This is a genomic window from Shewanella sp. BJSY2023SW005 (assembly GCF_047314585.1).
Classification (GTDB): Bacteria; Pseudomonadota; Gammaproteobacteria; order Enterobacterales; family Shewanellaceae; genus Shewanella; species Shewanella algae.
This window is the reverse complement of sequence record NZ_JBKORJ010000059.1, coordinates 1-57,216: the sequence shown is the minus strand read 5'-3', so window position 1 is coordinate 57,216 and position 57,216 is coordinate 1. Positions and strand designations below refer to the sequence as shown.

The 57,216-nt window shown below is 54.0% G+C and carries 51 protein-coding genes (1 of these 51 only partly in view); 20 read left to right on the top strand and 31 right to left on the bottom strand.

All coding sequences use genetic code 11. The annotated features are described in order from the left end of the window. On the bottom strand, positions 1-326 hold the 5' portion of the coding sequence (locus ACMHXI_RS18610) for a thiol:disulfide interchange protein DsbA/DsbL (protein ID WP_044735667.1). Its footprint begins 238 nt before the window's first position; only the first 326 of its 564 coding nucleotides appear in the window; its start codon is at positions 324-326; its stop codon lies off the left edge, out of view. 389 nt (positions 327-715) lie between these two features. Between ACMHXI_RS18610 and ACMHXI_RS18605 the strand changes: the two genes are divergently transcribed. The 4 genes from ACMHXI_RS18605 to ACMHXI_RS18590 all read left to right on the top strand — a co-directional run bounded on the left by ACMHXI_RS18605 (position 716) and on the right by ACMHXI_RS18590 (position 5,448). Further along, positions 716-2,494 carry an aryl-sulfate sulfotransferase gene (locus ACMHXI_RS18605; protein WP_208221319.1) on the top strand — a complete coding sequence of 593 codons (1,779 nt, stop codon included), beginning with the start codon at positions 716-718 and terminating at the stop codon, positions 2,492-2,494. A gap of 43 nt (positions 2,495-2,537) precedes the next feature. Further along, on the top strand, positions 2,538-3,296 hold the full coding sequence (locus ACMHXI_RS18600; protein WP_107353176.1) for an outer membrane protein OmpK: 759 nt from the start codon (positions 2,538-2,540) through the stop codon (positions 3,294-3,296). 154 nt (positions 3,297-3,450) lie between these two features. Beyond that, positions 3,451-4,425, top strand: coding sequence for a LysR family transcriptional regulator (locus ACMHXI_RS18595; RefSeq protein ID WP_413735775.1), 975 nt, complete (start codon positions 3,451-3,453; stop codon positions 4,423-4,425). A gap of 135 nt (positions 4,426-4,560) precedes the next feature. Beyond that, positions 4,561-5,448 carry a universal stress protein gene (locus ACMHXI_RS18590; protein WP_044733793.1) on the top strand — a complete coding sequence of 296 codons (888 nt, stop codon included), beginning with the start codon at positions 4,561-4,563 and terminating at the stop codon, positions 5,446-5,448. 1 nt (position 5,449) lies between these two features. Here the strand turns inward: ACMHXI_RS18590 and folM are convergent, their stop codons facing one another. Continuing rightward, a complete protein-coding gene (gene folM / locus ACMHXI_RS18585; protein WP_208138070.1) occupies positions 5,450-6,157 on the bottom strand; it encodes a dihydromonapterin reductase in 708 nt (235 codons plus the stop codon). Between the two features lie 276 nt (positions 6,158-6,433). On the opposite strand from folM, the gene ACMHXI_RS18580 reads away from it, so the two are divergent. Beyond that, entirely contained in the window at positions 6,434-6,901 is a 468-nt protein-coding gene (locus tag ACMHXI_RS18580) for a DUF4920 domain-containing protein (RefSeq protein WP_413735773.1), read from the top strand. Beyond that, on the top strand, positions 6,888-7,451 hold the full coding sequence (locus ACMHXI_RS18575; protein ID WP_413735771.1) for a PepSY-associated TM helix domain-containing protein: 564 nt from the start codon (positions 6,888-6,890) through the stop codon (positions 7,449-7,451). The genes ACMHXI_RS18580 and ACMHXI_RS18575 overlap by 14 nt, the downstream gene beginning before the upstream one ends. A gap of 82 nt (positions 7,452-7,533) precedes the next feature. Here ACMHXI_RS18575 and ACMHXI_RS18570 read toward each other — a convergent pair whose 3' ends face one another. The 5 genes from ACMHXI_RS18570 to ACMHXI_RS18550 form a co-directional block, all read right to left on the bottom strand. Beyond that, positions 7,534-9,537 (bottom strand): TonB-dependent receptor plug domain-containing protein, encoded by a 2,004-nt coding sequence (locus ACMHXI_RS18570; RefSeq protein ID WP_413735769.1) that lies wholly within the window; start codon positions 9,535-9,537, stop codon positions 7,534-7,536. A 108-nt stretch (positions 9,538-9,645) separates the two neighbouring features. Next, positions 9,646-10,455, bottom strand: coding sequence for a class I SAM-dependent methyltransferase (locus tag ACMHXI_RS18565; RefSeq protein ID WP_144132714.1), 810 nt, complete (start codon positions 10,453-10,455; stop codon positions 9,646-9,648). A 39-nt stretch (positions 10,456-10,494) separates the two neighbouring features. Continuing rightward, complete coding sequence (locus ACMHXI_RS18560) at positions 10,495-11,235, bottom strand: ABC transporter ATP-binding protein (RefSeq protein WP_037436757.1); 741 nt, start codon at positions 11,233-11,235, stop codon at positions 10,495-10,497. Then, positions 11,232-12,239: a FecCD family ABC transporter permease gene (locus ACMHXI_RS18555; protein ID WP_044733791.1), complete on the bottom strand. Its 1,008-nt coding sequence runs from the start codon at positions 12,237-12,239 to the stop codon at positions 11,232-11,234. The genes ACMHXI_RS18560 and ACMHXI_RS18555 overlap by 4 nt, the downstream gene beginning before the upstream one ends. Further along, positions 12,236-13,276 carry an ABC transporter substrate-binding protein gene (locus ACMHXI_RS18550; RefSeq protein WP_141250918.1) on the bottom strand — a complete coding sequence of 347 codons (1,041 nt, stop codon included), beginning with the start codon at positions 13,274-13,276 and terminating at the stop codon, positions 12,236-12,238. Before ACMHXI_RS18550 ends, ACMHXI_RS18555 begins: the two co-directional genes overlap by 4 nt. Before the next feature lie 301 nt (positions 13,277-13,577). On the opposite strand from ACMHXI_RS18550, the gene ACMHXI_RS18545 reads away from it, so the two are divergent. Beyond that, on the top strand, positions 13,578-15,533 hold the full coding sequence (locus tag ACMHXI_RS18545; protein ID WP_062793434.1) for a methyl-accepting chemotaxis protein: 1,956 nt from the start codon (positions 13,578-13,580) through the stop codon (positions 15,531-15,533). 115 nt (positions 15,534-15,648) lie between these two features. On the opposite strand, the gene ung is transcribed toward ACMHXI_RS18545, so the two are convergent. Continuing rightward, on the bottom strand, positions 15,649-16,317 hold the full coding sequence (gene ung / locus ACMHXI_RS18540; RefSeq protein ID WP_413735765.1) for a uracil-DNA glycosylase: 669 nt from the start codon (positions 16,315-16,317) through the stop codon (positions 15,649-15,651). Positions 16,318-16,649: 332 nt separating this feature from the next. Here ung and ACMHXI_RS18535 point away from each other — a divergent pair, with 332 nt between their 5' ends. Together ACMHXI_RS18535 and ACMHXI_RS18530 are read left to right on the top strand one after the other, a co-directional pair. Next, positions 16,650-16,976 carry a DUF3144 domain-containing protein gene (locus ACMHXI_RS18535; protein WP_101055704.1) on the top strand — a complete coding sequence of 109 codons (327 nt, stop codon included), beginning with the start codon at positions 16,650-16,652 and terminating at the stop codon, positions 16,974-16,976. A gap of 191 nt (positions 16,977-17,167) precedes the next feature. Further along, entirely contained in the window at positions 17,168-18,067 is a 900-nt protein-coding gene (locus ACMHXI_RS18530; protein WP_413735763.1) for a LysR substrate-binding domain-containing protein, read from the top strand. Here ACMHXI_RS18530 and ACMHXI_RS18525 read toward each other — a convergent pair. Further along, complete coding sequence (locus tag ACMHXI_RS18525; RefSeq protein WP_413735762.1) at positions 18,056-18,673, bottom strand: LysE family translocator; 618 nt, start codon at positions 18,671-18,673, stop codon at positions 18,056-18,058. The two genes, ACMHXI_RS18530 and ACMHXI_RS18525, sit on opposite strands and share 12 nt — an antisense overlap. Positions 18,674-18,872: 199 nt before the next feature. Here ACMHXI_RS18525 and ACMHXI_RS18520 point away from each other — a divergent pair, with 199 nt between their 5' ends. From ACMHXI_RS18520 to ccoG, 3 genes are all read left to right on the top strand, one after another. Continuing rightward, the gene (locus ACMHXI_RS18520) at positions 18,873-19,415 is read left to right on the top strand and encodes a thioredoxin family protein (protein WP_413735760.1); all 543 of its coding nucleotides are present in this window, start codon (positions 18,873-18,875) and stop codon (positions 19,413-19,415) included. 51 nt (positions 19,416-19,466) lie between these two features. After that, positions 19,467-20,921, top strand: coding sequence for a sigma-54 interaction domain-containing protein (locus ACMHXI_RS18515; protein ID WP_181317261.1), 1,455 nt, complete (start codon positions 19,467-19,469; stop codon positions 20,919-20,921). A gap of 184 nt (positions 20,922-21,105) precedes the next feature. Next, on the top strand, positions 21,106-22,512 hold the full coding sequence (ccoG, locus tag ACMHXI_RS18510) for a cytochrome c oxidase accessory protein CcoG (RefSeq protein WP_413735758.1): 1,407 nt from the start codon (positions 21,106-21,108) through the stop codon (positions 22,510-22,512). Between the two features lie 49 nt (positions 22,513-22,561). Here the strand turns inward: ccoG and ACMHXI_RS18505 are convergent, their stop codons facing one another. Continuing rightward, complete coding sequence (locus ACMHXI_RS18505; protein ID WP_219012984.1) at positions 22,562-23,131, bottom strand: NADPH-dependent FMN reductase; 570 nt, start codon at positions 23,129-23,131, stop codon at positions 22,562-22,564. A gap of 235 nt (positions 23,132-23,366) precedes the next feature. On the opposite strand from ACMHXI_RS18505, the gene ACMHXI_RS18500 reads away from it, so the two are divergent. Next, positions 23,367-24,983, top strand: coding sequence for an AMP-binding protein (locus tag ACMHXI_RS18500; RefSeq protein ID WP_025009984.1), 1,617 nt, complete (start codon positions 23,367-23,369; stop codon positions 24,981-24,983). 63 nt (positions 24,984-25,046) lie between these two features. Here ACMHXI_RS18500 and ACMHXI_RS18495 read toward each other — a convergent pair whose 3' ends face one another. Both ACMHXI_RS18495 and hemG read right to left on the bottom strand, forming a co-directional pair. After that, positions 25,047-25,571 carry a cytochrome b/b6 domain-containing protein gene (locus ACMHXI_RS18495; protein WP_045283083.1) on the bottom strand — a complete coding sequence of 175 codons (525 nt, stop codon included), beginning with the start codon at positions 25,569-25,571 and terminating at the stop codon, positions 25,047-25,049. A gap of 12 nt (positions 25,572-25,583) precedes the next feature. Beyond that, positions 25,584-26,126, bottom strand: coding sequence for a menaquinone-dependent protoporphyrinogen IX dehydrogenase (gene hemG, locus ACMHXI_RS18490; protein WP_144226911.1), 543 nt, complete (start codon positions 26,124-26,126; stop codon positions 25,584-25,586). Positions 26,127-26,435: 309 nt separating this feature from the next. On the opposite strand from hemG, the gene ACMHXI_RS18485 reads away from it, so the two are divergent. Together ACMHXI_RS18485 and ACMHXI_RS18480 are read left to right on the top strand one after the other, a co-directional pair. Next, the gene (locus ACMHXI_RS18485; protein ID WP_071238591.1) at positions 26,436-27,638 is read left to right on the top strand and encodes an MFS transporter; all 1,203 of its coding nucleotides are present in this window, start codon (positions 26,436-26,438) and stop codon (positions 27,636-27,638) included. 65 nt (positions 27,639-27,703) lie between these two features. Then, positions 27,704-28,534 (top strand): TIGR03899 family protein, encoded by an 831-nt coding sequence (locus ACMHXI_RS18480; protein WP_208148921.1) that lies wholly within the window; start codon positions 27,704-27,706, stop codon positions 28,532-28,534. A 14-nt stretch (positions 28,535-28,548) separates the two neighbouring features. Here the strand turns inward: ACMHXI_RS18480 and cysC are convergent, their stop codons facing one another. Genes cysC through cobA form a run of 5 tightly spaced genes read right to left on the bottom strand, consistent with a single transcriptional unit; the run spans position 28,549 to position 34,098 of the window. Then, a complete protein-coding gene (gene cysC / locus ACMHXI_RS18475; protein ID WP_025009979.1) occupies positions 28,549-29,187 on the bottom strand; it encodes an adenylyl-sulfate kinase in 639 nt (212 codons plus the stop codon). 9 nt (positions 29,188-29,196) lie between these two features. Continuing rightward, positions 29,197-30,933 carry an SLC13 family permease gene (locus ACMHXI_RS18470; RefSeq protein ID WP_025009978.1) on the bottom strand — a complete coding sequence of 579 codons (1,737 nt, stop codon included), beginning with the start codon at positions 30,931-30,933 and terminating at the stop codon, positions 29,197-29,199. A 1-nt stretch (position 30,934) separates the two neighbouring features. After that, on the bottom strand, positions 30,935-32,350 hold the full coding sequence (cysN, locus tag ACMHXI_RS18465; RefSeq protein ID WP_413735754.1) for a sulfate adenylyltransferase subunit CysN: 1,416 nt from the start codon (positions 32,348-32,350) through the stop codon (positions 30,935-30,937). After that, positions 32,350-33,258 carry a sulfate adenylyltransferase subunit CysD gene (cysD, locus tag ACMHXI_RS18460; RefSeq protein WP_028780229.1) on the bottom strand — a complete coding sequence of 303 codons (909 nt, stop codon included), beginning with the start codon at positions 33,256-33,258 and terminating at the stop codon, positions 32,350-32,352. Before cysD ends, cysN begins: the two co-directional genes overlap by 1 nt. An 18-nt stretch (positions 33,259-33,276) precedes the next feature. Next, positions 33,277-34,098 carry a uroporphyrinogen-III C-methyltransferase gene (cobA, locus tag ACMHXI_RS18455; RefSeq protein WP_028780230.1) on the bottom strand — a complete coding sequence of 274 codons (822 nt, stop codon included), beginning with the start codon at positions 34,096-34,098 and terminating at the stop codon, positions 33,277-33,279. A gap of 384 nt (positions 34,099-34,482) precedes the next feature. On the opposite strand from cobA, the gene ACMHXI_RS18450 reads away from it, so the two are divergent. Then, a complete protein-coding gene (locus tag ACMHXI_RS18450; RefSeq protein WP_037474669.1) occupies positions 34,483-35,394 on the top strand; it encodes a phospholipase A in 912 nt (303 codons plus the stop codon). 71 nt (positions 35,395-35,465) lie between these two features. Beyond that, a complete protein-coding gene (locus ACMHXI_RS18445; protein WP_208184423.1) occupies positions 35,466-36,971 on the top strand; it encodes a S41 family peptidase in 1,506 nt (501 codons plus the stop codon). A gap of 773 nt (positions 36,972-37,744) precedes the next feature. Here the strand turns inward: ACMHXI_RS18445 and ACMHXI_RS18440 are convergent. The 3 genes from ACMHXI_RS18440 to ACMHXI_RS18430 are packed head-to-tail and all read right to left on the bottom strand — an operon-like array spanning position 37,745 to position 42,052. Further along, positions 37,745-38,506 (bottom strand): phosphoadenylyl-sulfate reductase, encoded by a 762-nt coding sequence (locus tag ACMHXI_RS18440; protein ID WP_208184422.1) that lies wholly within the window; start codon positions 38,504-38,506, stop codon positions 37,745-37,747. Then, on the bottom strand, positions 38,499-40,205 hold the full coding sequence (gene cysI / locus ACMHXI_RS18435) for an assimilatory sulfite reductase (NADPH) hemoprotein subunit (protein WP_144159279.1): 1,707 nt from the start codon (positions 40,203-40,205) through the stop codon (positions 38,499-38,501). Before cysI ends, ACMHXI_RS18440 begins: the two co-directional genes overlap by 8 nt. A gap of 32 nt (positions 40,206-40,237) precedes the next feature. Next, positions 40,238-42,052, bottom strand: a complete 1,815-nt coding sequence (locus ACMHXI_RS18430; RefSeq protein ID WP_208184421.1) for an assimilatory sulfite reductase (NADPH) flavoprotein subunit — start codon at positions 42,050-42,052, stop codon at positions 40,238-40,240. A 433-nt stretch (positions 42,053-42,485) separates the two neighbouring features. Between ACMHXI_RS18430 and pntA the strand changes: the two genes are divergently transcribed. The 3 genes from pntA (at position 42,486) to ACMHXI_RS18415 (ending at position 46,908) form a co-directional block, all read left to right on the top strand. Then, entirely contained in the window at positions 42,486-44,012 is a 1,527-nt protein-coding gene (gene pntA / locus ACMHXI_RS18425; protein WP_028780235.1) for a Re/Si-specific NAD(P)(+) transhydrogenase subunit alpha, read from the top strand. An 11-nt stretch (positions 44,013-44,023) separates the two neighbouring features. Beyond that, positions 44,024-45,508 carry a Re/Si-specific NAD(P)(+) transhydrogenase subunit beta gene (gene pntB, locus ACMHXI_RS18420; protein WP_025009970.1) on the top strand — a complete coding sequence of 495 codons (1,485 nt, stop codon included), beginning with the start codon at positions 44,024-44,026 and terminating at the stop codon, positions 45,506-45,508. A 155-nt stretch (positions 45,509-45,663) separates the two neighbouring features. Beyond that, positions 45,664-46,908, top strand: a complete 1,245-nt coding sequence (locus ACMHXI_RS18415) for an alpha/beta hydrolase (protein ID WP_413735749.1) — start codon at positions 45,664-45,666, stop codon at positions 46,906-46,908. Positions 46,909-46,971: 63 nt separating this feature from the next. Here the strand turns inward: ACMHXI_RS18415 and ACMHXI_RS18410 are convergent, their stop codons facing one another. The 11 genes from ACMHXI_RS18410 to ACMHXI_RS18360 all read right to left on the bottom strand — a co-directional run. Next, positions 46,972-47,562 (bottom strand): CBS domain-containing protein, encoded by a 591-nt coding sequence (locus ACMHXI_RS18410; RefSeq protein WP_025886897.1) that lies wholly within the window; start codon positions 47,560-47,562, stop codon positions 46,972-46,974. A gap of 65 nt (positions 47,563-47,627) precedes the next feature. Further along, the gene (locus ACMHXI_RS18405) at positions 47,628-47,963 is read right to left on the bottom strand and encodes a hypothetical protein (protein ID WP_025009965.1); all 336 of its coding nucleotides are present in this window, start codon (positions 47,961-47,963) and stop codon (positions 47,628-47,630) included. Between the two features lie 254 nt (positions 47,964-48,217). Next, positions 48,218-49,300 (bottom strand): rhomboid family intramembrane serine protease, encoded by a 1,083-nt coding sequence (locus ACMHXI_RS18400; RefSeq protein ID WP_025886895.1) that lies wholly within the window; start codon positions 49,298-49,300, stop codon positions 48,218-48,220. Between the two features lie 3 nt (positions 49,301-49,303). Continuing rightward, a complete protein-coding gene (locus ACMHXI_RS18395) occupies positions 49,304-49,891 on the bottom strand; it encodes a hypothetical protein (protein ID WP_101058210.1) in 588 nt (195 codons plus the stop codon). Between the two features lie 91 nt (positions 49,892-49,982). Next, positions 49,983-50,564 carry a hypothetical protein gene (locus ACMHXI_RS18390; protein ID WP_025009963.1) on the bottom strand — a complete coding sequence of 194 codons (582 nt, stop codon included), beginning with the start codon at positions 50,562-50,564 and terminating at the stop codon, positions 49,983-49,985. A 100-nt stretch (positions 50,565-50,664) separates the two neighbouring features. Next, positions 50,665-50,949 (bottom strand): type VI secretion system PAAR protein, encoded by a 285-nt coding sequence (locus ACMHXI_RS18385; protein ID WP_025886893.1) that lies wholly within the window; start codon positions 50,947-50,949, stop codon positions 50,665-50,667. A gap of 22 nt (positions 50,950-50,971) precedes the next feature. Beyond that, complete coding sequence (locus tag ACMHXI_RS18380) at positions 50,972-52,081, bottom strand: DUF2931 family protein (RefSeq protein ID WP_413735745.1); 1,110 nt, start codon at positions 52,079-52,081, stop codon at positions 50,972-50,974. A gap of 1 nt (position 52,082) precedes the next feature. Then, the gene (locus ACMHXI_RS18375; RefSeq protein ID WP_208184418.1) at positions 52,083-54,164 is read right to left on the bottom strand and encodes a phospholipase effector Tle1 domain-containing protein; all 2,082 of its coding nucleotides are present in this window, start codon (positions 54,162-54,164) and stop codon (positions 52,083-52,085) included. After that, the gene (locus ACMHXI_RS18370; RefSeq protein ID WP_413735743.1) at positions 54,161-55,024 is read right to left on the bottom strand and encodes a DUF4123 domain-containing protein; all 864 of its coding nucleotides are present in this window, start codon (positions 55,022-55,024) and stop codon (positions 54,161-54,163) included. The genes ACMHXI_RS18375 and ACMHXI_RS18370 overlap by 4 nt, the downstream gene beginning before the upstream one ends. Before the next feature lie 45 nt (positions 55,025-55,069). After that, complete coding sequence (locus tag ACMHXI_RS18365) at positions 55,070-55,627, bottom strand: hypothetical protein (protein ID WP_109247524.1); 558 nt, start codon at positions 55,625-55,627, stop codon at positions 55,070-55,072. After that, the coding region (locus ACMHXI_RS18360) for a type VI secretion system Vgr family protein (protein ID WP_413735741.1) at positions 55,627-57,216 on the bottom strand (1,590 nt) is incomplete at its 5' end. The genes ACMHXI_RS18365 and ACMHXI_RS18360, both read right to left, overlap by 1 nt.

Below are 57,216 nucleotides of genomic sequence, written 5' to 3'. Positions count from 1 at the left end.
CCAGTGGCAAACTTGGTCTTTTCATCGTGGATCTTGGCGTATAGAGCCATTTTGGCGGCTTTGTACTTGGCCTCTCCCACAGTCTTGGCTACCGCCAAGACCTCAGAAGCTTCAGCACCAAAAGGAGATTTACTCGATATATGATAAGCATCGTAATTTATCGTGGATGGCAGGTTTTTAACCATTCCGGGAATGACAGACTTTTCATACTTGTAGCAGAATGGGCAGTTGACAGAAAATATCTTGGTTACCTGTTTATCAGCCTGAAACTGAACACTTTCCGGTAGAACTTGGTAATGATTCCCCTCCTCCAAATCCAATGCCATTGCATTACAGCTTCCCAGTAAAAAAGCACCCACTACAATTCTTTTAATAAATTTCATTTTGGACCTCTTATCCATCAATCAGATTCGATTCAATCATGCCAAGATAAAAATCAATAACAATAAGCGAACCCAGATTATTAACGATACTGTGAATAACAACGATATAGAGAACAGAGTTCAAATAAACTGATATTGATTTCAAGAACTTTAGAATACAAACAAGCCAATAAGGCAAATCAAAATTTTTGAAATCCCAAATTAAGCTGCAAACAAGAACACAAACAAAACATTAACTAAAAATTAAAAACATCAAATGTGACTCTGCCCCCAAATTAAATTCCACTATTCAACTTAATTAATAAGCGTCTATTAAAAACAAAGGATATGATATGAAAAAGTCACTCACTTCATTGGCTGTAATATTAGGTATTGGCTTATCAACTTCTGTCTCTGCCGCAGGTTTTTACCCTGCACCTCCGGCCGGGCATTTGGGAGGTATTTTTGTCAACCCATATGGTAATTCGCCACTCACTGCTCTGGTCGATTTGGGTAGCAAGCGAGTGTCCAATGTTACCGTTACCGTGGCAGGGAAAGGCAAGAATGGAGTCAGTATCTCCTATCCGGTCGGCCCCAAAACCATCAACCGACACGACGGTATTCCTATTTTTGGCCTGTATGCCGACTACAAGAATCAGGTCAGTGTCGACTTCACTCTCGATGGCAAAAAATACACAGATAAATATGAAATTCTTACCAGTGCCCTCGAAAACAAGTACATAGATAACCGTAACATCACCTCAATGCAGGAAGTGAAGGTCAAGAAAGTCGATAAGGATTTTAAAGACAGGCTGCTGCTGGTGAACTCCCACACTATGCTGTTCCAGGGTTCTGATCTGCACTGGTCCGGGGTCAAGGGCAAAAACGCCGGGATTTTCGAGTCTACCCCGGCGTTGGGCTCCATGACCTTCGACATGGCACCACTAACTTATATCATTGATACACAAGGTGAAACTCGTTGGTGGTTGGATCAGGATGCCACCTACAATGGTCGGAATATCGACGTCAATAAACGTGGTTACCTGATGGGGTTGCGAAAGGATGGTCGCGGTAATCTGAGTTTTGTCCAAGGCCAGCACTTCGGATATCTGGACTTAATGGGCAAGATTGTCGACTTCAAGATCCCCAGGGGCTATCAAGACTTATCCCATGAGAGCGTGACCATGCCCAATGGCAACCTATTGCTCAGGGGCGCCAAAACCAACTATGTCAACCCGCAAGGGGACAAGGTCCATACTGTCAGGGATCATATCCTCGAGGTAGACCAACAGGGTAACCTGCTCGATGTCTGGGATCTCAATAAAATTCTCGATCCCTACCGCGATGCCCTCCTTAAGGCTTTGGATATGGGGGCCGTTTGCGTCAACGTGGATCTCGACCATGCAGGTCAAGCTGCCGGTGAAATGAAGATAGATGCGCCCTATGGCGATATTCCGGGGGTAGCGGCCGGCCGGAACTGGGCTCACGTCAACTCCATCTCCTATGATCCCAAAGATGACGGCATCATTCTATCGCTGCGCCACCAAGGGGTTGTGAAGATCACCCGCGACAAACAGGTCAAATGGATCCTCACTCCCAGCATAGGTTGGAAGGGAGAGCTGGCCAAAAAGCTCCTTAAACCTGTCGATGCCAAAGGCAAAGCCATCTCCTGCTCTGAACAAGGTGACTGCCAAGGTGACTTTGACTTCACCTATACCCAGCACACAGCTTGGCTGAGCAGCAAAGGCACTTTGACCGTATTTGATAATGGAGATGGTCGCCACTACACCCAACCCGCCCTACCGACTCAAAAATACAGTCGCTTCGTGGAATACAAAATCGACGAAAACAATATGACTGTGCAGCAAATCTGGGAATACGGCAAAGAGCGGGGCTACGAGTGGTATAGCCCTATCACTTCCAACGTGGAATACGTTGCCGACCACAACACCATCTTTGGTTTTGGTGGCTCTATCAATCTATTTGAGCCCGGCAGAGTCACGGGCAAATTCAATGAGATTGATTACCGCACCAAGGAAGTGAAACTGGAAATCGATGTCCTCTCCGATAAGGCTGGTCAGCCCCATTACCGCGGCCTGTTTATCGAGCCGGCAAAGATGTTCGGTCGTTGATTTGACTCTAACGGCCGGGACCATCCCGGCCTAAGGTGACACCATGTTAATAAGGACTTCATTACTCGGGCTATTGCCATTGCTGTTGCTGATCCCCACGGCCCAAGCCGAGGTGTTCCAACAACAAAATGGCATCAAAGTCGGCTATGAGCATCTGTTGGATGCCAAAGACAATAACCCCAATCTCTACAGCCAGAGTTATCTCAGTTTTACCAACACTACCCGCGCCAGTTGGGGCGATTTTGCAGCTTGGCTGACACTGGAAAACCCCTTGGACGACAACGACAATCAGCAAGGCAATAAGGCCGGTGCTACAGTCAAGTCCTGGCTAAAACTGGACTATAACCTGGGCGATATCCCCTTTAATCTTTGGCTACAGTCTTTTACGGCCAACAATAAAAACCGTACCGAAGAAAACTTCTACTATGGCCTGTCTTACGACATCCAATGGCAGAAGCTCAAAGGAACCATGGCGATAGGCGCCCACTACGCCTGGGGTGACATGGACGCCTCCCAGCAAGATTTTAATGGCAGCAGTGGTTATGCCGCCATGGTGCAATTGGCTTATCCTGTGACTCAGGAATTACTGGGTAAATTCTACTTTGAGACCCAATTCGACCGCAGTGATGAACAAGTGGCAACTTTCCTGTACCGGGATTCAGGTTATCAAGCGATTCTGGGATTGGATTATCAATTCCTGCCTCAAGCCTCGGCTTCATTGGCATATAAGTATCGTGATGCCTGGGGCGGCTCAATTCATCATGGAGGCGAACTATTATTCGAACTAGGGTATCAGTTTTAAAAATAATCAGCGAGAAAACACATAACCTATTGTAAAGGTAATAGTGATCACATTATTACCTTTAAATACTTTAACAAAAGCACTGCCGCTGACTGATACTGGTCACAGAAAATTCGCCTTTAATATATTACCTTATAAAAAAGGGGAGCAGGCCATGAACAAAGCCGATATAAACAATCTGTCGCTAATTCATTTGCAGCTGATAAGGCTGATCCTGGAGCATGGAAATGCCAGTGTTACTGCTCAAGAATTGGGATTAACTCAATCCGGCATCAGTTATCACATGAAAAAGATACGACAAATATTCAACGATGAAATGTTTGTCAGAACCAAGTACGGTTTTACCCCAACAGAAAAGTGCAAACGAATTAAAAGTACGATTCAGGATATTATTTTAAGGATTGAAGATGATCTGTTGAACAGCAGTGATTTTTCGCCTATGAATATTGACAAGGAAGTATGGCTTGTGGCCGATAACACTATCTGCAACTGGTTCCCTGAACTAATAGAACAGGCCAGTCAAATAGCCCCCAGAATGGTGCTCTGTACCCGTAATTGGAACCAAAATAGTTTCAATGAAATCCTCACAGGATCAATCGACTACGGCATTCACGTCAACCAAACTTCGCTCAACTCCCTCTATAAGGTAGATCTATTGCCCTGTCGCAGATACTTCTTTATGCGCCATGACCATTACCTGGCCAAGAAGGGCAGTATCTGTCTGAGAGATCTGCAGGACTTCCCTGTGGTATTGCACGACCTGTGCGGCTTCAACTCCTATGGCCAGTCCCTGATAGAAAAAACCATGAAGCTCAAGTTCCCGGACTTCAAGATCAGAGCCAAAATAGACAGCATCAGCGAGATCATCGAAGTACTCAAGAGCAGCAACGCTCTGGTATACACCTCGGCTCTGGCTTTCCCGTTAGAGGAAATAGGTACTGAACTCAGTGTGCTGGAGGCGCCATCCTGCCTTTCCGACGTGGAGTTTACCTACAAGCTTTACATATCTTCCGCCCGCTATGGCTCGCTGGAATCCGACTGGTTAATCAGCTTTATCAGCGAATCGTTCCGCCATTTTGCCTGCCGTAAATACCATATGTTGGAGTCACTGCTACAGGGCAAAGACTGATGTAAAACTCTGCGGCCAAACAGACCAAAAGCCGCTATTGACGGACATTTCAAGAGCAAAAGGATCTGATGGCGTGGCGCGGTATGGCTAGACTTATACGAAGCCAATAATAGTCTTGGCCTCGAGGATAGAGTCATGAGTGTATTTACACGCTTGCTGGCCGTTTCGGACGACAGTAACAGAGGAAAACTGGCCCTGAGAAAAGCGGTGCAACTGGCCAATGCCAGCCATGCCGAGCTCACACTGCTCAGAGTCAAAACCCCTAAATATCAGGGTATTGGTCAGTGGCTACAGCAAAAAGTACATCCACAGCCCTTGGTTTCCCATCTAAGGGAAAAGCGTCCACATTACCCATCGAGGGAACTGAACCTTTGCTTGAAGCAGTGTCAGGCCAAGGATCTGCCGACCGCCATTCTCACCGAGCTAAAACAGGCGCATTACGATCTGCTGTTGGTAGAACATCACAGCTACTCAGCCCTGCAGTGTGAATTGGGTCATACAGATGACTGGCAACTGCTGCAACGGGTGTCCCTGCCGGTGATGTTTGTCAGCGACTCTCCCTGGGAGCAGCAAGGGTCGTTACTGGCGGCTTTGGAGCTGGATGAAGACACGGAAGATCATTCCCATTTCAATCACAGATTGCTGCAACAGGCCTTTGAGTTTGCCGGTTTGCTGCAACAAAGGCTGCATCTGCTCAACTGCTATCAGGAAGCGGACATCAGTATGGCCTTCGATAACCAGCAACCCGGCTGTCGCTCTCAGAAAGACAATCAGTGGCAAAAACTGCGGCAGGTCGCCAGACCTTTGGCCTTGAGTGACGAGCAGTTGCATCTGGCCAGCGGCATGCCGGATCATGTGGTACCGGAGGCCGCCCACAAATGGCACAGCAACATAGTCATCATGGGCGCGGCAGAGCACAGAGGGTTGCTGAGCGAACTCAACGGCCACGCCTCTGAGCAGATGCTCAATCAACTACAGTGCGATGTGCTGGCCTTAAAGCCCAGTTGTCCCTTGCTGCATTGAATCACTTAAGCGGCCGCCCACCATCGAGTGACAGAGTGCGGCCCGTCATGTAGCGGCTGGTCATCAAATACTTCACGGCGGCCAGCATCTCCTGCTCGCCACCCTCTTTGGGCAATAATGCCTTGGCAAGCGCCTTTTGCCGGTAGGCGCTATCATCCTGCTCATTGAACAGCATCAGTGCCGGCGCTATGCCGTTGACCTTGACGCCCGGCGCCAACTTGGCGGCAAATGACAGGGTCAAATTATCCAGCGCCGCCTTACTGGCGGCATAGGCTATGTGCTTCTTACTGCCCTTCTGCGCCACATAGTCGCTGATATGAATGATATCCCGGCTGCCTATCTCATCTGTTTCCAGTAGCGGCGCCAGTGCCAGATTCAACTGATAGGGCACGGAGGCGTGGATCTGCATCATGCTGTCAAAAACCTCTGCGGCATCTGTATCTGGCCGCTCCGGCATCCAATCCGAGGCGTTGTGAATGATTGCCCGCAGAGACTCATGCTTGCTTTTTACATCGGCAATAAAGGCTTTGATCTCGCTATTTTGCAAGAGATCCACTCGATGCAACTCGGCGCCCGCGGCCTTGAGCTCGTCGATGGCAGCGTAATGGCTGCGATAGGTGCCGATGAGTGGATAGCCCTGAGCCATCAAGTCCCTGGCCATTGCCAGTCCCAGACGCTTTCCGACGCCGGTGATCAAAATAGGCTGCATGTGTTTTCCTTCCATTTGTCCGTCACGCTATTGTTTCACGTTCGGCCGCACTCTGGCCAGTCTCGCCATCCGGGGCCCAACAGCTGAGTATCACCTCTTGGAAACCCTATTGAAAATAGACAGATAATCTTGATTAATCGGCAAAATGCCGACCAGCTCGCATATTGGGATTTCAATGCCCTGAATACTTGAATATCGCTTCAGGCTTCAATAATATCGCAACATTAAATAATAACCATTCTCAATAAATCATATTCAACTACAAAGGTTACTCCCATGCGTATCAATCAGTTAATCCTGTTGGCAGCCCTGTTTACCCCTCTGGCCTTTAGTGCCGACAACAAGTTCGGCGAACCGGTCGATCTGAATATCTTCGTGCCCATTTCCACATTGATGGCATCGCCGAATGACTATGTGGGTAAGGAGCTCACGGTAGAAGGCACCATAGTCTCAGTGTGCAGCAAGCGGGGCTGCTGGATGGAACTGGCAACCGACGACAGCTTTGATCGATTGAGAGTCAAGGTTCGCGATGGCGAGATGGTCTTTCCCGTCAGTGCCCGTGGGCAAAAAGCCTATGCTACCGGAGCGTTAGAGGCAATTGAGCTGGATCTCGAACAGACCCGCGCTTATCTCGGGCATCAGGCCCAGCAACACAACAAGCCCTTCGATCCTGAGTCCGTAACTCAAGCAGTGACTTTCTATCAGTTGCATCCATACGGAGTCGAAATCCGTGACGCTGAGTAACAAGCTGCGCAAAAGGATCCGTTTATTGCACAGAGACATAGGGTATCTGTGCATAGGCATGACTCTGGTGTATGCCATTTCGGGGATTGCCGTCAATCACATCAATGACTGGAACCCCAACTACCAGATAACCCAGAGTGAGAGCCGTGTCGAAGGGTTGAATACTTCACTGGGTAACAGTGACATTCAAAGCCTGTTGAGCCGCCACTTTTCGCTGCAGGATAATATCCGCAGCGGTTATCGTGCCAGCGTCAATGAGTACCAAGTCTTTCTCAAAGATGGCAGCCAACTGAGCGCTAACCTGTTATCCGGCACAGTCTCGGCCGAGATGGTAAACAGCAGGCCATTACTGCAGGCACTCAACTATCTGCATCTTAACCATGCCCGTGACGCCTGGACCTGGATTGCCGACATCTATGCCGCCATGCTGTTGTTTTTGGCGCTATCGGCGCTGGTGATGTTGCGTAGCAGCAACCTGCTCAAGAGCCGCAAGACCTGGCTGACACTCACAGGCGTCCTGCTGCCTTTGCTGTTTATTCTGCTGCGTTAACGCACTTTGAGCAAAAACGCTATCAGATAACAAAGAACCCGGTCATGGCCGGGTTCTTCTGTTTTCTGCCTCCTTGAAAGGCTTAGTGACCGAAACGGTATTCCACCCCCAGCCAATAGTTACGTCCCTCCTCGGGAAAGCCCTCACTATAGGCGTAGTTGCGGTCAAACAGATTGTTGACCGAGGCATTAATGCTCAGTCCCTGCCAGATGCGGTGGTCGAAGCGAATGCCGGTCACTCCGAAACCACTGGCGACCTGATTGCCATTTGAATTGCTGAGGCTGTCGCTGCGAGCTTCCTGACTCAGAATGATGTCCAGCTCCTCCAGCGGAGTCAGCTTAACCCAGGCAAAGAGCTGATGATCCGGCAGGCCGGTAACATCAAGCTGTTCATCCTCAACATCGGCGTGAATATAGCTGTAGCTCAGGCCAACACTGGCCCAATCGCTGAGATCACCATAAATCCCCAGATCCAGCCCGCTGTAATCTACCCTGCCGCTGTTGCGGTTTTGGATAAGTGTCGGGGTGATGTTATGGGTCAAAATCGCATCGGACACCCGGTTATAGTAGACACTGCTGTCCAACTGCCAGTTAGTCGCCAATGTCGCTTGATAACTAAGCTCCAGGTTGGTCGCCCGTTCAGGCTCCAAATGCGGGTTGACTATGGCGGTTTGGCCATAGGCGGGCCTGAAAGTGGTGTAGCGTTCTTTCAGCGTCGGAAAGCGGCTGCGCTGGGATAGAGACAGTTGCAGTGTATCCAGGTTTGCCAATTCATAGCGGGCCATCACTTGCCAGTTGAAGGCGTGCTGCGAGTTGTCTTCATAGCGGGTCAGGCTGCCATCCTTTTCATGCTTGTAGCCTTCAAGGCTCTTGCGGGAGTCGTAGCTGATGCCCCCTACCAGATCCAGGTTATCTCTCAGTGCCCATTGATACTCCACTGCCGCCGACAGGGTTCTATCCTTGTACTTGTCAAACTCCCCGTCAGGCTCCCCTTGCTCCTTGTGCAGGTCTTCCTTCCAGTGAGCGGCAAACGACAAGATGTCGTCTTTGCGCATATCGATACTGAGCTGCAGGCCGGCACCATTGCTGGCATCGTCATAATGACTGTAGGGGCCTTTTTGTTGCTGCAGGTTTTCCAGGCTCTTGTATATCCTCAGGGTGTTTTCAAATTCATCGCGATAGAGGCGACTGTGCAGCACAACCCCAGGGCTGAACTCTGTATAGCCGCTGTAGTAAAAGCTCTGTTTGTCGTACTGCGGCCATTGCCAATATGTAGGGCGAATATCGGCTTCAGTGCCGGCATATGGCGGACTGTTCTTTTCCCCTTCCTGGCGGATATAGGTAAAGATGTACTCGTCTGTTTCATTGGGAGTCAGACCAAATTTGGCGGTACCGCGGCTATCGCTGTAAGCCGAGTTGACGCGTTTGCCGTCGCTGCCGGCGATCGGGTTGTCGTTGTCGTGGGACAGGCCGACAAAGTCTTTGTCCAGCTTGTTGCCGCTCAATTGGATAAAGCCCCAATCATTGCCGCCGGCCAGACTGGCATCCAGGCTATAACCGTTGTCCTCTCCGCGGGCCCAGCCTTGGGAGGCGCTCAGTTGTGCTTCAAAGCTCTTCTTGGGTCTGCGGGTCGTCAGGTTGATGGCACCGCCCATCATGTTCGGCCCCTGCAGCAAAGAGGCATACCCCTTGGAGACTTCCACCGAAGCCAGATCCGACGCCAGAAAACGCCCCAAGTCCAGATTGCCGTCATAAGGGATGTAAATCGGGATCCCATCAAAAAACAGCGGCACCTGTTTGCTGTCAAAGCCCCGAACCTTAACCTGAACCTCGTTACGACGACCGGATTTTTGCAGGCTGACCCCGGGAATAATATTCAGCGCCTCGGCCACGTTTTGCTTGTTCAGCATCTTGATGGTGTCTTGATTGACGCTGTCCTGATTGGCGGCAACCGGGCTGCCCCAGACACTGATCCTTTCTATTTTGGTTTCGTTTTTACTCTCAGACTCAGCCACGCTGCCATCGGCAAGCGCCAGCGGAGAAGCCAGCATCAGCGGCAGAATAGAGTAATAGTGCTTTGGTTTCATACTACAGACCTTCAACATTCAATCGATGTATAATTTTTTATATATCGATTATTAAAAAAATACCCGGAGCTCGATGCGAGTCCGGGCAATAACTAATCAGACTCTGACTCAGGCCTGGGGTATCACATCCCAATAAACCATGGCCCAACTGCGATCGCCGGTTCGCAGAGGTTTGCCCTGTTGCTTATGACTCTGGTAATACTCCTGCAACCGCAGTTTTTCGGCGTCATCCAGAGGCCCCAGCGACCAGGCAACGTTGTCTTCAAACTGGGCGTAACTCTCGGCTTGGTTCATACAACCACTGGACTCGATGAAGTCCACCTTGGGCTTAATGCCCATCTGCTGCAAAATATTCACCGCATACAGATAGTTCGGCAGAGTCACTAGCTTACGGCCTATGACCTGAATAATGGCGGGATCGATAAAGGTTGAGCTGACGGTATGAGTGGTATAAACCCGCTTGCGGGCCTGGCGATTGAGCTTTTCCAGGGCACTCTTGAGGCAGCCCACCAGAGTCGAGCGCGACGCCACTGCGATATCACACACGGGGATGTCGCTCCAATCATCTTCCCAGGCTCTTTGGATAAGAGTGACATTACTCAAGCCTTCCGCATCTGCGCGGCGCTTGGCCACTTCCAACATGCCGCTGCTGTAATCCAGGCCATAGACGGCACGCATCTTGTCGGCCAGCCCCAGACACACAGAGCCCGGGCCACAGCCCATATCCAAAAGAGTGTCGCAATCACTCAAATCCATCAGCTTGAAAAAGCCCTCCAAGTAACTGTCCTTGGGTCTGGCGCAGTTTTCGGCCATCTTCTCGGCCCGTTTATCCCAGTGTTCGGCACTCTTGTGGCTACGTTCGGCCCTTTGCAGGTGCTCGCGGTACATGGCGGCAAAGTCCAGCTCTTCTATTATCATGAAATCACCTTGCTTAAAATTTAACCCTCAGCCGGCACCTTAAAGGTGCTCGGCAATCGCAGACTCACTGACGCCATAGAGCTGCGCCAGTCCTGATACCTGTAACTGCCCGGCCACTGCGCCTTGTCTCAGGCCATGACCGGGTTCCACCAAGGCCACGCTATCGGCCAACAGCTCGGCATGGCGTGGATGGTGAGTCGACATCAAGACTGCGATTCCCTGCTGTTTGAGTCGTTTAACCTGAGCCAGCAACTTGATTTGATTGCCGAAATCCAGGCTGGCGGCCGGTTCATCCATCACCAGCAATCTTGGAGATTGCAGCAAGGCCCTGGCAATCAACACCAGCTGGCGCTCGCCGCCGCTTATCTGATCCATGGCGCAATCGGCCAGGTGAGCTATATCCAGTTGTTTCAAGACCGCCAGCGCCCGCTTCTGCTCATTCGCGCCGGGCACGGCAAACAGTCCCAGCCGCGACTGGCAGCCCATGAGCACCATTTCCAACACCCGAAAGGAAAAACGGCTCAACTGTGCCTGTGGCACATAGGCCATCTGTTGTGCCAGCTCGCGCTGCGACCATTGATGAATTTGCCTGCCGGCTATCTTTATCTCACCGGCAAGCGGCACCAGCAAGCCAAGCAATGTTTTCAATAAGCTGGTCTTGCCGCTGCCATTACAGCCGAGCAAACAAACGATTTCAGCTTCCGGTAAGCAAAGCTCTACATTAGCCAGCAAAGGCTTACCGGCATAGCCCACTGTGACGCCTTGCATGCTGGCTATCATTGGCCACGGCCTCCGCCTCTTAACAGTAAAAACATAAAGAAAGGCGCGCCTATGCAGGCGGTCAAAATCCCCAGCGGCAGCTCAATCGGCGCCAGAGTGCGGGCCAGGGTGTCGGTCAGCAGCAACATAAAGGCGCCCAGCAGCATGGACATGGGCAACAGCCTTCTGAAATCGGCGCCCACCAGCATACGAGCGATATGCGGCACCACCAGCCCGAGCCAACCTATAATGCCGGCGATGGATACCGCCGCCGCAGTCAGCAGTGTGGCCGCCAGAATAAATATCAGCCGGGTTTTCGCTATGTTGAGCCCTAGGCTGCTGGCCTCATCGTCGGCCAGGCTTAACAGATTCATACGCCAGCGCAACAGCATTAACGGCACCAATCCCAGTATCATGGGCAGCAGGCTGGACTTGAGATCTTCCAGAGTAATATCCGACAACCCGCCCATCAGCCAGAAAGTAATGGAAGGCAGTTGGCTGTAGGGATCGGCCAACAATTTCATCAATGAAATACCGGCGCCGCACAAGGCGCCAATAGCTATGCCCACCAGAACCAAAGACAACACAGGATCGCCCTGACGACTGAGCCGCGCCAGCAGACAAACCAGAGCCACCACCAGCAAACCACCGAGAAAGGCAAACAGCTGGATGTTGTAAACCGATAAGTCCAGATAAATGCCCAATACGGCGCCCAGACCGGCGCCGGCAGAAACGCCCAGAATATCAGGTGATACCAGAGGGTTACGGAACATTCCCTGATAAGCGGCGCCGCTGGCGGCCAGACCGGCTCCTATCATAAGCGCCGCCAAAATTCTGGGCAGCCGCAAATGCCAAAAGACACTGATGCTCTTGCTGTCCAGAGCGGCCACATCGCCACCGATGGCATGCCAAAGCGCCTGCCCCTGCTGCGCCAGACTGAGAGGATACTGGCCACTGGCTGCGGCAAAACAGAGAATGCTGAGACAAATTCCGGTCGCCAGTGGGTATTTGATTCTGTCGTTCATTCGGGGCGCAGCAGATTGGCCGTCTGCTCCTCGCTAAGCTCACTGTGGTAAAAATCGCGGTAGAAATCCTTCACCAATGCTTGCTTGGCCTGCTCATCAGCGCCGGACAACAGCAACCTAAGGTAACTCATGCCCAGCAGCCGGTTTATTCCCGGCGGCGAGTCAATCCAACCAAAGGGCTTGTTCGGCAACCAATAGACCCGCTTGTTGCGTACAGCCGCCAGCGTGCCCCAGACAGGATCTTGGCGAATATGGCGGATAAAGGCGGGATCCTGGCTGATGATTAGCTCAGGCTCCCAGGCCATCAATTGCTCCAAAGAAACTTTGGCCAAACCGCGATAGTCACCGGCCTTGGCGACATTCTTAAGCCCAAGTTGCTCTATGGCTTCGGTGTGAATGGAACCTGTGACCCCGGTTTCAAGACCCGTCGCACCGCGGCCGAAATAAAAAGAGATGGGCTCTTCCTGGCTAAGGCCAAACTCTCTGGCATCACTGAGTATTTCGGCCGTGCGCTTTGCAAGAAAATCTGCCCGTTCGTTAGCTCCCAGTACCTGCCCCAGTTTTCTCAATTGCGCCGGGGTGCCTGTGAGTGAACCATCGAGCAGCAGAAACGGCACGCCGCTGATGCGTTCCACCTTTTGCGCCATAGATAAGTAGTTTTGGCTGAGGTTGCCATAGTCGACGACAAGATCCGCATCCAGAGTCATCAGCTTTTCCAGCGAAAGGCTGGCATTGCGGCCCACCAAACGGCCCAGTCTCGGCTTTTGCCACAGGCTTAGAGCAAAGCCATGCTGTTGTAACAAGGCCGGCTTGAGGTGGGCATAACCGAGCAGCTTTTCCGGACTCAAGGCCAACAACAGCAGGTCCGCCGGCCCTCCGGCACTGACCACCCGCTTGATATCTGCAGCCGGCGGCAGCGCCAATTGCCCGTTTGAATTCGGCTCAGTCCCATAGGCCGGCACAGGATTGGCCAGCGCGGGGAAACAAACCAACAACCCAAGACTCAAGCCGGCCTTGATAACACTCCTTCTATCCAATCTTGTTTTTCCTCGCCGCCAATCGTTATATACAAAATTATATAACGCTAAAAATTACCTTTCTCCACCCACTTTGGCAATGGATGGAGATCACAATTAAAAGATTTGCAACAGCAATTGCTTAAAGGCGATCAGCGACTGGCAGGATAGCGTTACTCCCAAGGCGAAAATTTACACAATAAATTTTTGGCCGCTTGCTCACTCCTGTTCTAAATTTTAAGCAGCCAAAAACTTTTGTGCTGTGTCACATCGAATGGAATTGGATGCTGTTTCTCTCAGCCGTTTGACAGGGAGTCAACCTATGCGCTTTACCACCAAAATCAAGCTTATCAGTCTGCTTATCGTGCTGGTTCCTTTAGTGCTGGCAACGGCATTGGTCAGTTGGCTCGCCAAAGATGAGCTCTATAATCAGGCCGAAGAAAGGCTGCTGGCCGTCAGAGAGATCAAAGAGCGCCAGCTCGATGCCATGTTTGCCAACTTCGGCAACAATCTGGATGCAATCGCGGCCGTGATCCAAAACAGTGAATCACTCAACAGTCTCAGCCAGTCCCGCCCCATGCTGGAAGCCCTCAACAAAGAGTTGGGCTTCTACGATATTTTCATCATCGAAGACTCAGGCTTGGTGAAAGACACTGTGACCCATGAAGCCGACTGGGGCAGTAACCTGCGAACCGGGCCTTATGCAGATTCAGGTCTTGGCCGTCTGTTCAGAAGCGCTATCAACAGCAACGGCGCAACTGTGATGGCCGATTTCAGCCCTTATGCCCCCTCGGGCAATGAAGCGGCAGCCTTTATCGGCAAGAGCATTCAATATCAGGGCCGCCCCTTGGTGGTTGCCGCCCAGCTCTCCATCGACAGGATCAATGGGGTGATGCAAATTCGCGAGGGTATGGGCCAAAGCGGTGAAACTTATCTGGTGGGTGCCGACAAGCGCATGCGCTCCGACTCTTTTCTCGACCCGGTCAATCGCACAGTCAAAGCCTCTTTTGCCGGTACAGTCAGGCAAAATGGCATAGATACCCAAGCGGTGGAACAGGCGCTCAAGGGTCAAAGCGGTGTCACGCAGCTCAAGGATTACAAAGGCAATCCAGTGGTTTCATCCTATGCTCCCATAGATGCCTTCGGGGTTCGTTGGGCGCTCTTAGCTGAAATCGATCAGGCCGAAGTCGCAGCACCGGCGCTGCATATGGTTTATGTCGGTGCCATGGTGTGCCTCGGCGCCATAGTGCTGGCACTGCTGGCAGCCAAGCTGGTCAGCAACTTTGTACTGCGCCCCTTGGGAGGCGAGCCTGCCGACATGTGTCAACTCACCTCAGTGATAGCATCCGGCGATCTCACCAGCACGCTGCAAGTAGCACAGAGCGACAGCCATCTAATGAGCTGGTTGGCCAGAATGCAGAGCAAGCTCAGGGAGATCATCGCCCAGCTCATAGGTATGGGACAGGAGCTGGAATCAGCAGCAGAGCAAAATTCAGCCGCCATCACCCAGGCCGATTGCAGCATTCAACTTCAGGCCAAGGAAACCGACATGCTGGCAACTGCGGTGGAAGAGATGAGCTATGCCGCCGCCGAAGTGGGCCAGAATACTGCCCACGCGGCCGATGAAGTGAACGCCTGTCAGGTCGCCAGTGAAACCTTGAGGCAAAACCTGGATCATACCCGCGCCAGTTTGGAAGTCACCCTCAACAACTTTGCCGAGATCCACAAAGAGGTTAACTCGTTGGAACAGGACAGCCAGAAAATAGGCACTGTGCTTGAAGTGATAGACAGCATTGCCGAACAGACCAATCTGCTGGCGCTCAATGCTGCCATTGAGGCGGCCCGAGCCGGTGAACACGGTCGCGGTTTTGCCGTGGTTGCCGACGAGGTGCGTCAGTTGGCGGTCAAGGTGCAGGAAGCCACCCAGGATATAGGCAATGTACTGCAAGGGATCCAGCGCCAATCCGGTTCTTTGGTCAGCCACAGTCAAACCTGCAGCGATGAAGCCGCCTCTACCGCCGAGAAAGCCGAAGGCATGCGTGAAGCGGTCGATGATATCAGTAACCGGCTGCAGACACTCAAGTCCTTGATGAGCCAAACGGCTACGGCAGCCGAGGAACAAACGACGGTATCGGCAACCCTGGCCAAAGGGATTTCCGGCCTCAGTGCCGCGGCCGAGGAAAACAGCACCGCCATCAGCCAAGTGGCCATAAGCACCCGCAGCTTGCTGGGACTGGCGAATCAGCTTGGTGTCACCACAGCTCAGTTCAAGGTCTGAGGCAATTCAATCCACAGTATCGAGCAGCAACCCAGGTTTCTGCTTGATACTGTGAAATAGCCGCTATCCCTCTAGCTAAGGAAAGTGCGAAGAAAGTGCGAAATAAGCCCCTTCTCTAAACCTGCCAATCTATTTCGGCTTGCTGCCACTGTTTCAACTGCTGATTGATGGCCGAGAAATGGCCGCAGCCAAAGAAGCCGCGATAGGCTGACAGAGGCGAAGGATGCGGGCCGCTTAAGATTTTGTGCTGCGGCGCCTTGATAAGCTTGCCTTTCTTAATGGCATGACTGCCCCAGAGCACAAAAATAATCGGCTCGTCACGCTGATCTAGCAGCTGCAGAGCCCTGTCGGTGAAGGTTTCCCAGCCCGCTTTGGCATGGGAGTGCGCCTTGCCCTTCTCCACCGTCAGCACAGTATTGAGCATCAAGACCCCTTGCTTGGCCCAGCTCAGCAGATTGCCATGATCCGGGATTGAGAATCCTGGGATGTCGGTCGCCAGTTCCTTATACATATTGACCAGCGAAGGTGGCGTCTTCACCCCGGGTTTAACCGAGAAACACAGGCCATGAGCCTGACCTGGGCCATGGTAAGGGTCCTGACCTATAAGTACCACTCTCACCTTATCCAGCGGTGTCAGCTCAAAGGCGCTGAACACCTCTTCCTCGGATGGAAAGATGGCCTTGCCGGCGGCGCGCTCTGCGGCGACAAACTCACTGAGTTGCTGAAAATAAGGGGCCTGTTGTTCAGCGGCGATAAATGCCTGCCAGTCAGTGGAAAGCGCCATGGTGATAATCCTCTGTGTAAAAGAGGCCATAGCTTAAGAGCGCCGACTGCGGGATACAAGCGCCGAGCATCGGCTTTGAGGCCTGTATTCGAAGGAACCTGAGTTAATTTTGTAAGCCAACCTCTTGAGGAGTAAGCCAAGATAACCCACGAACACAGACTTCAGTGACAACAACTGCAGCCACTATTGAAGCAACTTTTTGCCCAAATGCCAGGATCTTGGCAAGCAGGCGCGGGGATTCAGATCCCAATCGCCAATATTTTTCCTTGGCACAGCGCCTTTTTAGGTTAGAATCGGCCCTCAATCTTTGGCTTAGCAAGAGCGAATATAGTATGTCAGATGCCAGCAACCAAACCACCATATTCCAGTTAGCAGATCAGTTTATCGCCCTCGCCAATGAACTGACCCAGCAAGAAGGCGACGTCGGCAAGGTTGGCACCGCCCTGAGATTTGCCGCCGCCCGCTTCAACGCCTTTGAAGCCTCGATCAAGTCTGCCGATCTGGGCGCCGAAAAAGCCAATGCCCTGGAGTGGTTTACCGCCGAATATCGCGACATGTTGGATGACAACCTGGAAGATCACATTGCCAATCCTCCTGTGGTCAACAGCGAAGAAGCTGCCGAACCGGCCGATAATGCCGTGCAGCAATTCAAAGTCTGAGTTCCGTTTATTGCCGCTGCGGGGCCTGTGTCCCCGCACTATTACACCATTCCGGCTCTGTCCTTCTCGATCCCGTCAGCCGCATCACTGTCTCTGTTTCTTCCGCGACACTTTCAAAATTTATTTGAATATCTGCCAATTACAGGCATAAATACCAGAGTCATCAACAGGACTATTCTCGGTAAGCGCGCATGATACGAGCATTGCAGGACTTGAAAATATTCAGCGAAACCGCCAGACAGGGCAGCCTGTCGCGGGTGGCACAACTGCTTGATCTGACTCCGGCCGCTACCAGCGCCGCCATCAAGCGCCTCGAAGCCCAACTCTACACTGTACTCTTTGTTCGCTCTACCCGCAGCCTGCGTCTGACACAGGAAGGTGAAATCTTTCTGCAGCACTGCAATGAAGCCCTGCATATTCTCGACGACGGCTTTCAAGCGATCCAACGAGGTCAGAGCCTGCTCAAGGGCAAGTTACAGTTGTCATTGCCATCGGATCTCGGTCGCAACCGTTTGTTGCCGATATTGGATGAATTTATGGAACGCCACCCGCAGGTGAGTATCAGGGTGCAGATAAGCGATCGCCTGACGGATATCTACCGCCAACCCGTCGACATAGCGTTCCGCTACGGGCTTCCGGCCGACTCGGCGCTTATCGCCCTGCCGCTTTGCCGCCAAAATGACAGGGTGTTGTGCGCTTCTCCCGACTATATTGCCAGGTTCGGTGCGCCGGACAGCCCGGAGGAACTGGCAAAGCACAACTGCCTGTGCTTTATGCTGGCCGATGCGACTCACAGCAAGTGGCATTTTCAGTCACAGTCGGGCCAAATCACTGTGCAGGTCAAAGGCGATAGAGTCGCCGATGATGGCGAGTTGGTGCGGCGCTGGGCCGTGGCCGGCAAAGGCATAGCCTACAAGTCACGGCTCGATATCAGTGAAGAGCTGAAAAATGGTCAACTGCTGCAACTCTGCCCCGAGTGGCGCGGTGAAGAAGCACCGCTCAATATGCTCTGTGCCGACAGACGTCAGCTCAGTCCTTTGGTTATCGCCCTCAGGGAACATCTCGAGCAGGCATTGCAATCACAGCAGTGAATAAATCACCCGCCCGGCCAACAGGATAAGCACCAGGCCGCTGAGGCGGTCAATCAACTGCGCCTTTTCTCTCAGCTTGGGCAACACCTTGGGCTGAGACAAGAGGAAAGCTATCAGGGTGTACCAGAGGCCATCCACCAGCATAGGGGTCAAGACTATGATGCCTCGCCCCAGCAGGCTGTCTGCGGCGGCGACAAACTGGCTGAACAAGGCCAGGAAAAACAGCAAAATTTTCGGGTTAAACAACGAAATGGCAATGCCGTCACGGGCGGCTGTCATCATGCTCGTCGGCTTGCCAGCACTGAGTTTTTGCTGCATGCCGCCCTTGGATTGCAGTGCCTGAATCCCAAGCCAGGCAAGATAAAGCGCCCCCAATAAGGCGATGCCGTTAAACAGCAAGGGGGTGTGTTTCAGTACCACAGCCAAACCCAGCAGAGTGATAAAGGCGTAAACACCTATCCCCAAAGAATGCGCCCAGGCGCAGGTAATGCCGCGACTGCGACCGCCACCCAAGGTGTGACGCACCACCATGGCCAGACTCGGCCCGGGTGACATGGCCCCCAAACACGAGATAGCCACCAGTCCCAACCAATCACTCCAATTCATTGTTCCCCCTCAATGAAACACACCATTTTGCCCTGTCTTGTGCAAACACCCGCCTCATATAGAACAAGCACCTTTCGCAACAGGTTGGTCAATATACTCTATGAAGCCAACGCTTTCGAGCCGCCAATTTTCAATTAGTTTTAAGGCTTGCTGACTATACTGAGCGCCCATATAGCTCCCTAAACCCATTGAGGCCCGGATGATACTTACTCTCAGCATATTGGCTCTGCTCAGCCTGATAGCGGTGATTGTGCTGCTGCTAATCAAAAAACGCCGCGGCGCCAAGATCCCCATGGCGGTGATCCTGGTATTGGGGGGAATGGCTTTTTGTGTCGCCGCCGTGGTCAGTTTTGTGTATCGCGGCGAAGATTATGAAGCTTACCGGGAGCTGCGCTGGCAAGTCCTAGACAGCCAGGCAATCCCGGCTCTGGTGGCCGAAGGCAAGACAGTCGTCGTCGATGTGAGTGCCGATTGGTGCCTGATTTGCCAGGCCAACAAGGCCAATGTGCTCCATAGGGAGCAGATAGTCAGGGCGCTGGCCGAGCCCAATATAGTGCTGATGCGCGGCGACCTCAGCACGCCCAATCCGGCTGTGGAAAGTTACCTGAGATCCCAAGGCGTTGTGGGAACCCCCTACAACCGCGTCCATGGCCCGGCTGTCCCCGAGGGGATCATGATGCCCAGTGTCCTGACGGTCAACGATCTGCTCAAGGTACTGGCTCATGTTCAAGCCAGCCAGTAAGGCACGATATATCGTGCATCTGTACTGACAAGCCCTGTAAACGGCTCTATACTGGCGCAGTCATCAGTGCCGAAGGAGCCGCCCTTGTCTGACTCAAACAGCTTTTTGCCCGAAAACCGCCTCTTGCTCAATGCCGTCAGTGAAGGCATTTATGGTTTTGATCTTAAAGGTAATGCCGTCTTTATTAACCCGGCGGCCGAGAAGATGACCGGCTGGAGCGCCGCCGAACTCTTGGGGCGCAAGATCCACGACTTTCACCATCACAGCCACGCCGATGGCAGTGTCTATCCCCACGAAGATTGCCCCATCTATCAGACACTCAAAGATGGCAAAGCCAGAGAAATAACCACGGAAGTCTTCTGGCGCAAGGACGGCAGCTGCTTTCCCGTACACTATAGTTCCACCCCAGTTTGGCAGGACGGTAAGCTCAAGGGCGTAGTAGCGATATTTCGCGACATTAGTCTGCAAAAGCAGACTGAGTTGTCGCTGCGTCAGGCGCTGGAACAGGTACAGGCGCTATCGGAACAACTGGCCTCGGAAAACTCCTGGCTGCAGGCCGAGCTGGAAGACAAGACGGGCACCCAGGAGATTGCCGGTAACAGCCCGATGATCCAAACCCTGCTCAAACAGTTGCGCCTGGTGGCTAATACCGACAGTACCGTATTGATCCAAGGGGAAAACGGCACAGGCAAGGAGCTGGTCGCCCGCCAGTTGCACCGGCTCAGCAGCCGCAAAGACAAACCTATGATCTCGGTCAACTGCGCCGCCTTCTCTGCCGGACTCTTGGAGAGTGAGCTGTTCGGCCATGAGAAAGGTGCCTTTACCGGCGCCAGCCAGCGGCGCAAGGGACGCTTCGAACTGGCCCATAGAGGCACCCTGTTCCTCGATGAAGTGGCCGAGCTCAGTCTCGAGGCTCAGTCCAAGCTGCTACGGGTTATTCAGGAGCAGGAGTTTGAGCGCGTCGGCGGCAGTGACAGTATCAAGGTGGACATTCGGCTGATCGCCGCCACTCATCACGATCTGCAGCAGCGGGTGGAGCAAGGCCTGTTCCGGATGGATCTCTTCTACCGGCTCAATGTCTTTCCGCTCAAGGTTCCGGCACTGAGACAGCGGCGGGAAGATATCCCTGAGCTGGTGCAACAGCTGCTCAAGAGCCTATCATTGAAACTGGGTAAACCACTGGCGGGCGTTGATGGCGATAGTCTGCGGCGGATGATGCAGTATCAATGGCCGGGGAATGTGCGTGAATTGCAAAACCTGCTGGAACGGGAAGCCATTCTTGCCCGTGAGCCGATACTGCATCTCGCTCCCTTGCCCAGTGATACGCCGCTGCCAGCCGTGGGTCAGACCCTGGCCGAAGTGGAAGCGGCCCATATCAAGGCGACACTGGACGCCTGCCAATGGCGAATATCCGGTCCAAGGGGCGCGGCCAGCAGTCTTGGGTTGCCCCCCAGCACCTTGAGATCACGGATGCAAAAGCTGGGGATCCGCCGCCAGGGCAGTTGAAGCCGAGGCTGAAAACCAAAAACCACAAAAGTCACGATATATCGCCAACTCACGCTATGTCGTGAGCTTTTATTTATCCCAATGAAATAATATTAGATATAAATCAATAAGTTAAACATGAATTTTAACTGGCACGCCTCTTGCCATTGCCTAGCCGTGTGTCAGTCGTCATTCAGGAAGTAGCATGGTTCAACAGGCAAGACAGTCATCGGAAGCGATTCCGGTCACTTTTATCCCCTCCCCCCAAGACAAGAAAAGCAGCCACAAGGGCGGCAAAATCCACTTTCGTAGCCAACGCGGTTATTTTCAACGTTGGCGCAGCGGCCTCAACGCCCTGTTGATAGCCCTGTTTCTGTTACTGCCCTTTATCGACTGGCAGGGACGACAGGCCATCTGGTTCGATCTGGCCAATCAACAGTTTTACTTTTTTGGCAGCAGCCTCTGGCCCCAGGATTTTACCCTGTTGGCCTGGTTCTTTATCGCCGCCGCCTTTGCACTGTTTTTTGTGACCCTGTTTTGGGGCCGGGTCTGGTGTGGTTATCTCTGCCCGCAAACCGCCTGGACGTTCGGCTTTGCCTGGGTAGAAGAGAAGCTGGAAGGCAGCCGTAACCAGAGGATCAAGCTGGATGCCTCGCCCATGACGGTCAGTAAGGCCGTCAAGCGCGGCGGCAAACATCTGCTGTGGATTTTAATGTCTCTGATCACCGGCTGTGGCTTTATCGCCTACTTTGTACCGGCCAAGCAGCTGTATCCGGAGATTTTTACCTTCTCCGCCGGTTTTTGGGATAGCGCTTGGGTGTACTTTTTCGCCCTGTGTACCTATCTCAATGCCGGTTGGATGCGTGAGCAGATGTGCCTGCACTGCTGCCCCTACGCCAGATTCCAATCAGCCATGTTCGATTCCTTCACCAAGACAGTGACCTATGATGCCCAGCGAGGTGAAAGCCGTGGCCCAAGAAAGCGCAAGCAAGCCACAGAGCTTGGCGACTGTGTCGACTGTAATCTCTGCGTCGAGGTGTGTCCCACCGGGATAGATATTCGTAACGGCCTGCAATATGAGTGCATCAACTGTGGCGCCTGCGTCGATGCCTGCGATCAGACCATGAGCAAGTTTGGTTATCGCCCCGGGCTCATCTCCTATACCAGTGAAGAGTCACTGACCGGGCAAACTCCGCCACTATGGCAGCGCAAACGCTTTATTGGCTATGGCGCCGCCTTGTTGGTCATACTCTGCACCATGGGGCTGGATATCTACTCGCGGGATCCCATCACGCTCAATGTGATCCGCGACCGCCAGAGCCTGTACCGGGAAACCCTGGATGACGGCATAGAAAACAGCTATCTGCTGAAAATACGCAATAAGACCCAGCAGGATAAGCACTACCAGATAGAGATCAGCGGCGCCATGCCCTATAAGTTGTCGACCAATAGCGTTCACATCGCCGCCGGCGAGCAGTATGAATTGCCGCTGACCCTGACTGTGCCTGTGACGCAAATCGACAACAACCGCAGCAATCTGCTGTTTAAAGTGACTGAGGCCGATGCACCAGATAATAGCGTCAGCCAGAAGTCGGTATTTTTTGTCCCTTGAGTTGCCTCAGGGCGGCGAAGTGTTTCACCCTGCTTCGCCGCCCGCTTTTTTATCCTTTACTCTGCTGGGCAATCAGCCCCTGCAGTATGCTTTTCACCTTGCTCTGCTGGTAATCTCCCAGCAGAGAACCATCTTCGGTAAAGGCTTCGTGAGCCTTGGCAAGCGCCAACTGCTCGGGCAATACCAGCGCCCCCAGGTTGAACATCAGCTCGCGGACCGGGGTCAAGCCTCTGAGCCCCCCGAGTGCTCCCGGGCTTGCCGCCATCAGGGCCACCCATTTACCGGCAAATACATTGCCCGCGGGTTGAGTTGCCGGGCGGGACAGCCAATCGATGGCATTTTTCAGGGCCGCAGTTATGGAGCCATTGTATTCGGGGCACACCAGCACCAGACAATCGCTCTGCAACAGCTTGCCCTTGAGTGCCACGGCAGCTTCGGGGGCACCAAATTCGGCCTCGTCATCCTGATTGAGCAGGGGCATGGGAAACGCATTCAGTGCCAGCACCTCAGACTCCAGCCCCAGCTCGGCGGCCACGGCGGCGGCATAATGGGCTAGACGGGTGTTGAACGAGCCCTTTCTCAGGCTACCGGAAATAAACTTTATCCGCAGTTGCTGCATGTTTTTATCCTTAATTACAGTCGATTAACCCATTTATTGAACAGGATTTTTCATTCGCCACCATTGCCTTGGCTGCGCTTTGCCTCTAACCTGAATCCAGATCGTTGCAAAACTTTTTGGCGCAGCATTCAGCACAGCGCAGAAAGTCTCGGGGGAGACAGGGGCCAGAATTAATATCAGGGCTAAATAAGCATTCAAAACCAAATAACAATAACAAATCCCAAAGGAAAAGGTGATGACAAGAGTGATACAGAATCAGGTATACGATAGCCAGACTCAGTTGGATTTTTCCCGCTATGACTCTCTTGCAGATATGATAGTCAGCAGTTGTGAGCGTTACGGCGACAAGAGCGCCTTTGCCTGCCTCGGCAAGGCCATCAGCTTCCGGGAACTGGAGAGGGACTCACGCGCCTTTGCCGCTTTCCTGCAACACAACACCCAGTTGCAAGTCGGCGATCGCATCGCCATCCAGCTACCCAATATCAGCCAGTTCGTCATTGCCGCCTATGGCGCGATTCGCGCAGGCCTGGTGCTGGTGAATACCAACCCCCTGTATACCGAGCGGGAATTGATCCATCAGTTCAAGGACTCCGGCGCCAAGGCGCTGGTAGTACTGTCAGATCTCTTGCCCATTCTGGCCAAGGTCGTTGCCAGCACCCCGATTGAAACCGTGATTTCCACCCACCCGCTGGATCTTATCGAGCCGCAAATTCAGCCCAGAACCGGCCTGAAAAATATCGAATTCACCAAGGTCCTTGAGCTGGGACGTCAGCTGGAATTCAGTGAAGTAAAGCTGACTCTGGACGATTTGGTGGCGCTGCAATACACGGGCGGTACCACAGGCCTTTCCAAGGGGGCCATGCTCAGCCACAGAAACCTGATTGCCAACGCCCTGCAATGTGAATCCCGTATCGGCGCCAACCTGGTACAGGGGGAAGAGATCTTCGTCGCCCCGCTACCCATCTACCATATTTACGCCTTTTTGGTGAATCTGGTGCTTTACTTCGAGCGCGGCGCTCTGACGGTACTGATTCCCAACCCGAGGGACATAGCCTCGTTGATCAAGACCTTGGCCAAATATCCCTTTACCGGATTTGCCGGGCTCAACACCCTTTTTGTCGGTCTGTGCCACCAGCAAGCCTTCCGTGAACTGGACTTCTCCCATCTGAAGATCACTATTTCCGGCGGTACCGCCCTCACCGAAGCGGCGGCCAAACTCTGGCAACAAACCACTGGCTGCACCATATCTGAAGGCTATGGCCTGAGTGAAACCTCGCCGGTTATTTCCCTCAACGCGCCAGGACTGGAACGTCTGGGCAGCATAGGCAAGCCGGTTATCGAGACTCAAGTGCAGATCCTCGATGGCAATGACCAGCCGCTGCCACCGGGTCAAGCCGGTGAACTGGCGGTGCGCGGCCCTCAGGTGATGAGTGGTTACTGGCAAAAGCCCGATGAAACTGCGGCTGTGATGACAGAGGATGGCTTCTTCAAGACAGGAGATATCGCCATTGAGAGTGAAGATGGCTATCACAGCATAGTGGATCGCAAGAAAGATCTGATTATCGTTTCCGGCTTCAATGTTTACCCCAACGAAGTCGAAAACGTGCTGGCCCGCTGTGAGTTGGTACTTGAATGCGCGGTTATCGGTGTTGAAGATGAGCGCAGCGGTGAAGCCGTCAAGGCGGTAATAGTGCTCAAACCTGAGGTCGATGCCGCCAAAGCTCAAGCAGCCATAGAGGCACACTGCCGAGCGGAGCTCGCGGCCTACAAGGTGCCCAAGGTGATAGAGTTTGTAGCCCAACTGCCCAAGAGCACGGTCGGCAAGATACTCAGGCGTGAACTGCGCAAATAAGTCAGATAAAAATGCCGCTGTTAAGCGGCATTTTTATTGTCAAAGCTTTTTACTTTAAGCGCCCTACTGACGAAAGAAGTCAAGCAGGTGACTAAGGGCACAGATGGCGTGCACTATCAAAAAGCCAATAAAACCGTGAGCCAGATGTTTGTGCCAGCCTCGCCAGAACAGCGCATCACTGGAGCCTTGGGTCAAATACCAGAGCAGGCCGGTCAGGGCCACACCCAGCAGCAGCAACATCCCCAGCCCTTCTATCAGGCTGAACAGCCCCTTGCCTCCGGCGACCGGTAACTTGCCTTTAAACAAGCCGCCGATATCGGCGCCTATCTGACGCCAATCACCGATAAACAGGCTGAAATACTGGCGCCAGCGGCCCGAGGTGCAGTTGCTCACAAGAAATGTCAGCGACAAAGGAACGCACAGGAGCCCGAGATAAACATGGCTCAGATCCCAGAAACCGGCGCCGGCCCTGATGCTGCGGATCATCATCAGACTGCCACTGCCCAGCACCAGAAACAGGCACAAGAGGATTAACAACAAGTGTTGATGGGCACTATAGAAGCGCCAAAGACGTTGCAACAGAGCCATTTCAGCCTCGCTTTAACCCGCCCTGGAGATCAGAGTTTGCGCCGCCAATTGCTCGGCAAATTCCTGCACCTTGCCCCAATCTGTGTATTCGATGCAGGTATTGGGATCGGTCGGTCCCTTGGTGATCCACATGATGAAACGTATGATGTTTCTGTCCATGGTCCCATAGCCCTGATAGTCCAGATTACCGCCGAACACAGCCAGTTGCTTGGGCTTCCATTCAGTCTTGGCAAGAAACGCCTGCATGTAAGGGTTGGTTTCAGGGGTATTTTTTTCCGGCTTGCGCGCCACCAGACTCACGGAAAAGAAACCATTGGCCTTGCTTTCCAACTGCTGCTGATGTTGGCGGATATAGTCGAACACCGCGGGATTGTGTTTGCCGTGACGAATACTGGCTCCAATGGCAACCCGATCAAAATCGGCCAGATCCGGCGCATCATCAATCGCCGCCATGGTCACTTGCTGCCCCAGAGCGCCAAGTTGCTTTGCCATAACGTCACAGATCTTGCGGGTCTGACCATGCACGCTGGAATACAGCAGAAGAGTCTTGCTCACCTTAACCCCTAGTAGTTCAATCTCTTAGTACTGGTGTCATCTTAGGTGATCCATTAGCTTATTTACATGAAACAGATCACGGCTAAAGGGCGAAACGCTGTCCAAGCCGCGGAAATACCGGGTAGTTCACAAAAAATAACCGCTTTGGGACCCTTTGAGTAACCGCCCCTCAAGAGGCCGCTATGGCAGTGGAACCCTGGCGCTACAGTGGCTTTACAGGCGGATAATATTTTTCAACAAAGTTTTCTGGTTATCTCCAGGTTCAGGCATTAGCATAAGCTGATACTCTCCAGCCATGTTCGAAACAAGATGCAGCAACCAACCCGCAATCCCCAGGCCTTGCTACTGTGGATGACCTTTGTCATGTCCTTGGTATTTGCCGTCTGGCAGGCCCTGCTGAACAACTTTGTTATTGAAAGAGCACAATTTACCGGCGCCGAAATAGGCATGCTGCAAAGCCTCAGGGAGGTTCCCGGGTTTCTGGCCTTTAGCGCCATTTTTGTGCTGCTATTGATCAAAGAACAGGCCTTCGCCCTGTTGTCGCTGGCGCTGCTGTGTATCGGGGTGGGCATTACCGGTTTCTTTCCCCAGGTATTGGGGCTCTACCTAACGACCATTTTAATGTCGGTCGGTTTTCACTACTTTGAAACCATCAATCAATCCCTGACCCTGCAATGGGTCGACAAGTCCCAGACAGCCGGTTTCATGGGAAAGGCCATGTCATGGCGCGCCGCAGCCGCATTGGGAGGTTACGGCAGCATCTGGTTGGTGATGACAGTATTCAAGCTGGACTATGTCTGGATGTACAGCCTCATAGGCGCCTTGGGGCTTTTGATGGTGATCACTCTCTACTGCTATTTCCCCAGGTTCGATACCGGCGAAGTCCAGCACAAGAAAATCATCCTCAGAAAACGCTACTGGCTCTATTACCTGCTGACCTTTTTCTCGGGAGCCAGAAGGCAAATCTTCATGGTGTTCGCCGGCTTTATGATGGTGGAGAAGTTCGGTTACAGCGTCAGTGAGATCACGGCTCTGTTTCTGATCAACTATGTAGTCAACCTGCTGTTTGCCCCGGCCATAGGCCGCTTTATCGGCCGCATAGGAGAAAGGCACGCCCTGACCCTGGAATATATCGGCCTGGTGCTGCTGTTTATCAGCTATGCCCTGGTGGAGGACGGCCACATGGCAGCGGCGCTCTATGTGATAGACCACCTGCTGTTTGCCATGGCTATTGCCATCAAGACCTATTTCCAAAAAATTGCCGATCCCAAAGACATTGCCGCCACCATGTCGGTCAGCTTTACCATCAATCATATCGCGGCCGTGGTGATCCCGGTATTGCTCGGAGTGCTCTGGCTCAGTTCACCTGCGGCAGTGTTTTATATCGGTGCCGGACTCGCCGCCTGTTCGCTGTTGCTGGCACGCCTGGTGCCCAAGGACCCGGCCCCCGGACGCGAACTCAGTTGGCACAAGGCCCTAGTTGCAGAAACCCAACAGCAGGAAGCAGGCTGAATTACTGGACAACTAACTGAAAATTATGCATAAAGAAGCACAGTTTTCGCGAGAAGATAATCAGAATGGCAGAGGAAAAACTCCCCAGAGAAATAGAAGAGCCCGGTCAGGCATCGGCCCGCAAGAAGGCGCTGCGCCTCGGGCGCCTGCTGGGACTCGCCTCTGAGCAGGACTATAAACCCGCCAATGCCAGCGTCGCCGAACGGGCGGCCTTTCGCATCGACAAACAACAAGCCCAGTACCAACGCAACCTGGAAAACATCTACGCCATGGCACTGAGCTATACCCCGTCCGATGTGACCGGGGTGGAGCTGGATCCCGACTGGGTACATCAATTCTTCCAAATGGCCGAGCAGATCCACAATCGCAAGATGCAGGATCTGTGGGCTCGGATACTCTCAAGTGAAATCATCAATCCAGGCAACTTCAGCCTGCGTACCCTTGCAACCCTGAAACAGCTGACCTTGAGAGAGGCACACATACTGGAAAAAGCGCTGGGGATGGCGGTCAAGGTCAACAATGAGAGCCGATTCAAGCTTATCAGTGGTTACAGAGTCAGCGGCGGCATAGGCCAGTATTTTCGTAAACACAGCGCGGTCAACCTGGGGTTGTCGCAATTCGGCATGCCCTACTCAAGCATACTCACCCTCGTGGATGGCGGCATACTGCACAGGGGCGAGTTCGAGACCGGCATATTGGACAGCAAGAGCCCGCTGCAACTGCAGATCCAACAGCAACACCTGAAGCTGACCCCAAAATCAGGCCACCTGCTGTTCAGCTACTACCGCTTTACCCCAGTGGGCGATGAACTGGCACTCTTGGTGCGTCCAAGGGAAGACGAAGCCTATATCAATGCGCTGAAGGCCTTGTTTACCAAAGACTTCAGCATTAGCTAGGCATCAACTGAGCCTCAGGCGCTGGCCTGTAATCGCGTCGATGGGATCACTTCCAAGGCAGAGAGGTAATCCAGCAATGCCTGCACCTGAGTATTGAGATCGCCCTTGCTGGTATCTATGGTCAACTCGGCAGCCAGCGGCTCTTCGTAGGGCGCCGAAATCCCGGTAAAGTCACGGATCTCCCCCTTACGCGCCTTCTGATACAAGCCCTTGGGATCGCGGGCCTCACACACAGCCAGCGGCGTGGAAACATGCACTTCGATAAAACGCCCCGCGGCAAACCGGCAGCGAATGGCGTCGCGCTCGGCCCGGGTCGGCGAGATAAAGGCCGACAGTACCAGCAAACCGGCATCCACCATCAGGTGCGCCACTTCGCCCACTCTTCGCAGGTTTTCATCCCTATCGGCGGCGCTGAAACCGAGATCTTTGCAAAGACCATGACGTACATTGTCGCCATCGAGCAGATAGGTATGAAACCCCGCCTCGAACAGTGCCCGCTCCAGGGCGCCTGCCAGGGTCGACTTGCCGGCGCCGGACAGCCCGGTGAACCAGAGCAGCACAGGTTGTTGGCCCTTCTGGGCTGCCCTGGCCGCCTGATCGACAGCATGCTGATGCCAAACGATATCGGCATTGGGCTGGGTAGAATTCTTCATCGTCACTCCTTAAAGACCCGCATCAAAGGGGAACAGCATGGGCACCAGAAACAAAACTATCGCCGAGTAAAGCAGCGACAGCGGCAGCCCCAAGCGCACAAAATCAATAAAGCGGTAATTACCGGCATTGAACACCATCAGATTGGTTTGGTAACCATAGGGCGAAATAAAGCTGGCGCTGGCACCAAACACCACTGCCAGAATAAAGGGCCGACTGTCGACCCCGAAGCTGGTCGCAATCGCATAGGCCACGGGAAAAGCCAAGGCCGCCGCCGCGTTATTGGTTATGAGTTCGGTCAACAGCAAGGTCAACAAATAAACCCCGACAAAGGCGCCAAAGACCCCAAAGCCGGAAAAGGCGCCGAGCAGAGTATCGGCCATCCCTTTGGCCAAGCCGGTATCCAACATCAGATTGGCCAGACTCAGGGCGCTGCCGACAATCAACACCAGCTCCAGCGGGAACCGCCGTTTGAGCTCGCCCAGGGTCACCGCACCTATCGCCAGATAACTGAGCAGCAAGAGCACCAGCCCCTTGGCCAGCGGCAGCCAGCCCAGCAGACTGGCAGCTATGGTGAGCACAAAGCCCGCCAGCACCCACTGACTGCGGCGACTGTCCAGCCTGACACTCAAGTCCAGGCCGCTGACGGCGGCAAAGTCGGTACTGAGACGCGGATTACGGCCAAAGCCATCACCCGGGGTCAACAGCAACACATCTCCGGCTTGCAGCACTATGTCGCCCAAGCCGCCCTTGAGTGGATGATGGCCACGGCGAATCGCCATTACGGCGGCATCAAACTGCTCCCGAAATCGCGAGGCCTTGAGCGAAGAGCCCACCAAAGCCGAAGACGGCGCCAGCACGGCTTCCACCAAATTCTGGCCCCTGGCCTGCTGCTTGCCGAACCACTCCAAACCATCGAATTGATGCAGCAACTCCACCGACTCCACCGCGCCGCTGAAGCGCAGCACATCCCCCGCGGCCAACACGAGTTGCGGCGGCACAGGGCAGATGCGAATGCCGCTGCGCTCGAGCTCCGCCAGATAGAGCTTTTTCAGGGCTCTGAGTCTGTTGTCCTGCACGCTGCGGCCCACCAGGGTCGAGCCGGGCAGCACTTTGGCTTCCAACAGATAGGGCAGACTTTCATCGCCGTGTTGCTCATCGCCATCGGGCAACAGGTGTGACAGTAATACCAAAAGCGCAATACCGGCCACCACCACGGCCAGGCCAATCAAGGAAAACTCAAAAAAGCCCAGGGGTTTCAGCCCGGCGTTTTCAACAAAGGAGTTCACTATCAGGTTGGTCGAGGTGCCAATCAGGGTCAGGGTGCCGCCCAAAATCGCCGCGTAGGATAAGGGCAGCAATAACTTGGCCGGTGCGTGCTGCTGATTGCGACGCACCACGCCAATCAGCGAGGCCACAACGGCGGTATTGTTGGTAAAAGACGACAGCAACGCAGTGGAAAACCCCAACTTGGCCATGGTCAGCCCCAAGGAGCCTGAGCCTATGACCTGGCTGAGCCTACCGAGCAAGGGCGTCTTCTCCAGTGCCGTGGTTGCCAGCACCAGGAGCACCAGAGTCACCAGACTGGCGTTGGTAAAACTGCCCAGCAGCGACTCCAGTTCCAGCATACCCAAGAGGTAACTGAGCAGCGCCGCTATGGTAAACAGCATGGCCGGTGATGCCAGACCACTGACGAGTCCGGCCACCAGCGCGAGCAGTATTAACCCCAGGATCCAGGTTTCAGACAATTCAGTCTCCCTGAGCGCGGATATCCAGCGCCTGCCAATGGGGGAAATGCTTGCGGATCAGGGCATTGAGTTCCAATTCAAACTCACTGAAATGGGTCGTTTTTTCAGTTTTCCCAAGCGCCTGCTGCACCATACCGGCACCGACAGTGACATTGCTGATGCGATCGATAAAGATAAAACCGCCGGTGTCGCGATTGTCATTATAGGCATCGAACACCACGGCCTCGCTCAGCTCAAGTTCAACCAGGGCTATGGTGTTGAGGCTCAGCTCGGCAACACTGTCCTGTGCCAGGGTATTCACATCTATGCTGTGCAGTATGCGGCTGACACTGGCGGGCACCTTTTTGGTTCCCAGCTTGATGTTGTATTGCTTGCCGGGTGTCAGCGGCTGCTCGTGCATCCACACCACCTTGGCCTGCAGCCGGTTGGAAACGCCCACAGGGCTCGCCGCCGGCACTATCACATCGCCGCGGCTGATATCAATCTCATCACTCAGGGTCAGGGTCAGTGCCTGGCCGGCATAGCCCTGCTTGAGCTCACCATCGAAGGTGACAATCGAGGCGATAGTCGACTCTTTCCCCGAAGGCAGCACCTTGACCCTCTGACCAACTTGCAGACTGCCGGAAGCCAAAGTACCGGCAAAACCGCGGAAATCCAGGTTGGGACGGCTGACATACTGCACCGGGAAGCGGGCATCGAAGGCGTGGTTAAAGCCGGTCACAGGCGCACTCTCCAGCATGGCAAGCAGGGTTTCGCCCTGATACCAAGGGGTACGCGCCGAGCGGTTCACCAGGTTGTCGCCATCGAGTGCCGACAGCGGTACAAAGCGGAGTTCTTCCAGCTGTAACTGGCCGGCAAACGCCAGATAGTCGGCCTTGATCGCCTCGAAACGCTCCTCACTGAAATCCAGCAGATCCATCTTGTTGACGGCCACGATGAACTGCTTGATCCCCAAGAGTGAGCAGATAAAGCTGTGTCTGCGGGTCTGGGTCTGCACCCCGTAGCGACCGTCGATCAGGATAATCGCCAGATCGCAGTTGGAAGCGCCGGTCGCCATATTGCGGGTGTACTGCTCATGCCCGGGAGTGTCGGCAATGATGAACTTGCGCTTCTCGGTAGAGAAGTAACGATAGGCCACATCTATGGTGATCCCCTGCTCGCGCTCGGCCTGCAGGCCATCCACCAGCAAAGCCAGATCCACGGCTTCGCCCGTGGTGCCATGGCTCTTGGAATCCTTTTGCAGTGCCGCCAGTTGATCTTCATAGATCTGGGCGCTGTCGTGCAGCAAACGACCTATCAGTGTTGACTTGCCGTCATCCACGGAACCACAGGTCAGAAACTTCAAAAGCGATTTATGCTGCTGATTTTCAAGATATTGCTCTATACCCAGCTCATTGACTTGTTGTGCAACCGACATTAGAAATACCCCTCACGCTTTTTCTTTTCCATCGACCCGGACGAATCCCTGTCGATGACCCGTCCCTGACGCTCACTGGAGCGGGACAGCAACATCTCTTCGATAATCTCTGCCAGTGTCGCGGCACTGGACTCTATGGCGCCGGTCAGGGGATAACACCCCAGAGTGCGAAAACGCACCCGGCGATACTCGGGCACTTCGCCTTCATTGAGCGGCATCCGCTCGTCATCGACCATGATCAGGCTGCCATCGCGCTCCACCACCGGGCGCTGCTCGGCAAAATAGAGCGGCACTATGTCGATGTTTTCCTGATAGATGTATTGCCAGATATCCAACTCGGTCCAGTTGGAGAGCGGGAAGACCCTGATGCTCTCCCCCTTGTTGACCTGGCCGTTATAGGTATGCCACAGCTCGGGGCGCTGGTTCTTGGGATCCCAGCGGTGATGGCGATCGCGAAAGGAATAGACACGCTCCTTGGCGCGGGACTTCTCCTCGTCGCGGCGGGCACCGCCAAAGGCGGCATCGAAACCGTATTTATCCAGGGCCTGTTTCAGGCCTTCGGTCTTCATCACGTCTGTGTGCTTGGCCGAGCCGAAGGTAAAGGGATTCATGCCCATCGCCAGGCCTTGCGGATTCTTGTGCACCAGAAGCTCGAAGCCGTACTTCTCGGCCGCCTGATCACGAAAACGTATCATCTCGCGAAACTTCCAGTCGGTATCCACATGCAGCAAGGGGAATGGGATCTTGCCCGGATAAAAGGCCTTGCGTGCCAGATGCAACAGCACGGAAGAATCCTTGCCGATGGAGTACAACATCACCGGGTTGTCGAATTCGGCGGCAACTTCGCGAAAGATCTGGATGCTCTCGGCTTCCAACTGTTCAAGGTGACTCAACACTGGCCCTGACATCTTATTTCTCCAATTGATTCAAAGTGCTGTAGCAGCATCATGTTGTAGTTGCTGGTCATTATTCGCCGCCTCGGGTTCAAACCAGCTGAGGCTGTCTGCCAGAGCGACGACTTCGCCTATGATCATCAGCGCCGGCATCACTACCCGCGAGTCCTGAGCCAGGGTTTGCAACTGCTCCAGAGTGCCGATAACACGCTGCTGCTGTCTGGTCGTGGCCTTGGATACAATGGCCACCGGCGTCTGCGGGCTGCGACCATGGGCAATCAGTTGTTGCTGAATGAGCCCGGCATTGAGGATCCCCATGTACACCACCAGGGTGTTGGCCGGGTTGGCGTAGCCTTGCCAATCCATGGGGCGGTTTTGCAGCTGGCAATGACCGGTAATAAAGCTGACCCCTTGGGCAAAATCCCTGTGGGTCAAGGGAATACCCGCATAGGCGGCAGTACCGCTGGCGGCCGTGATGCCCGGCACCACTTCAAAGGCGACGCCGGCCTGTGCCAGAGTCTGCAACTCCTCGCCGCCGCGACCGAAGATAAAGGGATCGCCCCCTTTGAGCCTGACCACGGTTTGGCGGGTAAAAGCCTTGGTCAGCAACAAACGGTTGATTTCACTCTGAGAAGCACTGTGCTCACCGGCCCGTTTGCCCACGGCGATGCGCTCGGCACCTTCGGGGATCAGCGCCAGGATCTCGGGACTGACCAAGGCATCGAACAGCACCACATCGGCGCGCTGCAGCAGGTGCCAGGCCTTGACGGTCAATAGCTCAGGATCGCCGGGACCGGCTCCAAGCAGATAAACTTTGCCCTTGGCCCGCTTGCCGGGCAGTGTCAGTAATTCCATGCGCTATTCCCCATCTTGCTGATGTAAGCAATATAGCGGCTACTTATATTCCACTATAAATAGAGAATCATTAGTTGTTATTACTTTTAGATATATAGAAAGGAATCGCGGTAACAAGAAAGCGCCCGGAGACTGAGAAATCTGTTAATAAAAAACATTACTTTTTATTTTCAATAGATTACAAAATCAAAGTGGAAGTGGATTGCTGAAATTTCCTATTGTCTACTGCCGCTTTTGGCACTAACTTATGGCAAAAAATTATAGTTTTATCTCGGTGACAACGGCTTGGGATGGGAATGTGCACAGTAAAGCCGGGATGTTACACTCTCAAGCCAAAGCAACTGCCGGGCACTCCATCAAGCCTCAGAGACAACAGGGAAGAATATGTATACCAAAATCCGTTCCAGCCTCAGCGGCCTGACCTTGGCCCTGGCAATACTGCCGACCAGCCAACTCTATGCCGCCGAAGACAGCAAGCCTTCACTGGTCGATCAGAGGGTAAAAGAGGAATTGGAAACCTCAGAGCGGCCCTTTGTGATCACTCCACACAAGGTCAACTATATACTGCCGGTCACCTATAACCCGTCACCCAATATGACCCCCTTTGCGGCGGAAGCGGCTGAAGAGGGTTATACCCTGGACGAATATGAAGCCAAGTTTCAGATAAGCTTTAAATTCCCGCTGATGTACAACGTGTTTGGCGACAATGGTCACCTGTTTTTCGCCTATACCAACCAATCCTGGTGGCAGGTATACAACAAGGATATCTCCTCGCCGTTTCGGGAAACCAACCACGAACCCGAACTCTTTATGCTGTTCAACAACGACTGGAAAATAGCCGGCTTCACCAACTCCTTCTGGGGCTTTGGCGCCGTGCATCAATCCAATGGCAAGTCAGGCGATCTGTCCCGCAGTTGGAACCGCATTTACGGCACCATGGTGTTCGACAAGGGCCCTATAGCGCTGGCGGCCAAGGTGTGGTGGCGGATCCCGGAAAGTGAAAAAGAATATGAGGGCGATCCCCGTGGCGACGACAACCCGGATATCAGTGATTACCTCGGCCACTTCGAGCTGACAGGTGTCTACGGCATAGACGACCACAGATTCAGCCTGATGTTGCGTAACAATCTGCAAAGCCCCAACCGCGGCGCAGTGGAATTTACCTGGAGTTACCCCATCTTGGGTAACCTGCGTCTGTATGCACAATACTTCAATGGCTACGGCGAAAGCCTTATCGACTATAACGCCCATAACCAGCGTATAGGCATAGGTGTCGCCATCAACGATATTCTTTGAGCCGCCAAGAACAAACTCGATGACTGCCTCTGCGCCATCTCTTGGTTCAGAGGCTGATATCAGGGAGTGATATGAAGCCGGGATTCCGTGAAGTGGTTAGCTGTTTTATTCTCCTGCTGCTGATTTCCAGTCTGCAGTTGGGACGATTCCTGCTACCGGAGCCACCGAAAAAAGAGCAGCTTAGCCAAAGGCAGATGAAGGCCGATCTGACTGTGTTGCTCAAACAATTGCAGCAGCACTCAGCCTTTATGGTGCTGGATCCGGACATTGAATCCCGGCTCGAGAAACGGCTGCAACGGCTGAAACAGGAATACCGAGACAGCATTGCCATCAATCGTTTTACCGCCGAAGTCAACAAGCTGCTGGGAGAGTTGAAAGACCCGGGCATTCGACTCAGCCAAGCGGCGTTGCCTTCCGGCGTCTTGCCCCTCAGGCTCAGGCCCATGGAAGACAAGTGGCTGGCCCTCAATGACAGAGACGAGCCCCTTCAAAGTGACACGCCTTTTATCAGCCATATCGACGGCCTACCCATCAGCCATTGGCAGAAGATTGCCAATCGCTTCCTGCCACCGGAGCAGCAAAATAGCGTGCAGATGCAGATGCCCTGGCTGCAACAGCTGGATCTGCTAAGGCGGGAGATGGGACTCAGGGTCAAAGAAGAGGTGCTGCTGACTCTCTATGGCGCCGATCTCCAGCCGCAAAACATAGAGGTGAAAGTACCGCTGCAGTTTCGCAGTGCCCCTTTGTCCATTCTGGCCAGCTGGCAACAATTGGCGCCTGACACAGCCCTGTTTAGCCTGACGGATCTCAACGCAATAGAGACAGATCCTCAGCTGCAACAAGATCTGCTGCGCGCGATGAGCAATCACACCCTGGTACTGGATCTGCGCCACGCCCGAGGCTTCAGCGACAGCCTGCTGCAATTTCTCGGCAACTATCACAATGGGCTCAGCAGCCAACCTCTGGGCTATGGCCGCTACCGCCGCTCACCGCAGCTACGGCGCGACTTTCTGCGGCCACTGCACTTTGAGCCGCTCGCCCAATTCGCGCCGTTTCCGCCGGTGCGGGCCGCGCTGGACAACCAGCCCCTGCCCAGCCTGAGTAACTGGTATGCCCGCCCTATCCCCAAGCTGGCTGCTGCGCCTGTGCCTGACTCGGGACGCCTGGTACTGCTTATTGGCCCGGATTGCCGCCAGGAGTGTGAATGGATTGCCTATGCAGCCAAACGTTGGCGCAGGGCGCTGTTGGTCGGCGAGCCGACCCGTGGCGATCTGGGGCGTTTGCATCATTTCACCCTGCCAGCCAGTGGCCTGCAACTGAGTATCAGCGCCTCGCTTGGCTATGACGGCTATGGCCAGTTGCTTTCCGGCATCGGCACAGAGCCGGATCTGCAACTGCCAACAGATGAACCCTTGCAATGGCAGGGATTGCTGTCTCTCATCTCTCCGGAGCAAAGCCTGCAGCATTCTGCAGAAGGGCAATCCAAGAACACTCAGGCGGAGGACACTCAGACAAAAGACACTCAAGCAGAGAGCACTCAAGTAGAGGACCATCAATCAGAAAAAGATCAGCAGTAACAAGCCCAGCAGGGATAAAAGCCTGCGGGAGATTGAGTCAAAGAGGATTGAAGCAAGGAAGAAACAATTCCCGGATAGCCCCATGAAAGGGTGATCGGGCTATCCGGGACACGGAGAGTGCTTTGAAGCTGCGCCAGCAAGCCAATCAAAGCTCGGGGTCACTCGCGACCGACTGCTGAAAAACCTGGGCAACCGATGCCATAAGGGCGAGCCGTCTTAATGTGTATTGCCGACTTCACTGCCTGCCGCTAAGCCGATGTTTCATAAAAACACCCGATACAGAATGGCATATCACACTTTCCCCAGCGGGAACTTTGGATTATAAACCAGAAAAACATCCTGTGCATAACCCTGTGAACAAATATGTACTAAAGTATGAGTTCCGATTATCCAAAGGCACTAACAATCAGAATTGCCAAGACTAAGGAAGGTGCGAATAAGTCCTCGTGGCACTCTGGCTTGCACAGCAATTGGCGTTCAAGGCATCTGACTGAAGGCATGCTGGGGCCTGTCAAAGTCGGATAACGCAGAAAGCCGGTTGCTGTGAAAGCCCCGAAGGGCGTGGCTTACAGACCTGTCTGCTGTGCTGTGCTTCTTGCAAAGGACTAGGCCATTTGCTGCGAACCACGCCTTGCATCCAGGCCCGTAAGCCGACGCAGAGCACACATGGGACTTGTTTGCACCTTCCCTAACACTCCAAGATGACCACAAGATGACAATCCTTCCAACTTGTCCACAGGCAGAAAAAAGCCGCTGACGACAGCGGCCACAAATCAGATCTCGTAGTGCAATCCACATTCGCGTTTTAGCCCGTTGAAACGTGTCTCTTCCTCTGTCATCCCCAGCTCCAGGGGTTTGCTCGAATGGGTATCACCCACAGAGACATAACCCTGCTCCCAGAGGGGGTGATAGGGCAAGTCATAGCGCTTGAGATAGTCATGCACCTGTTTGTTGTTCCACTCAATAATCGGCAGCATCTTGTAGCGCTTGCCGTGGATGGCCAAAATCGGCAACCCTTCCCGGGTCGATGCCTGGGAACGGCGCAAACCGGCAAACCAGGTGCCAACTTCCAGCTCAGCCAGTGCCCGCTGCATCGGTTCCACCTTGTTGATGCGATTGTATTGCTCCAGCCCCTCAAGCCCCTGCTGCCAAAGCTTACCGAATCTGGCCTCCTGCCAGGCGGCGCTCGTCTCGGCCCGATAGACCTTGAGATTGAGTCCGAGTCGTTCTGTCAGTTGATCGATAAAACGGTAGGTCTCGGGAAACAGGTAGCCGGTGTCGGTCAAGATCACTTGCGTGTCTTGCTGCACCGAGTTCACCAGATGCAACATCACTGCCGCCTGAATGCCAAAGCTGGACGACAAGGCATGGCTCCCAGGCAAATGGGCCAGGGCCCATTGGATCCGCGCCTCGGCACTCAATCCGCCAAGATAGCCATTGATGGCAGCCAGGGCGCTTTGCTGCTCAGCGGCCGGCGCATCCAGCAAGGCCAGCAGCGCCTCGGCGCTGTGCAATAAACTTGTGGTATCAGCCATGAAAGTCCCTCGCTGCGTCCAATACAGGTTTTACTATTCCGGCGCGCACCGTGAAATCACCGAAGCTCTCGCCGGTTTTGCGCTCGGCGGCATAGCGACCAAACAGGTTATCCAGCTCGCTGAGGATTTCGGCTTCCTGAATATTTTCACGGTACATCTTGTTCAATCGGGTGCCTTCGAAGCTGGCGCCCAGATACATGTTGTAGCGCCCAGGGGCCTTGCCCACAAAACCGATTTCGGCGGCAAAGGGGCGGGCACAGCCATTGGGGCAGCCCGTCATGCGCACTACTATCGCCTGTTCGCTTATGGCGTGCTTGGCCTGCAGCGCATCCACATGGTCGATAAACTCGGGGAAATAACGCTCGGCTTCGGCCATGGCCAGGGCGCAAGTCGGCAGCGCCACACAGGCGATAGAATGGCCACGGGTTGCGGTGATCACCTGCCCCATCAGGCCATGCTTACGTGCCAGTGCTTCGATTTCAGCCTTATCCTCATCCGCCACTTTGGCGATGATGATGTTCTGGTTGGAAGTCATCCGAAAATCGCCCTTATGTATCTTGGCGATTTCCCGAAGCCCGGTCTGCAACAACTTACCCTGGGTATCCTTCACCCGGCCACCTTCGATAAACAGGGTCAGATGCCAGTGGTTGTCTATGCCTTTAACCCAACCGTATCTGTCGCCGCGATCCCCTATGACCACCTCACGCTTGGGGGCGAACTTAACCCCGGCGCGCTTCTCAACCTCGGCCTTAAAGGCCTCAAAGCCGTGATCCACTATGGTGTATTTGAGACGGGAGCGTTTACGATTGCTGCGGTTACCCCAATCGCGCTGCACCGTCATCACGGCCTCGGCAAACTTAATGGTGTCCTCGGCCTTGATAAAACCAAAGTCATCGGCCAGCCGCGGGAAGGTTTCCACTTCACCATGGGTCGAGCCCATACCGCCACCGGCCACCAGATTGAAGCCCACCAGCTCGCCCTCTTGCGCCACGGCAATAAAACCCAGGTCATTGGTGTAAACATCCACGTCGTTGTCCGGTGGCACAGCTACCGCCATCTTGAACTTACGCGGCAGGTAGGTCTTGCCGTACACAGGCTCGACCTTGGCTGGCTGCTCGTCCTCTGTGCTGAGCAGCTTCTCCTCATCGAGCCAAATTTCGGCATAGGCACGGGTGTGTGGAAGCAGATGATCCGACAACTTCTTGGCCCAGAAATAAGCCTGCTGATGTAGCTTGGACTCTACCGGGTTGGGGTTACACATGACGTTGCGGTTCACATCACCACAGGCGGCAATCGAGTCCAGCGCTTCCCTGTCCAGCCCCTGAATAATGGTTTTCAGGTTGCGCTTGGGGATACCGTGGTACTGGAATGTCTGCCGGGTCGTCAAACGTATGCTGTTGGAGCTGGTAAGCTCCGAGGCTATCTTGTCCACACCCAGCCACTGCTCTGGAGTACAGACACCACCCGGCACCCGGGCTCGCAGCATAAAGCTGTACAGCGGCTCGAGCTTTTGCTCCTTACGTTCGTTGCGCAGATCCCTGTCGTCCTGCTGATAGAAACCGTGAAACTTGATCAACTGTTGATCGTCGTCGCTGAAGGCGCCTGTCACTTCCGTGCCCAGGCCCTCACGTATGGTGCCGCGCAGATAGTCACTGTCGGTCTTGATATGCTCGTTGGCGGATAATTTCTGCTCACTCATGGCCTTATCTCTTTATTCCTAGGTTCTTCAGCTCAGTAGACATCTTTCTGGTAACGCTTGGCGCTGCGCAATTCATCGAGAAACGCTTCGGCGGCCTCGCTCGTCAAACCGCCTTGCTCCATGGCCACTTCCAGCAGTGCCTGGTGCACATCTTTGGCCATTCGCTCGGCATCGCCGCACAGGTAGATATGAGCCCCGCGCTCAAGCCACTGCCACAGCTCTTTGGCCTGTTGTTTAATCTTGTGCTGAACATAGACTTTCTCCGTTTGATCCCGGGAGAAGGCCAGCGAGATCCGGCTCAGGGCGCCACTCTTGAGATACTGTTGCCACTCGGTCTGATAGAGAAAATCCTGCTCGAAATGGGGATTACCGAAGAACAGCCAGCTGTCGCCGGCCAAGCCCTCGGCCACTCTTTGTTGCATGAAGGCCCGAAATGGCGCGACACCGGTTCCCGGGCCTATCATGATCACAGGCGTCTGTGGGTCTTCGGGCAGGCGGAAGTGCTTGTTGGGTTCCACATACACCCGCACCTGAGCCCCCTCCTCGGCCCGGGCCAGGAAGTGAGACGCGGCGCCGAAACGGCGTTGGCCGTCACGCACCTCTTCCACCAGCGCCACGGTGAGATGCACTTCGGACTCCACTTCGCTCTGACTCGAGGCGATGGAGTAAAGCCTTGGGGTGATGGGGCGCAGCTTGTCCACCAGAGCCTGGGCCGAATCCAGCTTGGCACCATTGAGAGGGTAACGTTTCACCAAGTCCACCAGTTGGTGGCAGAGAATAAACTGCCGGGTCTGCTCCTTGTCTTGACTGATAGTAAGCAGCTCGCCGCTTTCTACGGTTTCGGCCCAAAACTGCACCAGACCGGGATAGAGCTGGGTCAGCTCTTTGTGCTCAATCAGGGCATCACGCAACGCCAAAGACTCGGCGCCAAGCTGGACCCGGGTATCCGGCTCCAGCGCCAGCGCCTCGAGAATTTCAGCCACCAGAGCCTCATCGTTATGGAAATAGACCCCCAGCGCATCACCCGCCTGATAGCTGATGGCCGACTCGCCCAAATCGATTTCCAGATGACGGATATCCTTGAGTGAATCGCGGCCCGTTAGTTTCTGGCTGACTATCACTTCGGCGCTGTAAGGGTTTTGCTTGTCATACTCCTGGCCGGTATTGCTATTGATACCAAGATTGGCGGCATTGATGGACACCACATTGGTCGCTGCGCCATCGGCCGCCTGCAGCAGAGGCTTAACCCGCTCGAGGAGTTCGGTTTGCCAGCTGTCGCTCTGTGACTGATAGTCCACATCACAGTCCACTCTCGGCAGTAAAGGCTTGGCCCCGAGGGCACTCAGGCGAGCATCGAAGTCTTTGCCTGTCTGGCAGAAAAACTCATAGGAGGAATCTCCCAGAGAGAGAACCGCATACTGAAGCTTATCCAGCTTGGGGGCGCGTTTGGAGCCGAGAAACTTGTGCAGCTCAATGGCATCATCGGGGGCTTCACCTTCACCATGGGTACTCACTACGGCCACCAGCAGGGTTTCCTGCTTGAGGTTACGGACATTGTATTCGCCCATAGATGCCAGGTTAACGCCATAGCCCGGACTCTGAGCCTTGGCGGCCAACGCCTTGGCGATACCCCGGCCATTGCCCGTCTGACTGCCATAGAGTATGGTCAGAGTTTGCCCGCTCTGGCTTTGGGTGGGAGCGCCCTCCTGCCCCTGAGCGCTGGCGGCCAGATAACCACTGACCCATGCCAGCTGCAGCGGGCTGAGCTCGGCGGTGAGTTGTTTAAGCTTATCCACTTGTGGCGCTGATAGTGGCGAAGCCAGTGAAGAGAGTTCTTTCAGTAACATTGAGACGGCCCGGTGACAGAGTAATGTCAGCAAGCTTAGCCCCGCCATCGAAAAGCAAAAAAGAATAATATTTAATTTTTTATATCAATAAGGAATATGCATGGTATAAAAATTAAGCTACAAAAGTGTGGCCTGGCGCAAAGAATTTGCTCTGACCAGTGGAGAAACACACCACATGAAGAATATGAGCTTGTTTCCATTGAAAGACTTGCGACAATGCCAAAAGCACGCTAGGTGCCATGAAGGGAATATCTGTACCCCACACCCAGGATTTCATTCATGAGCGGGCTTGGTTCCTGAGAATATTTCAGGAAGTCCCCAATGGAAGGGAAAGACCAGTCCCCGAGTCCAGGTCAACAGACTTGCATTCTTTCACTCTGCCAGCGGAGTTTTGGCGGGGTGAATTTTGTTTATCAACCATCAGGGAATAGTCATGCAGATTGGAATACCGAGAGAGAGTCTCGCCGGTGAAACCCGGGTCGCTGCGACCCCGGCAACGGTAGAGCAACTTAAAAAACTCGGCTTTGAAGTGGCAGTGGAAGCAGACGCGGGTGCGCTGTCCAGCTTCAGTGATGCCGCCTTCGAAGCCGCCGGTGCCAGTGTGGTACCGAATGTATGGCAGGCCGACTTGATCTTTAAGGTCAACGCGCCAACCGAAGATGAAATCAGCCAAATCAAAGATGGTGCCACCCTGGTAAGTTTTATCTGGCCGGCCCAGAATCCTGAATTGGTGGAAAAGCTGTCACAACGCAACATCAACGTGATGGCGATGGACATGGTGCCGCGGATCTCCCGTGCCCAGTCCCTCGACGCCCTCTCCTCCATGGCCAATATCGGCGGTTATCGCGCCGTGGTGGAAGCTGCCCACGAGTTTGGCCGCTTCTTTACCGGCCAAATCACTGCCGCGGGTAAAGTCCCACCGGCCAAGGTGTTGGTGATAGGTGCCGGGGTTGCCGGTCTTGCCGCCATTGGTGCCGCCGGTTCATTGGGCGCCATAGTGCGCGCCTTCGATACCCGTCTGGAAGTGGCCGAGCAGATCGAGTCCATGGGCGGTGAGTTCCTCAAGCTGGACTTCGGCGGGGAAGACGGTTCTTCCAGCGATGGCTATGCCAAAGTGATGTCTGATGAATTCATCAAGGCTGAAATGGCGCTGTTCGCCGAGCAAGCCAAGGAAGTGGATATCATCATCACCACAGCACTTATTCCAGGCAAACCTGCGCCCAAGCTCATCACCAAAGAGATGGTCGACTCCATGAAGCCTGGCTCTGTGATAGTGGATCTGGCGGCCGCTACCGGTGGCAACTGCGAATACACCCAAAGCGGCGAACTCTTTGTGACCGACAATGGCGTTAAAGTCATAGGTTACACAGATCTGCCAGGGCGTTTACCGGCACAGTCATCCCAGCTTTACGGCACCAACTTGGTGAACCTGATGAAGCTGATGTGCAAGGAGAAAGACGGCAACGCCAACATAGACTTTGAAGACGTGGTGATGCGCAACATGACGGTCGTCAAGGCAGGTGAAGTCACCTTCCCGCCACCACAGATCTCTGTGACCGCGGCGCCTAAGAAACCGGCTGCCAAAGTCGAGCCGAAAAAAGCAGAAGAGAAAGCGCCATCCAAGCTCAAGTATATTTTGGGCGCTCTGGGTGTGGCCGCCTTCGGTGCCGTAGCCTCGGTGGCTCCGGCTGAGTTCCTGTCGCACTTTACTGTATTCGTGCTCGCCTGTGTGGTGGGTTACTACGTGGTTTGGAACGTGACTCATGCGCTGCATACGCCATTGATGTCAGTCACCAACGCTATTTCCGGCATTATTGTGGTAGGTGCACTGCTGCAGGTTGGCCAGGGCTCGGCCCTGATGACCGCACTGGCATTTATCGCCGTGCTGATTGCCAGTATCAACATCTTTGGTGGCTTTACCGTCACCCAGCGCATGCTGAAGATGTTCCGTAAGGATTAAGGGGGTATATCGTGTCTCAAGGACTGGTAACAGCAGCCTATATCATAGCGGCCCTGTTCTTCATCTTAAGCCTCGCCGGCTTATCGAAGCAGGAGTCTGCAAAAAATGGAAACCTGTTTGGGATCATAGGGATGTCGATCGCTTTGATCGCTACCATACTGAATCCCGAAACCAATGGTGTTCACTGGATCATTCTCGCCATGGTGATAGGCGGTGCCATAGGTATTCGTCTGGCGCTCAAGGTTGAGATGACAGAAATGCCTGAGCTGGTCGCCATTCTCCACAGCTTTGTGGGTATGGCCGCCGTATTGGTGGGTTTCAACTCTTTCCTCGGCCTGCACCCACAGGCGATGAACGAAGTAATAGTCACTGTCGGTAATGACCTCAATGCCACTCTGGAAGCCGCCAGGGCAGCCATAGAGCAAGCCGCCGCCTCGGCAGCGCATGAACCCATGACGGGTGCCATGCTCAACATCCACCTGGTGGAAGTCTTCTTGGGGATCTTCATCGGTGCCGTGACCTTCACCGGCTCTGTGGTGGCATTCGGCAAGCTCAGAGGCATTATCTCCTCCAAGCCGATGATGTTACCTCATCGCCACAAGCTCAACCTGCTGGCGGTTGTGGTATCCCTGCTGCTGATGATTTACTTCGTCAACGTAGGTGGCAGCATCTGGCCTCTGCTGATCATGACACTGATAGCCTTTGCCTTTGGCTGGCACCTGGTAGCCAGCATAGGCGGCGCCGACATGCCGGTTGTGGTATCCATGCTCAACTCCTACTCTGGCTGGGCGGCCGCAGCGGCGGGCTTTATGTTGTCCAACGACCTGCTGATCGTTACAGGTGCCCTGGTGGGGTCTTCCGGTGCCATCCTGTCTTACATCATGTGTAAGGCGATGAACCGTTCCTTTATCTCTGTAATTGCCGGTGGTTTCGGTACCGATGGCGCCGTTTCCAGCGGTGATGAAGAGATGGGCGAATACCGTGAAACCACAGCCGAGGATGTGGCCGAGCTGCTGAAAAACTCCAGCTCAGTGATCATCACCCCCGGATACGGCATGGCGGTAGCCCAGGCACAATATCCCGTGGCCGAGATCACCCAGAAACTGCGTAATCTGGGGGTTAAGGTGCGCTTCGGTATCCATCCGGTTGCCGGACGCCTGCCGGGCCATATGAACGTGCTGTTGGCCGAGGCCAAAGTGCCTTATGACATAGTGCTGGAGATGGACGAGATCAATGATGATTTCGAAGACACAGATACAGTACTGGTGATAGGTGCCAACGATACGGTTAACCCGGCGGCCACTGAAGATCCTTCCAGCCCAATCGCCGGCATGCCGGTACTGGAAGTGTGGAAGGCCCGCAATGTCATCGGCTTCAAACGCTCGATGAACACAGGTTATGCCGGGGTGCAGAACCCACTGTTCTTCAAAGACAACACCCAGATGTTGTTCGGTGATGCCAAGGCCAGCGTAGAAGCGATTTTGAAATCACTCTAAGCGGCCTATCGCAGCTACAGCATGACTAACAGAGGGAGCCTGATGGCTCCCTCTTCTTTTGCCTTGTGCTTGCCTCTGCCAGTGGTCGTGCCTATAGCCACTTTCCTCCAGGAGTTTATTCAGGTACAAAATTAAAAAACAACCAAGGATGAACCATGAAACTCAGGCTGCCGCTGCTGGCTTTATTGCCGGCACTTCTTTTTAGTTCAGTCGCCCTGGCCAAGCCAGAGCCTTTGCTCTATGGCTACAGTGATACTCTGGCATCCAAGGTCTACCAAAGCGAGCGGCGCTGGATGCTGTCCTTGCCGGAACGCTACCATGCCACCCAAGACACTGGTCGCCGTTATCCCGTGCTCTATATCGTCGATGCCGACTTCCAATTCCGCCATGTCTCTGCTGCAGTCAATAACCTCGCCAGAATGGGCAAGATACCGCCCATGATAGTAGTGGGTATCGCCATGCAGGGGCAAAAAGACTACCTCTACTCCACCACCTGGCCATCGGCTGAGGGCGCAGACTTTGGCGGCAGCGACAAAATGCTCGCCCACCTGCAACAGGAACTCGTGCCCTATATCGACAAACACTACCGCACCTCGGGCCACAATGCCCTTGCCGGTTATTCTCTGGGTGGCTTGCTGAGCCTGCAGATGATGCTGCAATCCAAGAGTCCTTTCAGTGCCTTTCTCGCCATGAGTCCCAGCATCTGGTACGACAACATGGCGCTGCTTGAGCGGGCAGCTCCTTGGCTGAAACAGCCTAGGCAGACATCGGCCTACCCCAGGCTTTTTCTCTCTCTGGCCAACGAGCAAGGCATGGGTGTGGATGAATTCAGAAAACTGCTCGCTGAGCAGGCGCCCGAATGGCACTTCGACTACCGTTTCTTTCACTCAGAGACGCACTACAGCACCGCCATGCCGGCGCTGCTTGCCGGGCTGGAAAGCCTGACGCCAGGTTACTTTACCGATGTTGGCCCCTTGATACAGCTTGGCGATTACGAAGCGGTACTGGCGCACCTTGAGGCCAAGAAAACACTTTGGAGCGGCTTTCATTTCGACTGGCTGCAGGCCTACACCTTGGGAAAGTATCTCTATTACAGTGAGCAGAAATCAAAGATGGCCGAAGTGCTCGCCCTGGCCAAGAAGCAGTTTCCAGAGGATCTTGCAGAGCTGAGTGCCGGCTTTGCCAAAGTGCTCAACAACCGGGGCGAGTTTAAGCTGGCCAAGGAACTCTTGCTGATGACCTCAAAAGCGGGCGCAACCCAGGCTGATTGGCAGCAACAACTGAGCCTGGCACTGGCGGCTGAAGGCGACAGCTTTGGGGCAAAAGCAGCTCATGCCAAGGCGCTGGAACTGGCCGAAGCCTATCAACTGGAAAGTTGGGAGTGGTGGGAACTGCAGTAATAGGCCCGGCGCGCCAAGGCTACCGGGCCTTTATCATTCACATTATTGGAAACAGCGCCGAAATCAGGCTATCTGCTGAACCAAGCCATGACTGGTGTTTATCTGCCGCAGAATATTCAGCAGATTGCCGCCCTTGTCTTCCCTCAACTGGCCGACATTCAAACGATGGCTGATATCGGCCAGGCTCAACAATCCGCGGATCTGATGGGTCTGGGTATCGACCACAGCAAAATAGTTCTCGCGGCTGTGACGCAGGCTCTGCAACACATCGGCGACACTGGCGTTGGCAACCTCATCATAGGCCAGTGCCTGCAGTTGCTCCCTTGGCAGCATCAAATCAAATACCGTCCAGGAGGAAGGTTGATGGGCCTTGTCGACAAGCTTGAGCAGATTGTCCGGCGCCAACAGCTCCTGGGTGATGATGCCCAACATTTCATGACGTGCATTAATGACAAAGTGCAATGCGCTGTGTTCACTCTGCATCAGGGCTGAGGCATCAGGCGCCGGCATATCGGCACTGATGACCATACGCGCACTGTGGCTGAAGTCCATCATGGCCTCTAAGGCATTGTCATAAGGGTTGAGTTGATTGGCTAAAGCAGAGGCTTGCAGCCTGTCGTTGCTGGCAATCGCAAAAGGATGAAGTGTTTTCATATTGTTACCTCACTTGGAAACTGGGTTGCCGGGCTTCGCATTAGTGCGAACCCGAAAGACGGTTTTCAAATGAGGTCTAATGGCGGTGCGCGGGTCTGTGCCTGAGGAAATACATGCAGTGCATGGGATTGCAATGACTCCAGCGACGGCAAGCGCAGTACCAACTCGGCCGAAGGCGCCAGATGAGTAGATTTCTGTTTCGGAAGCGTCGGCTCCTGAGAATCTGTCAGCGTCTTGAGGAACAGGCCTTGGGAATTATCTCCCTGCACCGCCAGAGGTATTGAGGCTGAAACCGGTACCAGAGAAACCTGCTGAGAATGGGCCTTAGGGATAGCAGCAAGAGTGCCCGTCAGCAAAATACTGACCAGCAATAATGCAAACCACCTCTCGATTCGGCTCATCTGTGATCCAGATCTCAAAACACCCATTTGCGGACAATAACACTGCCTTGGAAAAAAGCGCAATATTTTTCAGCGGTAAAAAATAAACCCCGCTCAGAGAACTGACTGGGGTTTATTAGAGAAGGCCGACTTCGACAGGCCCCGGCATGCCTTCAGTCGAATGCCTTGAACGCCAATTGCTGTGCAAGCCACTCTCTGCATCAGAGAGTGGCACGAGGACTTATTCGCACCTTACCTACGAACCTAGCTGAAACTCAGCGACGGATCTTCACCTCTGGCTCATTAAGCATCGCCAGCAAGGGATTTTGCTGCATCACTCTGGATTTGAGGCCAAACCCCAGGATAAGTCCCATGGCAAAGCCACCGATATGAGCCCAGTAAGCCACGCCTTCACCGGCCATCATCAAACCAACCACGTTGAATACCAGCCAGATGGCAAAGAAAGCCATAGGCGACAGCTTCTTCTGGTAGATAACAAACATAAAGGTCAGGCTGGCATGACGGAACCACAATAGATACATGCCGAACAGGCCGGCAATGGCACCACTGGCACCCACCATAGGGATATTGGAACCGGGATCGGCAATAATCTGCACCGCCGCAGCCGCTAGGCCACAAAGCAGATAAAGCCCAAGGAATCTCATGCGTCCCAAGGCGTCTTCCAGATTGTCGCCAACCACATAGAGGAAGTACATATTGCCCGCCAGGTGGATCCAGTCGCCGTGAAGGAACATATGGCTGAACAGGGTCCATACATGGCTGCCGTGCAACACCTCATCGGCCCGCAGGGCAAAGTTGGCAAATACGGTATCGGCTATGTCCAAGTCTGTGCCATAGGCGGCAAAGATCATGATATTGAGTGCCAGCAGCAGGTAGGTGATGGCGGGTTGTGAACGGGTTTTGAGATTAAACTCCACCGGCATTTGCGACAAAAACTGAAACAGCCAGGTCTTCACACTGATCTTGCCATTCAGCTCGGCCAGTAGCCCTTGCAGCCTTGGGGATTGCACCACCTTATCCCTTTCATCCTTGTCGACCCAAACCCCACTGCAACTGTGGCAGACATCCAGCTCTATCTGATAGCCGTCCATCAGATGGTATCTGTGCATCTGTTCTTCACAGTGCATACACTGGCGCTTGGAAAGCCCGAGGTGCGGCCCCAGCGACTCCTCGATGCGCACATGATCGTTGCCGTTGTCGGCTGTTGACAGCGCACCGTTAAGCTCGCCGTTGTCAAACCAGATGCCTTCACATTGATTGCAGCTGTCCACCTGCTCACCGTAAAGCTCAAAGGTGCGCATCGACTCGCTGTGACACCCGGGACATTTTAAACTCATGGATTATTCCTCTGTGATATTCACATCCATGCCACTACGCTGCAACTCAAGCTCCATACGCTGGAAACTCAGTTGCAGCTTAGGCAGAGTATCGGCCGAAATCTTCCCTACCAAGGCTCTTAACCTGGTTGTAGCGACACCGCGGCTCAACTCTTGCTTTTCCATTTTTTCAATCAGCTGGGCAGATTCAATTCTGAACCTGCGGATAGCGGTCAGGATCTCAGCCGGTGTTTCCAGTGCATTGGCCGAGTAATACATGTTTTGCCAGACAAAATCGCTAAGCTGGGGATGCAATGACCGCAAGTCCAGCGGTCTGAGTTTATCTATGTCCGCCATATAGGCTTCCAGCGTCTGCAAGTTATCCCGCACTTCGTCATACAAGGCACGTTGTAGATGATAGTTGTTCTGGGTATTGACCAGAGAATCAAACTTAATCGCCTGTGACAGCCCCTGCTGCGCCGCCAGATAAACGCCCAGCACCGTTGCCAGCACCATCAACAGCTGGCTCACCCAGAAACTGGTTTTCACCAGCTCACTATTGTCAAAATGAATTTTACGGCCGTTTGATACCGGCTCAGATTTCCTTTCCATAGCAACTCCCAATGATGGTATTTAACCTGTCATTGTGAGCCAGGGAAACTCAGTTATCCGTCGGCCGATTCCCAAGCAACAACCGGAGTTGTCAGTTTACATCCATACCGGCACGTTTCAGTTCGTCGGCCATCTTCTTATAGCTCTGCTCCAACTTGGGCAAGGTCTTGGTTTCGACCTCTTCAATCAGCACTCTCAGTTGTTTGGTACCAAAGCTTGGGCCATAGAACTTACGTTCAATCTTGCCGACAATATCTTCAGAGCCCATGTAGAAACGACGGGCACCGGAGAGGATATCGCTGGGGGTTTCCAGGGTGTAGGCAGAATACTTCATGTTTTGCCAGACAAAGTCCGCCATAACTGGATGATATTCTTTGATATTATAAGGTTTTTCTTTCTCTATTCGCTCAGCATACTCTGTCATTACAGTGACATTGTCTTTCAGCTCTTCATAGAGAGAATGTTGCAGATGATAGTTGTTCTGCATATTGGTCAGGCTATCAAACTTAATCGCCTGTGACAGACCTTCCTGCGCCGCCAAATAAACCCCGGCAACAGTGGCGATAATCATAAAAATTTGGCTGACCCAAAAGCTGGTTTTCACCAACTCCTGATTATCAAATCTGATCTTTTTGGCGCCGCGACGCTGGCTCTGCTCTTGATTGACTTCCATTTCGATACCTCTGTGGAACTGACTGAATTTTCAAGGCCGCCATCATACAGAAGGCCACTGCAACGAGCCAGTCCCATGGGCCATTTTTACCCCTCAGATCTCAACCAATATTCACAGTGCCACCGCCCACCAGAGTACCACCGCAGTCAACCGCATCGCCGGTTCTGGCGGCGGGTTTCCCATCGATAAAAACACTGCCCGAACCCGCGGCAATGGTACGAGGGTGCGGCGGATGTTTGGGCTTGTCGTGGGGGGCCAATGAATCGCCCTGACGTGCCAGCGGAATACCATCCACCTTGACCGTGGAAGAGGCCGAAGTCACCGGCGTGGGTGGAAACCCATCATGATCTGTCCCTATATCGCCCAACTTAACGGCATTACCCATAACTGACTCCTTAATACCTTGATTAACGTCCGCAAAATTCATCTGCCCATTGCTGCACCAAGGCAAGCTCTGTATCTGTCAACTGCAGCCTGGCTGCCAAGGGTGCCAACTCGCCGCTCGATGATGCAGCCACTCTGGCCAGCACCCATAATTCAGACTCTCTTGGACTCAGGCCCTTGGCGGCGGCTTCCTCCCAGGCCAGAGTGACCGCCTGCGGCAAGCTGTAATAGAGTTCAATGCTATCCAGCAGCGGCTTGGCATCGAGCCATAAACGGCTGAGCCATCGTTGTTGCTGCCGACTAAGCGGCGTTTGTGGGCTCAAGGGGCGCTCGGGCTTATCGGCCCAGCAGCGGCTATCGCTCACCAACATCGGTTCTTGCTCCATTCCCGGGCCACTTTGGCGCATCGACTCCAGCCTCTCAGGACGGACAGGCAGCAAAGGCTCTGCGGACGCGGCATTTTTGCGCCTCTGCCCCTCAATGGCCAGCATATACTGGCGATAATCCCTGTCGCTTGCATCGAGTGTCATGGGGCCAAACTGAGCCTGGGCCTGACGCAGGTACTGATAACGACCGCAAACCGCAAGCCAAACCTTGGCTTCGCCGCCCGGCAACAAGCCAAATAAAATGCCGGTTTGACAAGTTTTACCACTGTCATTATCGCCGGTTGCCGCGGCCAACATCTGCCGCTGCAACTCATCAGGCAGGCGGAAACTCAGTTCATAGACCCGCTCTTCAGTGAGCGCCAGATAGCGGATAAATATCTCTTCCGGCGGCTGAACATAGGCATCGGCGTTATAAAAACTGCTGATGCAGTTGAAACAAAAATCCAGTGTCCAGGGATCCAGCCCTCCGGGGGCATTGGCCTTATGGGTCTTGAGGTCCGGGATCCGCCGAAAGCCGGTATGCACCGAAGTCCAGTCCTGTTTACTGTTGAGGCCATAGACAGTCGGCACAGGATTGCCCATGGGCATGACTTCATAATAAAAAGGCGCCACTATCTCTATATCCCAGGGAATACCTTCGCTCTGAGATGCGGCTCTGGCGCTCATGCTGCCTCCCGAGCAGGCAAACAGAAAGCCGCTCATCAGCAATAACAACAGGCGAAGTACTGTGGCAAACCCCATAGGCATACTATTTCCCTTTTACGGCCGGGTGCACGGCGCGAGCATTGCCGTCGTTGGGGATATAAGGCACGATAAAACCACCGGCGACCGATACCACATCGGCGCTGTGGTGAATAAAGTGTGGCCTCAGTGCCCGCCTGAAAGATTCATCGCCAAGCAACGGGTGTAGTTGCCCCTGCATCGCCTGCTGCAATACCTCTTCGCAAATAGCGGCGAATGAACGGCCAAGCAGGTTAAAGTGACTGTTGAGATCTTCCACCTTGTAGCTGCTGTCCGAACCCCATTTCTGCTCGAAGGCGCCTTCATCAAAGTTCACGCCGCTGAACTTGGCCAAACCGGCCATCAGCCTTAGATACAGGCGTGACAGATCCCCTTCAACAATCCGCGTCATGGTCAGCTTCACCGTTACCCTCTCTTCCGGCTCCCTGTTCTTGTTGCCCTGCAATACAGGCCTGACCACATAATCGATACTCAAGTCCGAGGTCTGACACCAGTTCATGGTGACCAAACGGTCGATTTCCCGCAGCACCTTTTTACCTGCATTGGAGGCCATCACCTTGGCGGTCAATGCCGGATCGTCCCCTTGACCAAAGGCCACTGGGCTATTGCTGCTGACGGCGTTTTTCGGCAAGCGGCTGTGATAGGCGGCAACCAGCTTGGTCTCGGTAAACAGCGGGTTGTAGGACTGCACCTTGCCATCGAAAAACTGGCGTGAATAGTAGCCACCGCCAAGATCCGAGTGTGCCCCGGGCAATACAGCCTCAAAGAAGGGGGCCGTTGGGTTTCGAGAGGCGTTGTTGAGACTATTGAGCGAGAAGTTATACCTGAACTCATCCCTTGGATTGGCAGTGAGATGCACCACCTTCTTCACCCGCTTGGGATCCAGCCAGAGCTTCACATCACCATTGTGTTCATCATGGGGATCTATGCCGTCCCACAGGGTCGCAATTGCGGCGACGGTATCGTAAATACCGACGAAGTGGATCTGACAATGCTCATTGTTTTGCCAGTCCATATCCGAGCGCTGCGGTACATCGCTGCAATGCTTCGCCAGCGCGGCCTGGAACAGGTTATCTTTTTCCCTGAGCACCATGTTGGCGCAATGACGTGCCGCCGCTGCACCACGACTGAAACCAAAGAGATCAAACTCAAACTTGCCTACGCCATCATACTGGTTGGCAAGGCGGCCCCACTGCGACTTGAGCTTGTTCTGACAGACATCATTCAATGCCTGCTCCACCCGGGACTCAACACCGTTATCCCCGCGTCCGGCTGCCACCCCGGCAAAGGCATCATCATCATCTATACCGTTCGCCGGCTCTTCCAGAGACGTACCTATCCCTTTGACATACAAGCCAAACTGCAAAAGGCCCGCGCCATAGAGTTGATTGGCGTAAAGCCACTCAAGTTTCTGCACATTGGTGTATTCATTGGTGGCACTGAGATTCTCCATCGCCTTGGGCATGGGTGCCTGACACTGAGCCGCCAGCTCCAGGGCCTGCTCCTGTGACTCCACCGAGAAGCGGTTCATACAGTAATGCGCCGCCCGCTCCTGCTGTTGCCGGCCCCAATCAACGTTATAGGTGTTGTTGGCTGTGCCATCGAAAAACAGCCCCATACGCACGGTTAACCATTTGAATGCCTGGATCTCCACCACATAGGCGTTGCGGCTGAGCAGCTCTATCGCACCACTCTTGCCTTTCCCGGCTTGATGGCGCTCGGCCACGGCTGCTGTGGGCGGCTGTTGCCAAAAATCACCAACCGTTGCCTGCAAATGCTGTTTAGCCGTATTGTTGAAGCCCTTGGCCGCCTTAACATATTCAGGCACGGCGGAGGTTTCGGCAGCATTCAGGGGACGCCTGGACATCACAGCCTTGAGCCAGCTGTTGGTATCAAAAGTCAGCGTCACCGCCCCCGGCGCCAAGCAGGTGATCAGTTGCGGCCCCCCCGTCAACTTGAGCTGTCGACTGTTGCCGGCGGCATCGGTAACAGTGGCTGTTAACCCGGATAAGGGCTGATTGCTTTCATCACGAAAGTCGATTTCAATCCAGTCGGTTAAGGTTTCACAGGGGATAGTGTGCTGACTCATGCATGCTCCATCCATTTAGCCAAATTCAAAAAGTCCTGTTGATTCAATCTCATTCCTTGGGCGATCGCCGGCATAGGATAGTTGACACTGCGCCCCAGACGCGCGGCAGCAAACACAGGGATATCCTCTTCATCCACCCCTTGTTCACGACCCCGCAGAATCGCCGCCTTAATGATCTCCCGCCGCTTGGGTTGCTGACTCATCAAGGGATGCAACTCTCGCCATAACTGGCGCTCAACAATATATATATGGCGCTGGATGTCGCTTTGTCCGGCCAGATGCTCGGGTTTCATCTGCCACCAGATATCCGCATGCTCGGTATAACCGGGCTCGCCCGGGTGCTGCACCACAATGCTGCCATGCTGGGCCTTAACGGGGCTGGCGGGGTCAAGATGCTGCGCCTCATCCATAGGGTCGTCGCTGTTGCCGCTTGGCAACGGCTTGCCGACAAAGCTCAAACGGGTTATCGGCCCCAGAAAAGCCCCCAACTCAACTTGACTAAAGCGCGGCAGCATAGGTTGCAGCACTCTGGGGTCATAGAAGCGGAATACCACTCGTTCACCATCACATGCAGCCAGAAGCAGGCTCTTCAAGTGGGCAAGCAGTTGCGGCCTGGGCAAATGACTCTCCAGCGCCAGAATAGGACAATCGGCAAATGGCGCTTGCTGCAACAATTCCGGCCGTGCCGGCACCAACCATGGCCCCTTATCCTTATGGGACTCGAGCAAAGTGCCCTGAAACAAAGGCACGGCATCCACGCCGCCCTGTTGATAATAAGCGGGCAGTAGCTTTTCATTGGCCAGGGGATTAAGCAGCCAATAGCCTAATTCACTCAGGGTGTCATTCCGTTGCACAAACATTTCCACTCCTTGATAACCAAAGCCGCACGGCGACTTCGGCAGCAATCAATCCTTGGCTTCAACCAGCTTGCCATCTTGCAAGCGGTAATCTGTGGTAACCAGCAAAGCCTTATCAGTATTTGTATCTCTGCCGCTGATGACTCTGATTCTTGGCTCTCCGGCGGAGGTGTACTGCAGTTCTATTCCATCTCTATCCGATACCAAATCATCGGAAGGCAGTCGCCGCAGCAGATTGCCCTTGAGCCGATAAACATTCATCAGGGTCTGATGCCCGCCTGCCTTGTATCTAAGCAGAATCTCAACTTGTCCATCTCCGTCGAGATCAACCGCTTGCAATTGGGGGGTATGGCCTGTGAAACCGTCGATGATCCGCGGATAACCCTGGCGATTATATTGCGTCAGATAAAGCTCCGCGGTGGGCATGCGATCGCCTTCGCTATCGGTAAACCAGAGGGCGGAGACATCCACTCTGGCGATAGTCCGCAACTCAAGCGTTAAACTCGCCTCCGCTGACTTCTGGGAAAAACCGTTTTCTGCTGTTGTTGCCCAAGCCGGAATCGCACCGCAACACAGCAACACCCAAGCTAATACCAACTGCCTCATTATTTGTCTGCCTTACCGGTGATACGCCACCAGTCCTGTTCAAATTTCTCCACTGTGCCTTTGCCAAGCACAGTGTTGTAGTATTGCTTCCAATATTTGGCTACCGCCTTGATATCCTGACCATCAGGGAAGGCCTCTCCGGTTCTGAATCTGGCTCTGGCATAGTGCACATAAGCCATGGCGGTGGCGTATTCATCATTGTTGCGCAGCTCGGATAGTCTGTCATCCGAGCCTTGCAGTGCCGAAACCTTCTTCGCCAATTTCGACTTATACTTCAGGAAGTTGTCCCAGATATCATTGTGGGTCGCCGGTTCCATCTGGTACAGCCCCTTGGCGGGTCCGTTACCCATCTGATCTCTCATGGTCAGATGGCTCTCATGAGCTGCCGTCCCCAGCAATAGAATTTCAGCATCTTCATCGACCACATCGAGTTTTGCCAGCGTCGGCCGGATCACTTCACGGCGAAAACGCTCGGCTTCAGTCTCTTCGGTCTGTGGCTGCGTTTCAGCTTGTTGACTATCAGCGGCACCGGGCACCACTGCAGATGCCGCTCCGCCACCGGTCGCAGCGTCTGCTGTTTCTGCCGTATCGACTTCAGCTGAAGTCTCAGCAGAGCTTTGCGCCTGAGCTTGAGCCGCCTCTTCGGTCAGCGGGCACACCTGCACCGCAGGCGCGGCGAACTCCTCGGCAACCAACAGCGCAGATAGGGGAACACTTCCCCCCTGAGGCAATATTGCCTGTTCAACCGCGCCGGGTAACACAGGTGCCAAACCGCTGAAACCACTGGCACTGCCTGGGCTGCCCCCTGAGTTGAGGTTGATCCCTGGGCCGGAAAGATGCACCCCGGCCGGATCGACTTTGACAAAACTGCCACCGGCCTTAAGCGTTACTTCGGCACCGGACTCGATCACTATCTTGGCACCGGCTTTCAGTTGAATTTCCGGCCCGGCCTGCAGCAGGTATTTGTCTGCAACCTTGATCTGTTGGCTGCCATCCACTATCAGGCTCTTGTCACCCGTTACCTGCTGGCGGGACTCGCCCAATACCGTCAGATGGTCGTTACCGCCGATGCGGCTGCGCCTTTCATTGTCCACATCCAGGTGGTTGTCGTGCTTGATATGCTCGTGTCTGTCATTCTCGGTCAGCAGGTTCAGGTCTTTCTGCGCATGCAGGTAAATCTCCTCTTCCCCCGCTTCATCCTCAAACCTCAGCTCGTTGCTGCCCTCGCCCTTGTGGCTCTGGGTCTTCAGCACAGTGCGGGTCTTGTGGGCCGGCAGCGCGTAAGGCACCTGGTTCACTGCATGGAAGGCCCGGCCGGTGATGATGGGTTGGTCCGGGTCGCCGTCCAGAAACGACACTATCACTTCATGCCCTATCCGCGGCAGCGCCATAAAGCCATACTGACCACCGGCCCAGCCCTGGCTGACCCGTATCCAGCAGCTGCCGTGCTCGTCACCCCTGGCGTATCTGTCCCAGGGGAATTGCACCTTCACCCGGCCGTATTCGTCACAAAATATCTCTTCATCCTTCGGCCCCACCACGGTCGCTATCTGCGGCCCTGCCATCTGTGGTTTGGCCTTCGGCTCCGC

Excerpts from the sequence above, each read along its gene's own strand:
- ACMHXI_RS18410 (WP_025886897.1), bottom strand. The coding sequence starts at position 47,562 with ATGAAAACACTTCATCCTTTTGCGATTGCCAGCAACGACAGGCTGCAA.
- ACMHXI_RS18380 (WP_413735745.1), bottom strand. The coding sequence starts at position 52,081 with ATGCCTATGGGGTTTGCCACAGTACTTCGCCTGTTGTTATTGCTGATG.
- ACMHXI_RS18600 (WP_107353176.1), top strand. The coding sequence starts at position 2,538 with ATGTTAATAAGGACTTCATTACTCGGGCTATTGCCATTGCTGTTGCTG.
- ACMHXI_RS18385 (WP_025886893.1), bottom strand. The coding sequence starts at position 50,949 with ATGGGTAATGCCGTTAAGTTGGGCGATATAGGGACAGATCATGATGGG.
- ACMHXI_RS18495 (WP_045283083.1), bottom strand. The coding sequence starts at position 25,571 with ATGGCTCTGTTGCAACGTCTTTGGCGCTTCTATAGTGCCCATCAACAC.
- ACMHXI_RS18595 (WP_413735775.1), top strand. The coding sequence starts at position 3,451 with ATGAACAAAGCCGATATAAACAATCTGTCGCTAATTCATTTGCAGCTG.
- ACMHXI_RS18450 (WP_037474669.1), top strand. The coding sequence starts at position 34,483 with ATGTATACCAAAATCCGTTCCAGCCTCAGCGGCCTGACCTTGGCCCTG.
- ccoG (WP_413735758.1), top strand. The coding sequence starts at position 21,106 with ATGGTTCAACAGGCAAGACAGTCATCGGAAGCGATTCCGGTCACTTTT.
- ACMHXI_RS18570 (WP_413735769.1), bottom strand. The coding sequence starts at position 9,537 with ATGAAACCAAAGCACTATTACTCTATTCTGCCGCTGATGCTGGCTTCT.
- ACMHXI_RS18370 (WP_413735743.1), bottom strand. The coding sequence starts at position 55,024 with ATGTTTGTGCAACGGAATGACACCCTGAGTGAATTAGGCTATTGGCTG.
- cysC (WP_025009979.1), bottom strand. The coding sequence starts at position 29,187 with ATGAAGAATTCTACCCAGCCCAATGCCGATATCGTTTGGCATCAGCAT.
- ung (WP_413735765.1), bottom strand. The coding sequence starts at position 16,317 with ATGGCGCTTTCCACTGACTGGCAGGCATTTATCGCCGCTGAACAACAG.
- ACMHXI_RS18365 (WP_109247524.1), bottom strand. The coding sequence starts at position 55,627 with ATGAGGCAGTTGGTATTAGCTTGGGTGTTGCTGTGTTGCGGTGCGATT.
- ACMHXI_RS18605 (WP_208221319.1), top strand. The coding sequence starts at position 716 with ATGAAAAAGTCACTCACTTCATTGGCTGTAATATTAGGTATTGGCTTA.
- cobA (WP_028780230.1), bottom strand. The coding sequence starts at position 34,098 with ATGGAATTACTGACACTGCCCGGCAAGCGGGCCAAGGGCAAAGTTTAT.
- ACMHXI_RS18430 (WP_208184421.1), bottom strand. The coding sequence starts at position 42,052 with ATGTTACTGAAAGAACTCTCTTCACTGGCTTCGCCACTATCAGCGCCA.
- ACMHXI_RS18485 (WP_071238591.1), top strand. The coding sequence starts at position 26,436 with ATGCAGCAACCAACCCGCAATCCCCAGGCCTTGCTACTGTGGATGACC.
- ACMHXI_RS18565 (WP_144132714.1), bottom strand. The coding sequence starts at position 10,455 with ATGATAATAGAAGAGCTGGACTTTGCCGCCATGTACCGCGAGCACCTG.
- folM (WP_208138070.1), bottom strand. The coding sequence starts at position 6,157 with ATGCAGCCTATTTTGATCACCGGCGTCGGAAAGCGTCTGGGACTGGCA.
- ACMHXI_RS18580 (WP_413735773.1), top strand. The coding sequence starts at position 6,434 with ATGCGTATCAATCAGTTAATCCTGTTGGCAGCCCTGTTTACCCCTCTG.
- cysN (WP_413735754.1), bottom strand. The coding sequence starts at position 32,350 with ATGTCGGTTGCACAACAAGTCAATGAGCTGGGTATAGAGCAATATCTT.
- pntA (WP_028780235.1), top strand. The coding sequence starts at position 42,486 with ATGCAGATTGGAATACCGAGAGAGAGTCTCGCCGGTGAAACCCGGGTC.
- ACMHXI_RS18590 (WP_044733793.1), top strand. The coding sequence starts at position 4,561 with ATGAGTGTATTTACACGCTTGCTGGCCGTTTCGGACGACAGTAACAGA.
- ACMHXI_RS18505 (WP_219012984.1), bottom strand. The coding sequence starts at position 23,131 with ATGCAGCAACTGCGGATAAAGTTTATTTCCGGTAGCCTGAGAAAGGGC.
- ACMHXI_RS18445 (WP_208184423.1), top strand. The coding sequence starts at position 35,466 with ATGAAGCCGGGATTCCGTGAAGTGGTTAGCTGTTTTATTCTCCTGCTG.
- ACMHXI_RS18530 (WP_413735763.1), top strand. The coding sequence starts at position 17,168 with ATGATACGAGCATTGCAGGACTTGAAAATATTCAGCGAAACCGCCAGA.
- ACMHXI_RS18415 (WP_413735749.1), top strand. The coding sequence starts at position 45,664 with ATGAAACTCAGGCTGCCGCTGCTGGCTTTATTGCCGGCACTTCTTTTT.
- ACMHXI_RS18555 (WP_044733791.1), bottom strand. The coding sequence starts at position 12,239 with ATGAACGACAGAATCAAATACCCACTGGCGACCGGAATTTGTCTCAGC.
- ACMHXI_RS18405 (WP_025009965.1), bottom strand. The coding sequence starts at position 47,963 with ATGAGCCGAATCGAGAGGTGGTTTGCATTATTGCTGGTCAGTATTTTG.
- ACMHXI_RS18390 (WP_025009963.1), bottom strand. The coding sequence starts at position 50,564 with ATGGAAGTCAATCAAGAGCAGAGCCAGCGTCGCGGCGCCAAAAAGATC.
- ACMHXI_RS18395 (WP_101058210.1), bottom strand. The coding sequence starts at position 49,891 with ATGGAAAGGAAATCTGAGCCGGTATCAAACGGCCGTAAAATTCATTTT.
- cysD (WP_028780229.1), bottom strand. The coding sequence starts at position 33,258 with ATGTCAGGGCCAGTGTTGAGTCACCTTGAACAGTTGGAAGCCGAGAGC.
- cysI (WP_144159279.1), bottom strand. The coding sequence starts at position 40,205 with ATGAGTGAGCAGAAATTATCCGCCAACGAGCATATCAAGACCGACAGT.
- ACMHXI_RS18480 (WP_208148921.1), top strand. The coding sequence starts at position 27,704 with ATGGCAGAGGAAAAACTCCCCAGAGAAATAGAAGAGCCCGGTCAGGCA.
- ACMHXI_RS18440 (WP_208184422.1), bottom strand. The coding sequence starts at position 38,506 with ATGGCTGATACCACAAGTTTATTGCACAGCGCCGAGGCGCTGCTGGCC.
- ACMHXI_RS18535 (WP_101055704.1), top strand. The coding sequence starts at position 16,650 with ATGTCAGATGCCAGCAACCAAACCACCATATTCCAGTTAGCAGATCAG.
- ACMHXI_RS18560 (WP_037436757.1), bottom strand. The coding sequence starts at position 11,235 with ATGATAGCCAGCATGCAAGGCGTCACAGTGGGCTATGCCGGTAAGCCT.
- ACMHXI_RS18520 (WP_413735760.1), top strand. The coding sequence starts at position 18,873 with ATGATACTTACTCTCAGCATATTGGCTCTGCTCAGCCTGATAGCGGTG.
- ACMHXI_RS18400 (WP_025886895.1), bottom strand. The coding sequence starts at position 49,300 with ATGAGTTTAAAATGTCCCGGGTGTCACAGCGAGTCGATGCGCACCTTT.
- ACMHXI_RS18375 (WP_208184418.1), bottom strand. The coding sequence starts at position 54,164 with ATGAGTCAGCACACTATCCCCTGTGAAACCTTAACCGACTGGATTGAA.
- ACMHXI_RS18545 (WP_062793434.1), top strand. The coding sequence starts at position 13,578 with ATGCGCTTTACCACCAAAATCAAGCTTATCAGTCTGCTTATCGTGCTG.
- ACMHXI_RS18525 (WP_413735762.1), bottom strand. The coding sequence starts at position 18,673 with ATGAATTGGAGTGATTGGTTGGGACTGGTGGCTATCTCGTGTTTGGGG.
- ACMHXI_RS18500 (WP_025009984.1), top strand. The coding sequence starts at position 23,367 with ATGACAAGAGTGATACAGAATCAGGTATACGATAGCCAGACTCAGTTG.